A 57,671-nucleotide genomic window follows, 5' to 3' on the forward strand; every position below is an offset into this window, starting at 1 on the left:
GTCAACGATTTGTTGCTTAAAGTCATCCGTAAAATGACGGCGTATTTTTCTAGACATATTGTTTCTCCTGTTTTCTTTAGTGTAGAACACTTTATAAATTCTGTCTAGTTTAGTGTAACCTATTCAAGATAATAAGGTTGCGTTACTAGAGATTTAGAAAGTGGATTGACCAGTAACAAAGTTGTTCAAATCCTATAGCTATCAGTGAGGTTATTAATGATTATCCTTTGGAATTATTAGAAAGTTTAATTGAAACCCAAATAGACTTATGTTACAATATTAACAAAAAATTTAAGAACTATTTAGGAGATTATAATGACAAGAACCGAGTGGTTAGAATATTTTGAAGCTATCAATGGTCGAGAAGCAACAAAAGATGAGTTGGCACAAGCACTAGCAGCTGGTGAATTTGAGGATGACCAAGTCAGTCAGCCTATCACGCCTCAAGAGATTATTTATGATGTTTCTGAATCTAGTAAGGATAACCAAACACACTCCGAGGTGCGGCTTGAGCAACCTGATTCATTTAAATCAGATACTTCTGAAGCTAGTAAAACAAGCGACAAGGTTGACAAAGTTAAAGCGTATAGCGGGCACTATTTGTCATGGTTTTTAAAGGCTCTTAAACAGCCACAAGTTGATGGAGATGGTCAACGATTGGCCTTTGGTGGCATTACTCTTGTTTTATCAGCCGCTTTTCTAGCTGGCGGTCTTCTTAATTATTGTCGTCGACTATTGTTGTCTATCGCTAATATTTCGACAAGCTCTGGATCTCTCAAAACAAACTTGCCAGAAGCTTATGATCACTTTCTCAATTTTATCTCACGTGAGTTTGGCTTTGGAAAATTCTTATATTTCTTTGTGCTGATTCTGATGATATATTTAGTAGCTTACGGTTTGCCAGCTGTGCTTCATAAAGATTCTAGAAAGTGGATGGAACGTTTTGGTGTTTTACTAGGGACAACTCCTTTATTACTGGTGTTGAATGTTGTCGCTTTTCTGTCGAGCTTTTTGGTCAAAAACACGCTCATTGTGAGTGAGAAGTACGTTTCAAGTATTACTGATATCCTAACCGATTCGGATGGACAAGTAAGTAATGTCTTGTCCAGTCTCTTAACCTTGGTCAAGCAAATTCCTGCTTTGCAATCTATGGTGTCAGTAATGACCTATTTGCTTATTCTATCCATAGTAGGTCTAGTGGTTTTAATCGTTTCTATGGTTAAAGCGATAAAAGGGCAGTTATCGTTTTTAAACAATACTTACTTGTCTATTGCTGCTGTATTTCTGTTGCTAGCTGTGGTTTACGTTGTGGATAAATGGATGATGACTTCTATTATGGATTCATTTATCTCTCTCAATGACCAAGTCGCATTCTAAGAGAAAGTGAGCGCAGTGAACAATGATAAGTCAAGAACAGTGGATTACTTTGTTTGAGCAGGTGACCGGTAGAAAGCCAACCCCAAAGGAGTTTAAGGCTGGTAAAGAAAGTGGCTTTGCTACTGACATTATTTATAGCATTACTGGTTTAGATAAAAAGAGATCAGCATCATCACCTTTGGAGGTTTCTAGCTTAAAAGAAAAAAGAGAAGGCAGACATGATGACTGGCAAGAAAACCAAGTGCTTTACGATGTTTCAGACGAAGCTTTTTCTGAAGAATCAGACTTGAACGACAGTCCTAAAAAAGTCCTACAGGATCAGGAGAGTCCTAGTATCCTTTACGATGTTTCAGACGAAGCTTTTTCTCAAGAATCAGACTTGAATGACAGTTCTATAAAACCTTTGCAGGATCAGGAGAGTCCTCGCAACATCTACGAAGCTTCTGACGAGATTTATGCTGAAGAGACTTCTTTTACGTCAAACGAGTCATCACAGTTACTGATGCCAAAGCTTAGTCCTTCAAATACTGCTAACAAAACCTCGCAACATCCTACTGGAAGATCGCAAGTAGAAATGAAGTCTGCTCAGGAGCAACACATTGGTCCTGCTAAGTCTCTGAAAGAGAAGCAAGTTGAATGGATTGCTGCCTTTGAAAAATTTGTCGGACGTAAACCTAGTCCTAAAGAATTTAAAGCTGGTAAAGAGAATCATTTTGATTTGCGAATTATTCATCAGTTTTTGGGACAGACCTCTAAAAAAGCAAGGAAACCTCTTAGGGATAAGAAGCGCTACCTCTACATCGCTGGTGGTGTTTTAGCAACGGCAATTCTAGGTGTCTATCTATTTGGAAATCATTATTATTCGAGAGAATCAGTTGCTAAGCGTTACCTTGAAACGTCTGATACGATAGACCAGCAGTTAGAGTACGAAGTATGGTCAGATAGCCAAAAACCAATCAAGGAATCGGAAGTCAGCTATTTGACAAAATCGACTATCTCAAAACCTGAATTAGTTGATTTACTCTCAGGAAACACAATGGCTGAAGTAGGACGAAAATGGCTGGTATTTCCTGAATGGAAGGTGATGGTTCAGCCGGCTGATACGACTATCTCGACAAATACAAAAGGGATGACCATTTCAATCAATGACAAGCGGTGGGAAAAATCAGATTCAGATCATTTTTCAAAGACGATTCGTCTCTACCCAGGTGACTATCACTTCTCATTGACTGGTAAATTAGATGACCAAGAAGTCTCAACAAGTTCTAAGCAGACTTTGAAGAGAGATGAGCATGTTGCCCTAGATATTGCCTATCTATCCTTTACCGTCAATAGCAATTTGGCAGATGGGGACTTGTATGTCGGCTCTAAAAAAATCACCCGATTGAGTAATGGCAAAGCTGAGGTTTCTAACTTAGCAGTGACCAAAAATGCAAAACTATCGGTACAAAAAACCTTTGAAGATGCTTCAAAAGTAACCTCTAACACCTATTTAATTAAAAACATAGAAGATGGTGATAGTGTGACATTAGATGTCAAGGGGGTCCTAGATCGCGATACAGCTGATCAACTGTTAACCGCAGCTTATCGGAAATTAGGTGACTATGAGGATAATCATACGACACCAGACGGATTAACAGAGATTTTCCAAGGTGGTGCGACAAATAGCATGTATAAAGACGTTGTTAATATGATTGAGACTAATACTACTAATGCTAAGAATCGTCCAGCCGAAAGCATTAGTTTTGACGATATCGATGTGACCAATGTCAAACAAGTCAGCGCTAAAAAATATGTGGTTGATTTTACGGTTGTCAATAGTTTTTATTATGCCTATGATTCAAAATTCAAAAATTCAGGTTATTATGATGACAAAACAGCTTGGTCGGTAACGGTTGACTATGTTGGGAAGAAAGACCAATCAGATGAGAGTAATTCTTACTTCAGTGATTATCGTATTACTGGTAAAGCTAGCGATTCGAAACTGATCAACCGAAAAGATACGGTTAACTAAGATTATCAAAATGGTTAATGCACGATAAAATAGAGTTTAGGGAAGCGAGGTGAGTTTTAAATCTCAAGGCAAGATGCCCCTCGCTCCTTTATTTGACATAAGAGAAAGATATGAGCATGAAACAAGCGTTAGGAATTGATTTAGGAACGACGAATTCAGCGATGGCTATTGTAAAAAATGGTCAGCCAGAGATTATTCCAATTGGGGCCAATGACGAGACGATTTTGCGATCGGCTATTTATTTTTCAAAGATTAATGGGAAAAATCGTGTTTTCTACGGAAAAGACGCCATTAGTCGTGGAACTGAAATTGGAAAAATTGATTATTTTAAAAATGACTTTAAACGTGACATGGCACGGCAAATTGAAAATGAAGTGATTGACCATAAGCGCGTGAGTGCGGAAATATTATCCGCCTTAATTTTGCATGAATTTAAACTTCGTTCACATCAATTGGCTATTGAAATGGGATTGGATGACATCCAAGATGTTGTCATCACTGTGCCAGCTTATTTCACCTCAGAGCAGAGGGTTGCCACTAAAAGGGCAGGTCAATTGGCAGGGTTTAATGTTTTGAGAATTATCAATGAACCTACTGCCGCAGCCATTGCTTATGCTAGTGAAAAAGGCGTTAATGGCAATGTTTTAGTCTATGATTTAGGCGGTGGAACGTTTGATGTGACTCTAATGAATGTCCAGCAAGACCACTATGATATTCTAGCGACAGATGGCAATCAACGTTTGGGGGGCTTGGATTTTGATAAACGTTTAGTCAATCTTGTTAAGGACAAACTTGAAAATCAAGGTGTCAATATGACCATGTTAACCCCAAAAGAAGAAATGCAGATGCGCTATCAAGTTGAGAAAATGAAAATCACACTCTCTATCAATGATGTGGCTTTTTATGAGTTGTTCTTGGACGACAAAGCTTATGGCGTTGAAGTGTCACGAGATGAATTTGGCGCAGCTATTGCTGATTTGGTCAAAGATACCGAATTGAAAGTCATTTCAACCGTATCGGCAGCTGGCTTGTCCTTATCGGATATTGATCATGTTATTTTAGTTGGCGGATCAACGCGTCTCCCAGTTGTCAGGGAGATGATGGAAGGTTTGGTTGGCAAAAAACTTAACTATGATATCAATCCAGACACGATTGTGGCAGAGGGAGCCAGTATTATTGCACACTTGATCGTAAATGACCAAGTCACTTTTAATGAAACCCATCAGGGTGAGGAAGCCTCACCGTCGCAGATTGTCATCCGTGATGTAACGTCTCAAGGCATAGGCATGCTCTTGCGGAAAAATCCTAGAAAAACGTATCCTTTTGTTGGTGATTTCTTTAACAGTGTTGTGGTTCCTCGTAATACTCAAATACCAGCGGTTTTTACCAAGAAAATTTATGCTGTTGCTGATGGACAATCGAATTTTCAACTACGTTTGACAGAAGGAAATTATGAAAATCCGATGAATGTTAAACCGATTTTGAAAATCATCGAGTATCTAAGCCAAAATCGCCAAAAAGGGCAAGAGGTTGCTGAGATTCGTTTATCATTTGATGAAGAACAAATTATTCATGTTCATGTTGTAGATGCTTTCTCTCAGGAAATGCTTGGTTCTTATCAAATCAATGCAACGATTGATCAGATTGAAGAAGTGGCTGAAGAAGACCTATCCGAAATGCAAGCCTTGTTTGATGAGTTAGTATCATGATTGATTATTATAAAGGGATTAACGCCACCACAGGCGAAGATATTTCATATTTAGCAGAGTTGCGTGGCAAAATTCGTCAAGAAGATTCTGCCAAACATATTTATCAGGTTTTAGTAGCCTTGGGTGAAGAGCTAGACAATAGAGAAACACTTGGAGAATTTGACGCTTCAAGCCGCCAGTTATCGCAAGCTTTACCCAATATAAAACGGCATTTTTTAAGTGAGAAGTGGAAGACAACCTATGATTATCAATTGGTGCAGCACTATTTGAAGCAATCAGACAGCGATGAGGACGGAGCAGAGAGTTATCCCTTGCCTATTGAAGAAGTTGAGGTAAAACAAGAAATAGCCGCTTCAATCAATCAGGCTGCCTCGCAACAAAATACCACGGCCCCTTGGTGGCAGAAGTGGTTGTTACAAGTTGTGATTGTTCTTGTGGTTTTAGCCATGACAGTGTTTCTAGACTTAGATACCAGTTTAGCACTTATTATATTATTAGTTGTCCTCACGGTTAGTCTATTTCTATCGAATTAGGAGAAGTATGAAGCAGCATATTTTAGAATTCAAGCACATTTGCTTTAAGTATCGCTCAAATAGTGAGCTGCTATTTAATCAGCTTGATGTGACACTAAAGACGGGAGAGGTTGTAGGGATCTTAGGCGGTTCAGGAAGCGGGAAAACAACTCTGACTGAAATTTTGCTAGAGCGCCTGAAGCCAACTTGTCAAGACTTTCAAATTTACGAAGATGGACAGCTAGTGACACATCAGAAACCGCGTTGGAGTTATGTACCGCAGCAGAATTTGTTGAGAGATTACCTCAAAGTCAGTGAAATTTTCACTGTTTATGGAGATAGTTATTTAAAAGACCTGAGAAAAAGTGACCGTCAGGAGCGTATTCAATCGGTGGTTCAGGATTTGGGGTTATCAGAATTTTGGCATAAGCAAGTGAGCCAACTTAGCGGGGGTCAGAAACGACGTGTTAGTATTGGTATTGAACTGCTTAGTCCCTCTGCTTACTTTATTTTAGATGAACCTTCTAGTGGTTTGGACGCCTTGAGTGATCGTAATCTTTTGCGAACGCTTCGTATTTTGGCGAAAACGTCTAATAAGGCTATTCTAGTTGTGACTCATAATACGGAGAATTTAGCCATTTTTGACCGTTTGATTTTCCTGTCGAAAGGTCTTCCGAAATTTGTTGGTTCTTTTGAAGAGCTACTTCATGAGTTTAAGACAACTGATCCCTATACCCTCAGGAAATACTTAGACTTAAATATTGCTGATATTTATCAAGAGTTGCTAACATCCGGAAAAATTTATAGAATATAGGTAGAAAGAATGGCTGCTTTACGATTAAGCTGGTATAAATTCAAACATCACTATATGGATTTTATTAAAGTTTTATTGGGAATCCTCATTTTTGAAGGTTTGATTATCTATATCCAGAAAAAAGAATTTTTAATAACCTTTGAGAATACGAGAATGACGCTCTTTTTGCTCTTGTTTTCATCTAGTCTTTTGATATTAGTTCAAAATAGTATATACATCAGCAAAGAACGAGCTATCTTAAATCGTGATTTCTTTTCGACCTTAAATCGTTGGACTTTTGTCCTTGCGAGTCTGGTATTTCATACCTTGTTTGCTTTAGTGGAGACGCTGGTGTTTGTGAGCGGTTTTCACTACTTTAGCGACTTATTTGATAAGACCTTGGAGACAAAAGGGCAGACCCTTGGGAATTTTTCGATTGAAATTGGCGTAACTGTCTTTTTAGTCTTTCTTTGCGCTCACTTTATGGCCCTGCTCGTTTCCTCTCTTGTTGGGAGTAACGATAATACGTCAGTTGTTTTATCTGTTATTTTAGGCATTATGCAGTTCTCCTTGTCAGGAACAGTTCTGCAACTTCCAAAAGGGATTGATGGTATTACGTCTTTAATCTTTCTAAGTTATGGTCATAAAGCTATGGGAATGACCAATCAATTAGCTACGATAAAATCAGCAATGGCTAAGTTTCAAGTACCACTTCCAAAAAGCCAGTTAAACATGTTTGAGGCGAGTTCTTCGGCAATGATTAGCCATTGGACTTCTTTATTAGGACACGCTTCTATCTATGGCTTACTATTTTTACTTGTCTTAGTATATAAAAAGGAGAAATCATGACAAAAGAAGAGTGGATTACAGAATTTCAAGTATTAAATGGCCGGTTTCCAACGCAAGCCGAGATTCAAGCTGCAACGGCCAATCAGTTTCAACAAACCAAATCATCGGGATTTCAGAAGTTTGACTCAAATCTACTTCTGAAAATCGCTCTTATTATTCTGATGGCGGTTTTTGGTTATGTTGTTGGCTACTTATTTGTTTGAGGTGATATATGAAAAATAAAAAATTTATAGCGGGCTTGTTAGTGGTTTTTCTAGTTTTTCTTGTAGCTGGGAAATACACACAAAGCAAGTCTATGCTAAATTCAAACTACGCTTATGCGACTACCGTTAAGGATAAAAAGACAGGCAAAGAATATCGCTACGAGGTCGCATTGGTCGGCGATAAAAAAGCTAAGGTAACCAAGACAGATCTTGCTTCAGGCAAACAAACTGTTTTTGAAGAAGTCTATCAAGGCAAACCTAGCGATGGGATTAAGCTGGCTGCTGATGATGGTGCCTCTATTCATTTAATGCCTCCTGCTGTGCCTTGGTCAGAGCCAAAACTTGAAGTGAATAAGCCTGATTACGTCCAAACAACTAAAAAAGCGACAAAAACTTCAAGAGCTGCAGATAATCATGCGAAACCAAGTTCGTCTGCTGTTCAAGATAGTAGTGCTAAAACCTCTGAAGCAACCAATAGCACAGCTAAAAAGCCTAGTTCTGAAACTTCTACTAGTGTTAAAACTAGTCAGTCTACTTCAACGCAGACAGAAAGTTCTAAAATTGACATCGCAGCGATTGCTAAAGGTGACCTCTCATCAATGAGTGGTTCTTACCAAGGTGAGAATGGTAAGACACCATTTACTTTTAATCCAGATGGAACAGGTACGATCAATAACTCTGACGTTACCTTCATCGATTTTTCTCAGACAAATGGCGTAGCAACTTTCCGTGCTAAGGATTTACCGATAGCGTTTACCATTGTTCCAGCTGGTAAGGCAACGCCTAGTGAAGTTAATGGAAGTTCATCATCGATGTTTGCTAAATTTGACGATGACAGTAAAGATCGAGCATTTGTTTCAGGAGAAGGGATAAATCTAATTTACCTCACGACGCCATCAAAAACAGACGCTAAAAAAGCTGCTAAGACAGAAACCGACGATTCTAAAGCCGATTCGGATAAAGACAAAACTGTCGAATACAAGGTTACAAACACTAACCGCCTAACCCATGAAAGTGCAGCGAAAATCGCAAAATCTTTTGGCGATTGGTTAGAAACTAGCGCTTATGCTAAGGATAGTGTTCTGGTACAGAGTCAGTTTGATGATACGAATAGTAAGAGCACCTTAAACCCTCATTTTTGGCAACTTAATACAGAAGATGGTCCAGCAATAGCCCACCTTTATGGCGCTAAAAGTGGAGACATCGCAGCAATTGAAAAAACACTGGTAGACGGTTCTGATGCGGATGGGAAAGCTCTAGATGCTAGTCGCAGTGAGTTTGATTTGACGCTCTTAGGCAATGACCTCACCAGTTCAAAAGCAGAAGATTTTCAATCAACCGCTAGTTTTAGGATTTACACCTTGAAGCAGCCGCAAGCTCATCGCTTTGATTCCACTTCAGATGAATTAAAGAATCTGGTTGATGATGACAGCCTATCTCCATCAGAAACGAGTGCTGCAGCAGATTATGGCTATGTGCCATTCTATGAGAAAAAAGTGGATCATCAAAAACCAAGTTATCAAATTGCACTAGCTTCAAACGGTAAAGTGTATTATGTCACGGATTATCGCCTTGATGATAAATCAGTAAGAACTTTGGAGTTAGAAACCTACCAGCTAGCTCCAGCTGACATGCAACAAACTTATCAGGATTTACTAGATGAATTTGGCGAAGAAAAAGAGGAAGATGCAGCTGAGCCTTCATCTAGCAGTTCAGAAACATCAACAAGTGAGTCTTCAAGTTCTTCAACGAGTTCAGAGTCAGAAATGGAGACGACCGATGGTATTTTTCCGCCAGAACTAATCGGAACTTGGGTTAATACTGATCCTGATGGGGTTGATGCTAAGGTGACTGTCGATGAAGATGGTACCGTTACGAAATATTATGATGATGGAACTAACCAAGAAACGATGGTTTCTAAGGTCACTAAAATAGAAAAAATTAGTGATACAACCTACCGTTTTGTTGACTATGATAAGGCTGAGGCGATTACCCCAAATGGTCTGGGAGGAGCTGGATTTGAAGTCGAAATTGGATTTAGTTTTGATGGTGATGAATTCTCCTTTGCTCAATGGACACGTGCTGTAGGGGCTGATTTCAATCCAGAAAAGGATCGTTATTCAGAAATGCTAACCTTTACTAAAGAGTAGAAAAACGATGTTAACTAATAAAAAAATATTTACGGTAGTATTATTAGGAGCTTTCTTTTTAGGAATCTTTGCTGGCCGATATCGTCAAGAAACTGTTCTTAAAGACTCTCGAAAAGCTTTTCAAGTGACTGCTGAAAATAAACAAAATGGCGAAGAAGTCTTATTTCAAGTTCAACGGTTTGATCAGAAACGGTTAAAAATTCAACTCTCTACCGGTGAGGTTTTTGCAAGCCGATTGTCACATAAACGTGAAAACGGTGCTTGGATTATTGAATTGCCTAATAGAGATGGGAAATTAGCCCTCCAGTCGAGTATATTACCTTGGCGTGATGCGAGATTGGGAATATTGACTTCTGAAAAGTATCAAGAAAAGCCGGGTACTTCTAAAATGATTTCGCTTACTGAAGTAAGCCCCTTAACGAAAAATGACCTGACAGGTGCTGAACCTGTTGCGGATACGACAGTTAGAAGTCAGGTACAATTAACATCACGTCAAGTAGATCAAGTGGTGTCTGATTTTGGAGACTGGTTGGTCAACAGTTCGTATGCTAAGCATGCCGTTGTTGTCAGGGGATCATTCAACGAAGCCTTCTCAAACTCTTCTGGACCTGTTGGGATCTTGGCGTTTGAAGTAGATAATCTCAAAATTTTGGCAGGCTTATCGGGTGGTGACATGGCTGGATTTGAGAGTTTGGATAGTGACATTCAATCTTATACGACTAGCCTAGTGGACATTGATCAGTCTGGAAAGGAACTGTCTGATTTTCAATCACAGGCAACCTTTAGAGTGTATCGTACCAAAGCTCAAGATACAGGCTATTATCAATCAGCGAAAGAAGAAAGAGAAGCACTGGGGATTTCCACTTATAGTGATTTTTACCAAAATCAAGTAGATCAAGAAGCTGATAGCTTATCCATTGTTTTAGCTAATAATGGTAGAGTTTACTATGCTAAAGACTATGGTATATCTAGTCAGGTGACCTATCTTGAGGCACCTAACCAATTGCAAAGAGCCTATAATCAATTTTTAGCACAGTATCGAAAATCGTCAGTTGACTGATGACTGAAGTGGGACACATTTGGATTGTATTTGTCCAAAGTGTCTGTTATAATAAGGCTATCAGAGGTGCTTTGAAGTCCATTTGTTACAGGAAGCGGTGTTGTTGAGAAGTCCGCACAAATGTCAAAGTTGGTTGCTGAGATAAAATTTAGTTTAAAAGTGAGCAGCGGGTATCAAGCCCGAATGTGGGTGGTACCGCGGATTTTCTAACAAATTCGTCCCTGTCATTATCGACAGGGATTTTTTGTTTGCTGAAAGTTAGTGCTTTGCCTTTTAAAAAAGTTCAGGCATTGTGATAGGAGTGAGTCAGGAGGAGCCAGATGGCTAAAAAGAAAAACCGAAAGAAGGAGTTACGTCGACAACAAAAACTTAATATTAAATGGTTGTCAGAGGAAGAGGGGGATTTCTACGAAAATCTGGCGACGACTTCCCCTATTCTTATAGAACGTCGACAAATACCACATTTTGATGAATTACATGAGGCTCTGATGGCCTATGCTGCTGATAAAGGACGTGACTTAGGGGATATCAGTCGAGAAGAATTGCAAACTATTCAGCACTTATTATTGTTAAATAATTTTCCATTTAAAAAAGCAACTCAGATTTATCGTCAAGCTGTACAGACGCCAAACAATAACCAGAGAGCTAAACTGTTGAAACAAGTTCTAGAACTAGAACCGGATTACTTTTTGGCCAAATATCACCTTTTACTGGTTAATGAAACACCCTTTGATCCAGATTATTTTGAACAGGTGTTGCATTTTTATGAGGAGACCAAGCAGGGCTGGCGGTCCGCAGGCTATCTTGATTGGAACTATTTCGAAGCTCGTCCTTACCTGACGGCATTAAACTATACGGTGGCTTACTTGTATGAAGAAGGCTTTCTTGGTCTTGCTGTTGAAGTTGTGGAGTTTATTCTGTCTAAAAAACCGAAGCGTCTTGCACCAGACTTTCTTCACCTTACGTTATCACTTTATAATGAACTGGGACGTTTCGATCGGATTCAAGCCCTTTACTATCATTTTTTACCCCTACTTCCGCAAAATAAAGACAGTTTAATAGTTCATTTTATGTTGTCAAAATTACTGCAAGGCCAGATAGATGAAGCTAAGTCATTATTTGAAGAGTTGGTTGATGTTAATAAGGAGGCAGCTGATTTCTTTGCCAATGAAGATTGGTTAGATGAGTTGTTTGATGTAGAAGAGATGGAAGTGTATGAGCCTTTTTCTCGTCAATCTCTTGCTGTAACAACCTACTATTTGATGGACTTTTTTGACCGAAATTTAACAGTTATCAGCTTCTTAAGTCATTTTGCAAGGAAATGCGGTGGCACGTCAACAATAGTTGATGGGGTAGCAGATTTTTTCTCTGGTTATAACACCCCCTTGTTTGATGGTATACAATTTAATATTTATAGAATATTGTTTCATGAAAATCTAAGAACAACTGAAGATTTTCAGCAAATTACCGAAAAAGACCTGTTAGCTATTAAAGGAGTAGGACAAGCGACCCTAAGAAAACTAAAAGATAACGGAGCGGTTTTCAAGGAAAATTAACATTTGTCAGCAGATAGAACACCAAGCTAACCTCTATTCATGCATTTATCACTTCCAGAGCTATTTTATGACCTTCCTCGCGACAAGAGTTATCAGAATTAAGAAAATAAATTCTTGTGAAATAAACTAATAACGATTGGCAATGCAGGATTGAATCGTAAAACGTTTCAGACTCTAGGACAAAACTGAGAAAATCAATAGAGGAAAGATCAGATTTGTTTTTGATTAAAGGCAGTGATGACCGGTGCGGAAACTACCGTACATTCTTAGCAAAATGAAAGAGACTTTACTATGCTTGAGATGTTTAATAGTCACTGCTACGGAAGAAACGCCATTGGGCATATAGAAGCTAAGTAGCGACTATTGAGATACAGAAAAAAAAGAGCAGTGATTAAAACACTTTTTTTCTGTTCCTTCCCAAACAAGTCCGTCTGTTAGCTAAAGTTGTTGCTGTGGTAGGGGTTAGAGAAACGATGCTTACCATGCTAGTGTTAAATATACAAACAAGTTAGTATCATACATTATGAGTTGCACCAACTCAATTTTACAGAATATCAAAAAAGGAGTATTGAATGTCAAAAGAACTATCACCAAAGTACAATCCAGCAGAGGTTGAAGCTGGCCGATATCAGAAATGGCTTGACGAAGATGTCTTCAAGCCGTCAGGAGACAAGAAGGCTAAGCCTTATTCAATCGTTATTCCACCACCCAATGTTACTGGTAAGTTGCACTTGGGTCATGCTTGGGATACGACTTTACAAGATATTATTATTCGCCAAAAACGTATGCAAGGTTTTGATACGCTTTGGTTGCCTGGTATGGACCATGCAGGGATTGCAACTCAAGCCAAGGTTGAAGAACGGTTGCGTGAACAAGGTATTACACGTTACGACCTCGGTCGTGAAAAATTCCTAGACAAAGTTTGGGAGTGGAAAGACGAGTACGCTGCGACTATCAAAGACCAGTGGGGCAAGATGGGGATCTCTGTGGATTACTCACGTGAGCGCTTTACCCTTGACGAAGGCTTGTCAAAAGCCGTGCGTAAAGTCTTTGTAGACCTTTACAAAAAAGGTTGGATTTACCGTGGCGAGTTCATTATCAACTGGGATCCAGCAGCACGTACAGCCCTCTCAGATATTGAAGTTATTCACAAAGATGTTGAGGGTGCTTTCTATCACATGAATTACATGTTGGAAGATGGCTCACGCGCCCTTCAAGTTGCGACAACGCGTCCTGAAACCATGTTTGGGGACGTTGCGGTTGCAGTTAATCCAGAAGATGACCGTTACAAAGACTTGATCGGTCAAAATGTTATCTTGCCAATTGTGAATAAGCCGATTCCAATCGTTGCTGACGAACATGCGGATCCAACATTTGGAACAGGTGTTGTTAAAATCACACCGGCTCATGACCCTAATGACTTCTTAGTTGGTCAACGCCATGAGTTGCCACAAGTGAACGTTATGAATGACGATGGTAGCATGAATGAGCTTGCGGGTGAATTTGTTGGTCTGGATCGCTTTGAGGCACGTAAAGCAGTTGTTGCTAAGTTAGAAGAGATAGGCGCTCTTGTTAAGGTGGAAAAACGGGTGCATTCTGTGGGTCACTCTGAACGTTCAGGAGCTGTAGTTGAACCACGCCTGTCAACACAATGGTTTGTTAAGATGGATCAATTGGCGAAAAATGCCATTGCCAACCAAGATACAGCTGACAAAGTCGAATTTTATCCGCCACGTTTCAATGATACCTTCATGAGCTGGATGGAAAATGTCCATGATTGGGTTATTTCCCGTCAGCTATGGTGGGGACATCAAATTCCAGCTTGGTACAATGAAAACGGCGATATGTACGTTGGTGAAGAAGCACCAGAAGGTGACGGTTGGGTACAAGATGAAGATGTCCTTGACACCTGGTTCTCATCTGCCCTCTGGCCATTCTCAACCATGGGTTGGCCTGATACGGACTCCGCCGATTTCCAGCGTTATTTCCCAACATCAACCTTGGTAACGGGCTACGATATTATCTTCTTCTGGGTTTCTCGTATGATTTTCCAATCTCTCGAGTTCACAGGACGCAAGCCTTTCTCAAACGTTCTGATTCATGGTCTTATCCGCGATGAAGAAGGCCGCAAGATGTCTAAATCGCTCGGTAACGGTATCGACCCAATGGATGTCATCGAGAAATACGGTGCTGATGCCCTTCGTTGGTTCCTCTCAAACGGCTCTGCTCCAGGTCAAGACGTTCGTTTCTCTTACGAAAAAATGGATGCTTCTTGGAACTTCATTAACAAGATTTGGAACATCTCACGCTATATTCTCATGAACAATGAAGGACTTGGCTTAAACACTGCGACAGACAAGGTTGCGCAAGTGGCTAGCGGTCAAGCTGGCAATGTTACGGATCGTTGGATTCTCCATAACCTCAATGAAACCATCGCTAAAGTCACGGAAAACTTTGACAAGTTCGAGTTTGGTGTGGCGGGGCACATTCTTTATAACTTTATTTGGGAAGAGTTTGCCAACTGGTATGTTGAGTTGACCAAGGAAGTGCTATATAGTGATAATGAAGAGGAAAAAGTTATGACGCGTGCGGTTCTGCTCTACACGCTTGATAAAATCCTCCGCTTGCTTCATCCAATCATGCCATTTGTGACCGAAGAAATCTTTGCCCAGTATGCCGAAGGCTCTATTGTGACAGCTGATTATCCAGTGGTCAATGAAGCCTTTGAGAATGCTGACGCTCATAAGGGTGTTGAGAGCTTGAAAGATCTTATTCGTGCCGTTCGTAATGCGCGTGCAGAAGTGAACGTAGCGCCATCAAAACCAATCACCATCTTAGTCAAAACGAGTGATGCAGACTTAGAAGACTTCTTCAAGTCAAATATCAACTATATCAAGCGCTTCACTAATCCTGAAACCTTAGAAATCTCAGCTGACTTAACCGCACCAGAATTAGCCATGTCAGCCGTTATTACAGGTGCAGAAATCTTCTTGCCTTTGGCTGATTTGCTTAACGTCGAAGAAGAATTGGCTCGTTTAGATAAAGAACTGGCTAAATGGCAAAAAGAACTCGATATGGTCGGTAAAAAACTCGGCAACGAGCGCTTTGTTGCCAACGCCAAACCAGAAGTCGTCCAAAAAGAACGCGACAAACAAGCCGACTATCAAGCTAAATATGATGCCACACAAGAGCGAATTACAGAGATGAAAGCGTTAGTGAAGTAGTTTGTCACCATCGTCTCATTGACATCTTATACTCTTCGAAAATCTAAAGCAGCCATCGTTGACTTGATTGGGTGAACTTGACTGCTATCAGCGTCGGTGTAGCCTAGTCCACTTTTGATTTTCGTTGAGTATAAATAAGACCAAACGCCTAGCCAGAAGTTTGTTAACCAAGCAAGTAGTTACTTTGTTGTTAAGGACTAGTATGGCATGTCTGGACTTGGTCAGTTAAAAGTGATGAATAAAAAACAAAGAAGCGTTGACTTTTTTAACAAGTCAACGCTTCTTTGTTTAGTCGATATAGTGCAGTTTACCTCGAAAATCTTCGAGAGTTTTGTAGCCTTTTTCTTCCATAATGGCTTGTAATTCTTTTTGAATTCGCTCGAAAATAGGAACGTCTTCATAACCAAAAGCAGAGCCAATTTGCACCATGCTAGCACCACATAGGATATGTTCAAAGGCATCTCGTCCGGACTTAACCCCTCCGGTTCCGATAATTTGAATAGATGGTTTTAGGCGTTGGTAAAAAGCATGGACATTGGCCAAGGCAGTTGGCTTGATGTAGTCACCGCCAATACCACCAAAGCCATTTTTAGGTTTGATGACAACAGTCTCATCGTTGATAACCAAGCCATTTCCGATAGAATTCACACTGTTGATGAAGGTCAGTGGGAATTGGTTTAAAATATCAGCCATTTGGTCAAAATGAACAATATCAAAATAAGGGGGAAGTTTGACACCAAGAGGTTTTCGGTAATAGGTAAAAATGTCCTTCAAAAGTGTCTCAGTTGTTTCAAAATCATAAGCTATTTGAGGCTTGCCTGGAACATTTGGGCAAGAGAGATTAAGTTCAACAAGTCCTTGATAGTCGCTATTTTGAATCGTTTGTAGGATAACATGCGTTTCCAGTTGAGACATACCAACAACAGACAAAATGTTAGATTGCTCAGCATTTTCTTTTTGAAGTGATAAAAGATAGTCTAGGTAATAAGGGAACCCTTTATTGGGTAGCCCCATTGAATTGATTGTTCCTAGAGATGTACTTGCCATGCGTGGATGAGGATTACCAGCGCGTTCTTCTAAGGTAGCAGTCTTGGTGACGAAGGCGCCAGCTTTAGAATGACGAATGGCCTCTAACTCTTTGATAGACATGCAGCGGACACCAGCTGCGTTCATAAGGCAGTTATCAAATTGAAAATTCCCAATGTGTGTTGCTGTTGAAGTCATCATTTCCTCCTGATTTGAAAAAGGGCGAAGTGCCGTGTTTTGGACAAATTTTTTCCATTCTATCACCGAGCAATGAGATGGGCAAGCCTTTTTTGAAGAAAAACATAAAAAGTTCGGCTTTTCAAACACAAGCAAATGACAAGTCCAAGCCAACCAGTAAGTAAAACAGCTTTAAGAAACTTGGAACCCAATTTTTTAGGAGATAATTAGTGAACTTATTTTTAACAGGTACCTTCTGTTGCTGGGTCGCCTTTGGGCTTGCTTTTGGCCGCACTACTTAAGAAAAGATCAAAAAAGTCATTTTTTGAAATTAACTGAGTATAAAGAGACTAAAAAACGATCTAATACTCTTCAAAAATCAAAAGCAGACGTTGTTGACTTGATTTGATGACGTTCAGTCTTATCTGCATCGGCATCGCCTAGTCTGCTTTTGAGTTTCATTGCGTTTAAAGACAGATCGCTGTCATCGAAAATGGGATAAACAACTCTCTTAAAAATGCTTGAACGACTGATTCCTAGACAATTTGTAACAAGTGGTTAACGTCGTGTCGACATTTAGTATTTTTCAAAAACAGTAACAACAGAATAACAAAATCAAGGAAACGCTATCATGGAGAAAGTTGTGATTTTACTAGCTTTTTGACGCTTTTTTGGGTAAAATATAGGAGTAATTGGCATTAGCCAAGAATATGCGGTTAAGGTTGACCTTAGTCCGTAAAATCTAAAGGAGTTACTCTAATGGTAAAATTAGTTTTCGCTCGCCACGGTGAGTCAGAATGGAATAAAGCGAACCTTTTCACTGGTTGGGCTGACGTAGACCTTTCAGAAAAAGGAACACAACAAGCGATTGATGCTGGTAAATTGATCAAAGAAGCTGGTATCGAATTTGATCTTGCTTTCACATCAGTGTTGAAACGTGCTATCAAAACAACTAACCTAGCTCTTGAAGCAGCTGATCAACTTTGGGTACCAACTGAAAAATCATGGCGCTTGAACGAACGTCATTACGGTGGATTGACTGGTAAAAATAAAGCAGAAGCAGCAGAACAATTTGGGGATGAACAAGTTCACATCTGGCGCCGTTCATACGACGTGTTGCCTCCAGAAATGGCAAAAGATGACGAACACTCAGCTCATACTGACCGTCGTTACGCTTTGCTTGATGATGCCGTTATTCCAGATGCTGAAAACTTGAAAGTAACTCTTGAGCGTGCCCTTCCATATTGGGAAGATAAAATTGCTCCAGCTCTTAAAGAAGGTAAAAATATTTTTATTGGTGCACATGGTAACTCAATCCGTGCACTTGTAAAACACATCAAACAATTGAACGATGATGAAATCATGGATGTTGAAATCCCTAACTTCCCACCACTCGTCTTTGAATTTGATGAAAAATTAAACGTTACTGCAGAATACTACCTTGGTGGTGAATAAGTTATATCTCTAGAACAATCATAAGCCCTTAATGTAGCTCAATGGTCTATCGAGCATGAGATACTGGGATTTATCTCTGATATTGTTTTATGAGGATAAGGAAAAGGACTAGCTTTGGCTAGTTCTTTTTTTAGGAAAAATCTTTTGATTTATCACACCTACATTGTCGTTATCAGAACATTTTGTGATAAAATAAGAGGTAACTGTCAGCTATGGAGAAGAATATTGAAGCAATTATTAAACAGTCTATGGTCTAGTTATCGAACCCTTCCTTTGATCGCAAGAAGGCTTTATTTGATTTTCTTGACCGTTGTCATGCTTTTTACCATTTTGATTATTCGGTTAGCAAATATGCAACTAGTTAACGGTGATTTTTACCTTCAAAAATTAAAAGCGACGACAACCTATACTGTTTCAACATCAACAGAACGTGGGCAGATATACGATGCTAAGGGTAAACCCTTGGTTAAAAACACAGCCAAAAAAGTGTTAACTTTTACACGTAGTAACACAATGACTGCTGAAGGATTAAAAGATATTACTGAGAAACTAGCTCAGTTGGTAACGTTTACTGAGACAAGAGTTTCTGAGCGCGATAAGATTGATTATTATTTGGCTAGCAGTGCTAATTTTGACGAAGTGATTGATAAACTTCCTCATGAGCAGAAATACGATAAATTTAATAATAGCTTATCATCTACGGAAATATACGCCAATGCGGTAGCAGCAGTTCCAAAGAAGGCCATTGATTTTGATGAAGAAACCTTGAAAAAAGTAGCTATTTTTAGTCAAATGAATGGGACAGCTACTTTTGATACCAGCCGCTTGATTGTTGAGGATTTAACAGATGAACAAATCAAGCAAGTTAATGAGCATGCGTCTGAATTGCTTGGCGTGACAGTATCAGATGGTTGGGATCGTGAAGACAGTACTAGTTCTTTAGCACCACTTTTGGGCCGAATTTCCAGTGAGAAAACAGGACTTCCACAAGAAGATGCTGAAGAATACTTAAAAAAAGGTTATTCGATGAATGATCGTGTCGGAACATCTTATCTTGAAAAACAATACGAGTCAGTACTGCAAGGTAAACATCAATCGAAGACTATTACTGTTAATAAGAATGGTAAAGTTATTGATGAACAGACAACATCTGAAGGTCATAAGGGTAAGAATTTAAAATTAACGATTGACTCGGACTTTCAAGCTGGCGTTCAAGATATCCTTCGGCGTTATTACCAAGCTGAAATTGCTTCTGGCAATGCAGCTTATTCAGATGGTGTGTATGCTGTTGCTATTAACCCTAAAACAGGAGCCATTTTATCGATGGCAGGCTTATCCCATGAAAAAGGTAGTGGAAAAACAGAAGACGATGTCTTGGGAACAATCAGCGAGGTCTTCACACCTGGTTCGGTGGTTAAAGGGGCCACTTTAACCTCTGGATGGCAAAATGGAGTCCTAACTGGCAATGAAACCTTGATGGATATGCCAATTGTTTTTGCAGGTGATAGCACCAGTATCCAATCTTGGTTTACAAATGGCTCTATGCCAATCTCCGCAACGCAGGCTCTAGAATACTCATCTAACACTTACATGGTTCAACTAGCTCTTCGAATGATGGGGCAAAATTACAGCTACAATATGCCCTTGACGGAGGCAGGCTATAAGGAAACTATGGAAAAATTGCGCAAAACATTTGCAGAATACGGTATGGGGACATCAACTGGCATCGACCTTCCAAATGTATCAGAAGGATTTGTGCCAAAAAAATTCGCGGTCTCAAATACCTTAACAGAATCATTCGGTCAATTTGATAACTACAATACCCTGCAATTAGCCCAGTACGCCGCAACAGTCTCTAACAATGGTGATCGTATGTCTGCTCATTTAGTGGAAGGGGTTTATGATGATAAGGCTGATGGCAGTCTAGGTGATTTGCTCAAGTCAACAGACATCAAATCTTTAAACAAGGTCAATATCACTCCGGACCAGATGGGAATCATTCGCCAAGGATTCTATGATGTTGTTAATAGTAATAGCAGGCTTGCGACTGGATCTTACATGAGGGGAAGAAGTACAGTTATTAGTGGTAAGACAGGGACAGCTGAGACCTTTACCAAAAACACAAGGGGTCAAACCGTTAGTACGGTAAACCTTAACGTTGTAGCTTATGATCAAAACAATCAAATCGCTGTTGCCGTTATGTATCCTAACTCTTCTGATTACCTTTCAAGGGCCCATCAATACATTGCGCGTGACATCATTGATCTTTATGTCTCAAGCTTTGCTCAATAATTTTGATAAAAGGAGAACAACGTGTTATACCCAACACCAATAGCAAAATTGATCGATAGCTTTTCAAAATTACCAGGTATTGGTATCAAGACAGCGACTCGTTTAGCCTTTTATACGATTGGAATGTCGGACGAAGATGTTAATGAATTCGCTAAAAATTTATTAGCGGCAAAACGTGAATTAACCTACTGTTCTGTGTGTGGAAACTTAACAGATGACGATCCTTGTACTATTTGCACCGATGAAAGTCGTGATCGTTCAGTTCTTCTCGTTGTCGAAGAATCTAAAGATGTTTCAGCCATGGAAAAAATCCAAGAATATCATGGTCTTTATCATGTTTTACATGGTTTGATTTCTCCGATGAATGGTGTCTCTCCTGATGATATCAATCTAAAAACACTTATTACTCGACTGATGGATGGTGATATCAATGAAGTGATTATCGCCACAAATGCCACAGCAGATGGGGAAGCGACCTCTATGTATATTTCTCGTGTGTTAAAACCAGCCGGCATTAAAGTCACTCGATTGGCGCGTGGTCTAGCCGTTGGTTCAGATATTGAATACGCTGATGAAGTGACCTTGCTTCGAGCAATTGAAAATCGAACAGAACTTTAAAAACATTAAGATTCCAAAGACTATTTGGGATCTTTTTTTACAAAGAAGCCAAAAATACCTAGGCTCAACTTTGTCTTTTATTATAATTATGATATGATTAAAAGGATTGAGACGTTACTGTAATCATGAGCGTCTGTTCAATAACGTATCAGTTTTTGAACTAAACATGAATAAAAATAACAATAGAAAAGAGTTTTTATGGTAAAACAAACATTAGTATTGCTTTATGGTGGTCGTTCGGCTGAGCGTGATGTTTCGGTATTGTCTGCTCAAAGTGTGATGAGGGCTGTCAATTATGATAAATTTCAAGTCAAGACATACTTTATTTCTCATAAGGGTGAATTCATAAAAACACAAGAGTTCACTAACCAGCCTGACGAGAATGAGCGTTTGATGACTAACCAAACGATCAAATTGGAACAAAAAGTGAAACCTTCAGACATCTATGAGGATAATGCAGTTGTTTTCCCAGTACTTCATGGTCCAATGGGCGAAGATGGTTCTATACAAGGTTTTCTAGAAATTTTGGGAATGCCTTATGTTGGAACCAATGTTCATGCTTCCAGTGTTGCTATGGATAAAATCACAACAAAACAAGTGCTTGAATCGGCAGGAGTTCCACAAGTCGCCTACACGGTTTATATCGAAGGAGATGATTTAGAAAAAGCTATCGCTGAAAGCATGGCTAGTTTGACATTCCCAATCTTTGTTAAACCGGCTAATATGGGTTCCTCTGTTGGGATTTCTAAGGCTGAAGATGAAGGTGAACTTCGTGAGGCTATTGCCGAAGCTCTAAAGTTTGACAGTCGTATCTTGATTGAACAAGGCCTTATCGCACGTGAGATTGAAGTTGGTATCTTAGGTAATACAGATGTCAAAACGACTGAGCCTGGGGAAGTTGTCAAAGATGTGGCCTTTTATGACTACAAGGCGAAATATATCGATAATAAAATTACCATGGCTATTCCAGCTGCTATTCCTGTAGAAGTGATGGATCAAATGCGTGCTTATGCTGCACTGGCCTTTAAAACTCTTGGAGGTAGCGGTTTATCACGCTGTGATTTTTTCTATACAGAGTCTGGTGATATTTTCCTAAATGAACTCAATACTATGCCCGGCTTTACCCAGTGGTCAATGTACCCATTGTTATGGGAAAATATGGGGTTAGCTTACTCTGATTTGATTGAAGAATTGGTGAGTCTGGCTCAAGACATGCATCATAAACGCGAGAGTCATTTACAATAAAAATATAGTTTCCAAGGTGAAACTTCAGGTTTAAGAAACAGTTCCTTTTGAACTACTTTCTTGAGCCTTTTATTTCACCAAAACGACTAGCGGTATTAGAGATTTGAAAGAACTTCCAGTGCAGCACCAAAAAACCTTAGAAAATGAATTCTAAGGAGTTTACTTTCAACTGGAATAGTTTTCAGGATGATTTTTTTATTTGATAGCATTAGCGTTAATGGATTGCTAATTTTGGGGATTTAAGAGTTTGCGGTATTCTGGTATACGGTTCAACTGAGGGAAGACTGTCATCGTTACCAAGATACGAATAGGAATTTCAACTATTTTGATCCAACGACCTGCGACGAATTGTGCCATAATAGGAACATGGTAATAGTGTTGAATTAACCAAGGAGTCATAATGAAACTCCCTAAGATGGTGATAACAGTCATAGCCAAAGAAACATAAATCCAATCTTTCTTAGATGACCAACTGAATGACTTACCGTAAAAGAAGGCGCCGTAGAGGAATCCCATAATAGCTTCCATAATGGTCCAACCGATGAGGAACATGCCAGCTTTCTCAGAAAAGAGCGTATCGATAAGATCAAAAACACCCAAAGTTAAAAACCCTAGTAGAGGACCAGTAATACTACCGATAATGCTTTCGAGGATAAAGGTGAAACTAAGCACTAGTTGCTTTGGGATAATAGTAATGGAAAGTCGTCCAACCAAGTAACTAAGGGCTAGCAAAATTCCGATAGTTGCTAGGCGGCGAACACTTAATTTTGGAAAAGTTAATAATGTTTTCATGATCAAAAAACCTCGAAGAGATAGTAGGTTTGCTAGTAGCAATTCAGGACTCTTGTTTGAGACGATTGATGCTAAACTAACAGTGACCATAGTGAATGACTGAGCGTTTTGACTCCTTAGATTACGGATAGCTAGTCACAGAAAAGTTGAGGCCAATCCCTGCCCCTGTTAGCTGTAAGAACAGCCTTATTTATCATATCACAAGTTTTCAAAATAACAAGGTTCAGTATAGTTTATGAAAGAAGTTGGACAAGTGGTGTTTCTCCTCATTTAAAACTCTTTGAAAAATTATGATATAATGGAAACATTATTGAACAACAAGAAGGATTGTAAGATGAAATTACGATTACATGAAGTCGCCAAAGTTGTCGGCGCAAAAAATGATATTACAGAATTTGAAGATGTGGACCTGAGTCAGATTGAATTTGATTCGCGCAACATTAGCGAGGGAGATCTTTTTCTTCCTTTGAAAGGTCAGCGTGACGGTCATGACTTTATCGAGACAGCTTTTAAAAACGGCGCCTTAGCTACTTTTTCTGAAAAAGTGGTTGAAAATCATCCTTTTATATTGGTTGATGATTGTTTAACAGCGTTTCAAACGCTAGCCAGTTATTACATTGAACGTAGTCGCGTCGATGTTATTGCAGTGACAGGTTCAAATGGTAAAACAACGACTAAGGATATGATTGCTCAGCTTTTATCAACGACTTATCATACGTATAAAACACAAGGTAATTACAATAACGAAATTGGGCTACCTTATACTGTTCTCCACATGCCAGACAATACGGAAAAACTTGTTTTGGAAATGGGGCAGGATCGTTTAGGTGATATTAAGTTGTTATCGGAAATAGCTAAGCCACGTATTGGTGTGGTCACTTTAGTAGCGGAAGCTCATTTGGAGTTTTTTGGGAACAGAGACAAGATCGCAGAAGGTAAGATGCAAATCACGGATGGGATGGACAGTGATGGCATTTTAATTGCTCCAGCAGATACTATCGTCAATGCTTATTTACCTGAAAATCAACCAACCATTCGTTTTGGAGTGGATGAAGATATCTTTATCACAGAGCTTCAAGAATCAAAAGACTCTTTGACTTTTAAAACCAATTTCTTGGAAGACTCCGTTTTCTTACCAGTTACTGGAAAATACAATGCCACAAATGCTATGGTAGCAGCTTATGTAGCTAAATTGTTGATGGTTGCAGATCAAGATATCTATCAAGCTTTCCGAGACTTAGAACTCACTAAAAATCGTACAGAATGGAAAAAAGCTGCTAATGGTGCTGATATCCTATCAGATGTTTACAATGCTAATCCAACAGCGATGAAACTGATTTTAGAAACGTTCTCAAGTATCCCTAAAAATGAAGGAGGCAAAAAACTTGCGGTTCTTGCGGATATGAAAGAGCTTGGTGATGCTTCAATTGCCCTTCATGAAAGTATTATTGATAGTCTATCTCCTGAAAGTATTGATATGCTTTTCTTCTACGGGGAAGATATTAGATCTCTTTCAGACTTAGCTAGAAAAAAATTCCCTGAGAATCAAGTGTTCTTCTTCGAAAAATCTGCCAAAAAGGATGACTTTGAAAGATTATCTGAAGCAATTCTTAATAACCTAGAGAGAAATGATCAAATGTTGCTCAAAGGAAGTCATTCGATGAACTTGGCTGATATGGTAGCAATCCTAGAAAAAACTAAGTAGGTCAATATGTTTACAATCTCATCAATGATAACTGGTGCGGCGAGTCACGCGCCCAGAGTTACACCTGTTGTTTGTAGCTTTCTTGTGTCGCTAGTGATCTTTTCCTTTGGCATGACCCGGTTTTGTTATACCATGCCTGGTTATAGGACTTTTTGGAAAAACGTCCAATATCTTCAAATTGTTTCCTTGTATGCTTGGTACCTTTTAGCGCACTTCGATATCACAGAATGTCTTCCTCTTTACCACTGTCGCATGGCTACGCTAGCCATCCTGTTTTTACCCAAGGGAAGGTTTAAAACTTACTTTGCCTACCTTGGAGTAGCAGGAGCTGTCTGCGCTCTTTGCTATCCTGTTTTTGATCCCTATCCATTTCCTCATCTGACTATCTTGTCTTATGTTGTTGGGCATATGGCCTTGTTGATTAACTGTCTGACTTATTTGTATCAAAATGAAGCTAGTATTCAACTTTCTTTTAAAAACATCTTTCAAATGACATTTTTGTTGAATGTAGTTATTGGTGCGGTTGATCTAATCTTTCAAGCCAACTATGGTTTTTTACGTGAAACTCCGATTTTAGCTAGTCAGAATGGCATGTTGAACCTTTTGGTTGTTAGTCTGGTCATTTCAATCTTAATGACATTAGTTCAAAGACTGATGTCAAGAGAAATTGACCGTTTGACCGTGAGAGCCTGACTTGCTAGACTATCCTTATTTAGCTATAATAAAAGAGTTGCTAATAGTGTAGCTCTTTTTATACTGCACCTGAAGCAAGACAATCAATGAAAAACAGTCATCTAATCTCACTATTTAACCGACTAGAAAAGGATAATCATGTCAATTCAAGACGAAATCAAACGCCGTCGTACCTTCGCTATCATCTCTCACCCGGATGCTGGTAAAACGACCATTACAGAACAATTACTCTATTTTGGTGGCGAGCTCCGTGAAGCTGGTACCGTTAAAGGGAAAAAAACGGGTAACTTTGCTAAATCTGACTGGATGGATATCGAGAAACAACGTGGGATCTCGGTAACGTCATCTGTCATGCAGTTTGACTATGCTGGCAAACGTGTCAATATCTTGGACACTCCTGGTCACGAGGATTTTTCAGAGGATACTTATCGTACCCTTATGGCTGTGGATGCTGCTGTCATGGTTGTGGATTCTGCCAAAGGTATTGAGGCTCAAACTAAAAAACTTTTTGAGGTTGTTAAGCATCGTAACATCCCTGTTTTCACCTTTATCAATAAATTAGACCGTGATGGTCGTGAACCACTGGATCTCTTAGAAGAGTTAGAAGAAGTCTTGGGGATTGCGTCTTATCCGATGAACTGGCCAATCGGTATGGGTCGATCTTTTGAGGGGCTTTACGATATTCACAATCAACGCTTAGAACTTTATAAAGGTGATGAGCGTTTCGCAGACATCGCTGATGGTGATAATCTCTTTGCGAATAATCCCTTCTATGAGCAAGCAAAAGAAGATATTGAACTGTTAAGTGAAGCTGGTAATGACTTTTCTCAAGAAGCTATTCTTGAAGGTGATTTGACGCCAGTATTCTTCGGTTCAGCTCTTACCAATTTTGGGGTGCAGACTTTCCTTGATACTTTCTTGGAATTTGCGCCAGAGCCAGATGGACACAAGACAACTGAAGATAAGCTGATTGATCCTCTGGATAAGAATTTTTCTGGATTTGTTTTTAAAATCCAAGCTAATATGGATCCTCGTCACCGTGACCGTATCGCCTTTGTACGTATCGTTTCAGGCGAATTTGAACGCGGGATGAGTGTTAATCTTCCACGTACAGGGAAAGGTGCTAAGCTTTCTAATGTGACTCAATTTATGGCAGAATCACGTGAAAATGTTGAGAATGCTGTCGCTGGGGATATTATCGGTATTTACGATACAGGGACCTACCAAGTTGGAGACACACTAACGGTTGGCAAACAGAAATTTGAATTCGAACCATTACCAACCTTTACACCAGAGATTTTCATGAAAGTGGCGGCTAAAAATGTCATGAAGCAGAAATCCTTCCACAAAGGCATTGAGCAACTAGTGCAAGAAGGAGCTATCCAACTTTACAAAAATTACCAAACAGGCGAATACATGCTTGGTGCTGTTGGACAACTTCAATTTGAAGTCTTCAAACATCGCATGGAGGGGGAATATAACTCAGAAGTTGTTATGACCCCTATGGGTAAAAAGACTGTTCGTTGGATTAAACCAGAAGATCTAGATGAACGCATGAGTTCGAGCCGAAACATTTTAGCTAAAGATCGTTATGATCAGCCAGTCTTCTTATTTGAAAATGATTTTGCCCTTCGTTGGTTTGCTGACAAATACCCGGAAGTGGTGCTAGAAGAAAAAATGTAGCGCAAAACAGCAATCAATCATCGAGTTGATTTTACTATCTTCTCTCGTAAGGGGAGAGGGGTGTGTAGGGGGATTACGAGTAGCGATATTCATTTTTCATCAGTGGAAATATAGCATGAACCATTGCAATGGGAGTATTTTGACTGACTTTTATCAGCGTCTTTAAACTGCTAGCTATCTAGAAGTATCTCACACACCTGCTCTTTTTTATCATTACCAAATACCTGGCTTAGTCAGGTATTTTTGAACAGTAAAAGTCAGAAGCCTATTCTTAATTTTGGTACAATGAGGAAAACAAAGATAAAGCGAGGAAAGAAAATGGGTATATTTTCAGGTCTTTTAGGAAATGCATCACAGAAAGATAATGACAAAGTTGAAGAACAATTGAGGGACGTGCTTGTTCCAGGAGAACAAGTGTCATTAGCCTTTGCCCTGATTCGGGATTTAATTGTATTTACGGAACAGCGTCTTATTTTAGTGGACAAACAAGGAATGACCGGGAAGAAGACTTCCTATAAATCAATTCCTTACCGTTCCATTTCGCGATTTACTGTTGAAACATCTGGACATTTTGATTTGGATGCGGAGCTGAAGATTTGGATTTCATCTGCGGTTGAACCAGCAGAAATATTACAGTTTAAGAGTGATAAAAATATCGTTCAGATTCAACAAGCCTTGGCAGCAGCAGTTTTAAAATAAAGCATAAAAACAAGCCGATTCCTCTTGGTATTGACTCAGATTGAAGACAAAGTCTTTAGAGTTCCTTCTCTAAGGGCTTTTACTGTTTTTTATGTTTGAAAGTTAAAGAGTTTTCTAAATATTATGTTTCTGTTATGTTACAAAAATTACAAATATGTGTTGAAAGAGTATCTTTTGTGTGTTATACTAAACAAAATTAGATAAAATGTTCATTTAAAGCATTGTTACCTTATATAGAGATAAGGTTGAACATGTGACTGTATTACAAACAAGGAGAGAAGGCACGCATCAGAAATGATATTTTTACCAATCCTATATCTTCTCGCGGTCATTGGCTGTTTCATGCTGATGCCCCATACGACCAAGGTTTATGGATCATTAAAGAAAATGAAATTATTATTTCTATGGTCCGTGATAGGCTTAGCAATTGCTAATAGTCTTACATTTACTTATATCTGTCAGTGGTTGGGGCTCTTAGCAGGCTTTACTGGTTTAGTCGTTGTAGCCAATGTCCCATTTAATGCCTTATCGCGCTTAAAAAAGGGTTTGTTTATCTTAAATTATATTGTTCTAGTAATTATTCTTTTTAGACTATTTGTCTATGTCTGGCAACATTTGGTTTCATAGTTCAATAGTTGAAAAAAGGAATCATTAAGAGATCAAGGATTCTATGAAAACGTGTTTATAATCTTTATAAACAGAATATCTATCAATTTATCACTGATTGTGTTACACTAGATAAGTTGTCATAATTACTAGCAGATGTGTTGGCTAGAAAAGTTACAAAACTTTGATCAGCCAAATTTTTATCATTAATAAGGATTTGAACTGGCTTTTAGTGAGCCAATTATCTGCACCAGCTTAATAGAGTGGCTTCGCACCACTTTTAGAAAAGAGAAACATTTGAAATTTACAGAATTAAACCTTAGTCAAGATATCCAAGCAGCCGTTGTAACCGCTGGTTTTGAAAAAGCATCACCTATCCAAGAGTTGACGATTCCACTCGCACTGGAAGGTAAAGATGTGATTGGTCAAGCACAAACCGGTACAGGAAAGACTGCTGCTTTTGGCTTGCCAACACTTAATAAAATTTCGACTGATCGTAATGTCATTCAAGCTCTGGTCATCGCCCCAACACGTGAGTTAGCGGTTCAATCACAAGAAGAACTATTCCGTTTTGGACGTGATAAAGGCGTTAAAGTACGTTCCGTTTATGGCGGATCATCGATTGAAAAACAAATCAAAGCCCTAAAATCAGGGGCACACGTTGTTGTTGGTACTCCGGGACGTTTGCTTGATTTGATTAAACGTAAAGCTTTGAAATTGGATAATGTTGAAACATTGATCCTTGACGAAGCTGACGAAATGCTTAACATGGGCTTTTTGGAAGACATCGAAGCTATTATCAGTCGTGTTCCAGAAAATCGTCAAACGCTGCTTTTCTCAGCGACAATGCCTGACGCCATCAAGCAAATTGGTGTGAAGTTCATGAAAGAACCTGAGCATGTTAAGATTGAAGCAAAAGAATTAACCAATGTAAACGTTGATCAATACTATGTTCGTGTTAAAGAGCAAGAGAAATTTGATACCATGACTCGTCTTATGGATGTTGATCAACCAGAATTATCCATTGTCTTTGGCCGCACAAAGCGTCGTGTTGATGAATTGACACGTGGGCTGAAACTTCGCGGTTTCCGCGCGGAAGGGATTCATGGAGATTTAGATCAAAACAAACGCCTTCGTGTAATCCGTGATTTCAAAAATGATCAAATTGATATTCTTGTTGCAACAGATGTAGCAGCACGTGGTTTGGATATTTCTGGTGTCACACACGTTTATAACTATGATATTCCACAAGACCCTGAAAGCTACGTTCACCGTATCGGTCGTACGGGTCGTGCTGGGAAATCAGGTGAGTCAATCACATTTGTTTCACCAAATGAGATGGGTTACCTGTCAATGATTGAAAAATTGACTAAAAAAGCTATGAAAGGTCTAAAACCTGCAACAGCAGAAGAGGCTTTCCAAGCTAAGAAGAAGGTAGCTCTCAAGAAAATCGAACGTGATTTTGCGGATGAGTCTATCCGTGCCAACTTCGAAAAATTTAAAGGTGATGCGATCCAATTAGCACAGGAATTCACTCCTGAGGAATTGGCACTTTATGTTTTGAGTTTAACAGTTCAAGATCCAGATAGCATGCCAGATGTTGAAATTGCACGTGAAAAACCTTTACCATTCAAACCATCAGGTGGTGGTAAAGGCAAGGGCGGTCGTGGTAACCGTGATCGTAATCGTGGTGGGCGTGATAACGACCGTCGTCGTGGTGGACGCGGTGATCGCCGTCGTGATAATCGTGATGGTGGACGCCGTGATTTCAAGCGTCGTGACGATAAATTTAAAAAAGATAACCGTCGTCAAGATAATAAAAAATCACATAAAAATACCTCTAGCGAAAAGAAAACAGGTTTTGTTATTCGCAACAAAGGTGAGAGATAATTAGTAGAACAAACCAAAGTAATATCTAAAAATCATATTAAACCAGCAATCAGGGAGAGGATCGCTGGTTTTTTGTTTTTTTATGAAAGAAACAATAAGGTAGTAACCCTATAAAACCTAGTTTCACACCTTATTGTTTTTAATATATTCTAATTTTTGCTGTCGTGTTTTTTGCTTGAAATAGGCTTCAGCGCTTTGGGCCTCTTGTTTACTGATAAAGCCTTCTTGATAGAGGAGTTTTACGGGTAAACGAGCTCTCGTATATTTGGCGCCTTTACCAGCATTGTGGGTTTTTAGGCGTCGTTGCACATCTGTCGTGTAGCCAGTATAGAGAGTCTTATCAGCACACTCTAAGACGTACATAAAGGCTTTCATTTTAGTCATGCTTTTGTCCTTTTTTACCGAAATAAATCTCAAAAATCTCGTCAGTATAATTCCCGTTATCTTGGTGAACAAAGAGTGGTGGTAAAATTTTCAAACCATCAATAGAGCCATCTTTGATGGCTTCAATCAAGAGCATATTAGCCTCCTTCTCTTTTTTAGGATAGACAAACTGAACACGTTTAGGAGCTAAATTATAACGTCTCAGAGTATCAAGGATGTCCAAAAAACGGTCAGGTCGATGGACCATGGCCAAACGCCCATTGGATTTAAGAGCATGCCTTGAGACTTGGCATATTTCTTCCAAATTGGTAGTAATCTCGTGTCGTGCTAACAGGTAGTGCTCAGAGAGATTTTTCTTGGATGTTTTGGTGGATTTAAAGTAAGGTGGATTGCAGAGGATGAGGTCAACTTGAGAACGAGGGACGTACTCTAAGAGGTTTTTAAGATCATCCTGAACCATTGTTACTTGTTCTTCTAGCTGATTGAGTTGGATAGAACGGCGTGCCATGTCAGCCAGTCGTTCTTGGAGTTCAACCAGGGTAATTGGAGCCTTGGTTCGTGTGCTAGCGAAGAGGCCGACAGCACCATTTCCTGAACAAAGGTCTACAATGAGTCCTTTTGATGGTATTTTTGGAAAGCGAGATAATAGTACACTATCAATGGAGTAGCTGAAAACAGCCTTATTTTGAATGATTTTAACATCTGTTGAGAAGAGCTGATCGATACGCTCTCCCTGTTTTAATGGAAATTGAGACATGATTCTATTATAGCAAAAATAAGACTGACTGTACCCTTGTCCTTGCTTTTCTTAGTTTTGATTTTCTGATTAAAATTGTTTAAAAAAGATGTGGTAATCAGAAAAGTTAAAGGGGTATCTATCTTTGAACAATTGACTTGAAGGATACCTAAAAGATTCTAAATATAACATTATCAGATTTTTATGGCAAAATATACCTTGACAGTTAAACTAATTTCCTCTAGAATTTCCATATATTTTATCTTAAAAGGAATGTCTATGTCTTTAATCTATTTATGTCTCTGTCTAATGTTTGTTATGCGATTGCTCTTTTTACGCTTATCTATTCGAAACGAAAAAGCGATTCTAGCCAATGGAGGTCGTGAATATGGCGCGGTAGTTTCTAAGGTCATTACGATACTGCATATTGGTTTTTACCTGGCTGTCGCTATTGAAATTTCTCTTCGTCAGCCTACTTTTGATGCAACATCTTTACTAGGCTTATCATTGATGATTTTTTCACTAGCGATATTAAAAGTAGTGACAAGTTTGTTAGGGGATATTTGGACGATTAAATTGATGGTGGTTAATGATCATCAGTTTGTGGATCACTGGTTATTTAAGACGGTCAAACATCCTAATTATTATTTAAATATTATGCCAGAGTTAATTGGTATCTGCCTTTTAGGACACGCTTGGGTATCCGCAGTGATTATTATTCCCTTCTACGCTATTGCCTTGATGCTTCGTATTCGTGAGGAGAATCGTCTTTTGGCAGAAGTCATCATTCCTAATACACGCTTAAAGTAGGAGGAATAAAAAACTTAGGTCGCTGGACCTAAGTTTAGGGATTGCTATTGAGCCAATCGTGGTATTTTTCAACAAGATTGATAGCCATTTGTGTTGCTAGAGCCGCTGAAAAGCTTTCTGTGCCTTCTAAGTTATCACCAGCAACTTCCAGCTTTGTCTCATCGTAAATAGCTTTGAGACTATCTTCTGAGAGGGTTGTTTTAAAAGCTTCGAATTGATTCATTAGATCATCCTCCTTTACTGTCATCATATAGAAAAGGTTTTCAATAGTCAAGCAAGAACACCCTACTATTACCTTCCAACTCGACTATTTTATAAATGTTCATAACGTGATATAATAAAAAGACTTTGTATGGAGGAAATAACATGTTTTATGCTTATTTACGTGGTTTAGTGGTCTTTTTACTTTGGGTTTGTAATGGCAATGCTCACTACCACAATGAAGAGAAAATATTACCCGCTGATGACAATTATATCCTAGTAGCACCTCACAGAACTTTTTGGGATCCTGTTTATATGGCTTTCGCAGCACGTCCCAAAGAGTTTATCTTTATGGCTAAGAAAGAATTGTTTACCAATCGTATCTTTGGTTGGTGGATTCGTATGTGTGGTGCTTTTCCAATTGACCGTGACAATCCTGGCCAAGAAGCAATTAAGTACCCTATTCAGATGCTCAAGAAGTCTAATCGTTCGCTTGTCATGTTTCCAAGCGGAAGTCGCCATTCGCAAGACGTTAAAGGCGGTGTTGCCGTCATTGCTAAGATGGCAAAAGTTAAGATTATGCCGGCTGCCTACGCTGGTCCAATGACACCTGGAGGTCTTTTAAATGGTGAGCGAGTAGATATGAACTTTGGGAATCCTATTGACATTTCAGATATTCGCCGTATGAATGATGAGGGAATCGCTGAAGTCGCTCGTCGCATTCAAGCAGAATTTGATCGGCTTGATGCTGAAAATGACAGTTATCGTACGACAAAGATGAAGCGCAATCCCTTGACCTTGATCTATCGTATCCCACTGGGCTTTGTAGCTTTGTTTGCCGTCTTTATAACACTTATTTTTAGTTTTATAGCTAGTTTTATTTGGAATCCTGAAAAGACTGTCAAAAAACCTTAGTACCCAAAAACTTCAGATTTTCTGGAGTTTTTTTTGTTTTGCTTTCGAATAAATAAATAGGAGGAATATCATGTTTGAGGATATATTAGAAAAAATCCATACTAACAAAATTGTCGTGGGACTGGGAGGGTTGGTTATTTTACTGCTGATGACATGTCTTTTTCTCTTGGGAAATCCTTCAAAGGACACTAAGGAAGAGCTTTTACCGTCATGGTCAGGGCAGTCAGAAAACATCAGTAGCACAACGATGCCCTCGAAAGAACGCTCTCAAGCGGAAAAATCACAATCATCGGCTGTGATCACGGTTGATGTTAAGGGTGCCGTCAAAAAGCCAGGCGTTTATGACTTATCGAGTGACAGTCGTGTTAATGATGCTATTTTATTGGCAGGTGGATTAAGAGAAGATGCGGATCGAAAGTCTGTCAATTTTGCTCAGAAACTAAGTGATGAAGCCATTATTTATGTGGCGAGTCAGGGTGAAAATATCTCAGTTATCGGCTCGAGTGTCGCTCCTCAAAACTTAACAGATTCTTCTGAAGCCTCTGCCGGCAAAGTCGACCTTAATAGGGCCACGCTAGCTGATTTACAGACTATTTCTGGTATCGGTCAAAAGCGGGCTCAGGATATTATAGATTACCGTGATAGCAATGGTGGTTTTCAATCGGTTGACGACCTATCAAATGTTTCTGGTATTGGTGACAAGACACTTGAAAAATTGCGTGAGGAAGTGACGGTTGATTGAGATTAGGTTGTTAAAGCCAATGTATTTGGCTTTTTTAGTAATGTTGACCTACTTTATTATTTTTACCAAATCTTGGGTTGCTATTTTTTTAGCAGCGGTTGCTCTCATATGTCTTATCAAGCAATACCAGAAAAAGACGATTTGGCAGACCTTGCTTATGATCGCTGTATTTTCGCTTTATTTTGTTTGGATTGATCATAGGCAACATACATTAGAAGAGAGCTTGCCTAGCCAGGTTTCAGAATTACGTCTAATTCCTGATAGTCTTTCAGTAGATGGTGATTTACTTTCAGGGCGTGCCATTCAGGGACAACAAACGTATCAGTTTTATTATCAATTGCAGACTTTATCGGAAAAAAAGTATTTTCAAGCACTCAACCAAGTGGTGAGTTTAAATGTAGCCGCAAAAGTCGAGAAACCTGTTGGTCAACGCAATTTCAAAGGATTTGACTATGCCACTTACTTGAAGCGTGAGGGGATTTACGGCATTGCGCAGGTCACTGCTATTACGTCTGTTAAAGTGGAACAGCCTAAAAATCCAATAGAGTGGGTAAGAGTGTGGCGGCGCCAGCTCCTAGTTCATATCAATCACAATTTTCCTGCTCCTATGAAGCATTATATGACAGGGCTCTTATTGGGTTATTTGGACAAGTCTTTTGATGAGATGAGTGATATATACACGGACTTGGGGATCATTCATCTCTTTGCCCTTTCGGGGATGCAAGTAGGCTTTTTTATAGGTATTTTCCGAACGTTCCTTCTGCGATTAGGTGTTTTAAGGGAACATTTCACTTATTTTCTCTTGCCTTTTTCTTTTCTGTATGCTGGTTTAACCGGTTTTACTGTTTCAGTTGTGCGTAGTTTACTTCAAGCTATCCTTGGTCAGTTTGGGTTTCGTAAGTGGGACAATTTAGGACTGACGATAATGATATTCTTTATCCTTTCACCTCATTTTCTAGAGACTGTGGGTGGTGTTTTATCTTTTGCTTATGCTTTTATTTTGTCAAGACTTAACTTAGAATCACTATCAGGTCGTCGTAAAGCAGTAGTTGAGAGTTTGGTTTTATCATTTGGTATCTTGCCATTACTGATCTTTTATTTTGGGAGTTTTCAACCTTTATCCATCATCTTAACAGCATGCTTTTCAGTGATTTTTGATGTGCTTTTGTTACCTCTGTTAAGTCTGGTGTTATTAGCTAGTCCTTTGCTATCTTTGAGCTTCTGTAATCCCTTATTTCTTGTTTTAGAGTCAGTTATCAAATGGACAGCTCAGCTATCGGCAAAGCCCCTGGTTTTTGGCAGTCCCAGCTTAGTAGTTCTTATTCTAATACTTACTTTTTTGGCTGCTTTACATGACTTTTGGAAAGAAAAAAAGTTTAGATATGCCCTTTTATTAGCTAGCCTCTGTTTGTTTGCTCTGACGAAAAATCCTTTGGAAAATGAAGTCACCGTTATGGATGTTGGGCAAGGAGACTCGATTTTGATTAGGGATATGGCAGGGAAAACGCTCCTGATCGATACTGGTGGTCGAGTTGATTTTACACAGAAAGAGGAGTGGCGTAAGCGACAGATAAGGTCTAATGCTGAAAAGACTTCGATCCCTTATTTGAAAAGTCGTGGTATTTCGACGATTGACCAACTGTTAATCACTCACACTGACACAGATCATATGGGAGATCTTGGTGTTTTAGCCAAGCACTTCAAGATAAAGGAAATTTTGATTAGTCCTGGGGCTATGACCAAGTCATCTTTTGTGAAAGAGTTACAAGCATTAAAGATAAAAGTGCGCTTGATTCAGGCAGGAGATCGGCTTCCTATTATGGGGACATCTCTTCATGTTCTTTATCCTTGGTCTCAGGGGGATGGAGGCAACAATGATTCTCTTGTCTTGTACGGTAAGTTGCTTGATAAAAGATTTCTTTTTACTGGTGATTTGGAAGTTGAAGGAGAAAAAGCCTTGCTTACTAGGTATCCTAGCTTACCAGTGGATGTTTTAAAAGCAGGGCATCATGGCTCTAAAGGTTCTTCTGATCCGAAGTTTTTAAGGCATATCAATGCCACAGAGGCCTTAATATCAGCAGGTCTTAATAATCGTTATCATCATCCTAATGATGAAACTTTGGAACGATTTGATGTCGAAAAGATGACAGTCTATCGCACTGACCAAGAAGGTGCTATTCGTTATAGAGGAGTAGCCCATTGGAAAATTGAAACAGTTCGATAGGTATGTCGTAAGATGCTCTATCAAAATGGTCAGGCTCCTTGAGCTATTTTCCATTGCCTCCTTTTAAAAATAAATCAAAGCTAGAGTTGTGGTCGTGTCGGTTATCAGAGAAAAGCTTGAGCTGAAGGATAAGAGGATTGGCAATAGCAATAGAGATGTTTCCCTTACAAAGCTGAAACACAAAATCCACATGAGAGTGATTGTCATGTGGATTTTGTGTTATTCAGTTCCTTGTGCCCATTTTTTTGCCAGTCGACGCGAATAGGTCGATATGGCGAAGTTGATGATAAAGTATATGGCTGTGATGATAAGGTAAAGCGTGAACACTTGTCTTGGCTCAAAGTATTTTCCCATTAGAATTTGGCTTTTTCCAAAAAGTTCTTGCAAGGCAATAACAGAATAAAGGAGTGAGGTATCTTTTATAACAGTTACGAATTGCGAAATAATAGCTGGCAACATTTTACGAATGGCTTGTGGAAAGACAATGTAAATGAAGATTTGCCAGTGTGTCATTCCTTGCGATAAACCAGCTTCGGTTTGACCGTGATCCACACCGTTTAAACCACCCCGGATGATCTCTGCAAGAGCAGCTGATGTGAAGACAGTAAAAGCTGTAATCCCTGCTGGGGTTGACTTCATTTGGAAAACCAAGAAAATAATGAAAATCCAAAGGAGATTGGGAACGTTACGAACAAATTCAATATAGATGCTTGATATCCAGCGAAGGATTTGGTTCTTCCCGTTACGCATAACAGCTAGTACGGTGCCAATAATAGTTGAAAATACAATCGACAAAAATGAGATGTAAAGGGTCAACCAAAGTCCTTGAAGGATAAAGCTAATATTGGTTGGTGTTAAAACTGACATCGTTTATCCTCCTAGGTATATGCTTTTTTATTGTCTTCTTCTTTGCGGCGCGCCCATGTTGCCAGTGGGAAGCAGACGATGAAGTAGAGTAGTGCAGCTCCGGCAAAGGCAGGAACGTAGTTAGTGGTCTCGTAGGCCCAGGCTTTTGAGACGAACATGATATCAGCTCCTGAAATAATGGCAACTGTTGAGGTGTTTTTGATCAGGTTAACCACTTGATTAGTCATCGGAGGTAAGATGGTTCGAACAGCCTGTGGTAGGATAATGAGTTGCATCGTTTCTTTGTAGGTAAAGCCTTGAGAAAGTGCAGCCTCGGTTTGTCCTTTAGGAACAGCTTCAATCCCAGAACGGATAACTTCCGATATATAGGCACCGTGATAAATCCCAACACAGATAACGGCCGTCCAGAAAGCTGAAATCATAATAAAACCGTTAGTCATAATTGCCAAACCATAATAAACAACGACAAATTGGACCAGAAGCGGTGTGTTTTGATAGAGTTCAACATAAACACGGGCAATTGTTTTTAGGGTCTTATTTTTAGAAGATGACATAGCCCCCAAAATTAATCCTAGGATAAGGGAGAGAAGCAGGGCGCCTACTGACATGCCTAAGGTATATACGAAACCTTTGGCGAAATCACCGAAGTTGGCGAAAAAGTCACCCCAACGAGAAAGGGCGAAGGGACTTGTTACTAAATAATAGGTCATAAATAATGCTTCCTTTCTCTTAATGTTGGGCTTTAGCCGGTTTTAAATCATATTTTTGGTAGATTTCTGTCAAACTGCCATCTTTGGACCAGTCTGAAAGGAGCTTGTTGATATAGTTTGTTAGAGCTTTGTGGCTTTGTTTGCTAGCAATGCCATAACTTTGTGTATTAAATCCTTGCTCAAGAATGGCTGTTTTCTGGCTACGGTAGCCTGTTAGAATTGATTTATCAACTGAGAAGGCCTGAATACGCTTGGAGTAAAGTGAAATAGCTAGTTCGGGATAGGAACCAAGCTGAACATAGTTGAAGTGTAAATCATTGGCCTTGGCGTATTCTTCAATCAAGCCTTTTGTTGTCGATCCCTGAGCAACACCAATGGTTGCTTTGTCCATATCTTTGATAGAAGAGTAGTGGCTAGATTTGTTAACTAAAAAACCAACTTCGTCAGTATAATATGGCTCACTAAAACTGTAAGATGCTTGACGTTCAGGGGTAATGGTATAGGTTCCGATAACGATGTCAACTTGACCGTTATCGATAACAGCTTCGCGCGTTTGAGCTGTCACAGCGGTAAATTCTACTTTAACTCCAAGACTTTTAGCGATTTTACGTGCAATGTCAATTTCCATACCTTCGTAGCGGTTTGTTTCAGCACTAAAATAGCCAAAATTGGGAACGTCTTGTTTAACGCCAGCTTTGAGAACGCCAGCCTTTTTGATCCGTTTAATGACTTTAGAAGACAAGAGTTGCTCAGTTGTTTCTGCCTTAACTTTTGGCGAAAAACCAATGACAGATAAGACTAGTGCCAATGATAAGCAAGCGATAAGAAATGTTTTGATTGATTTCATCTCACATCCTCCTTGACTACGCTTTGCGTTCTTTTTTCTTAGCAGTAACTTTTTCACTGGAATGGTTAATAATTTTGCTGAGGAATTGTTGTGCACGTGCTTCTTTAGGATGATCAAAGAAGCCAAGAACGTCAGTAGTATCTTCTAAGATTTGGCCATCAGCCATGAAGATAATACGATCAGCTACTTCACGGGCAAAGCCCATTTCGTGAGTAACGACCACCATGTTCATCCCTTCGGCAGCTAGATTTTGCATAACAGCGAGAACATCTCCGATCGTTTCTGGGTCAAGAGCAGAGGTTGGTTCATCGAAAAGAAGTAGCTCAGGATTCATGGCAAGTCCGCGAGCGATAGCGATACGTTGTTTTTGACCACCAGAGAGCATACCTGGGTAGGAATCCTTACGATCCCACATGTTGACGTAAGTCAGATACTTCTCAGCAATAGCTTCAGCTTCTGAACGAGACATGCCTAAGACTTTTATAGGTGCCAAAGTCACATTTTCTAACACTGTTTTATGAGGATATAAGTTAAAGTGTTGGAAAACCATACCAACCTCTTTGCGCAGTTGAACCAAGTCCTTACTGCTAGCGTTGGCTAATTCATGACCGTTTACTTTTAAGCTACCTGTTTCAATAGATTCAAGAGCATTCATGGTACGGATAAGTGTTGATTTACCTGATCCTGAAGGACCTAAGAGAACAACGACCTGACCTTTTTCAATCTCTAAGTTAATGTTACGAAGAGCATGGTAGTCACCGTAATATTTTTCAACATTTTTATATTCGATAAGTGCCATTAGAAACTCCTTTTGTATTAAATTGTTACGTTAGAAAACATAACAAAGATAAGTTACTATAACATATTAGTTTTGAACTGTCAATTATTAACTTAAAATATTCTGAAAATTGAAATAAAATCTAGTACCTCATTTTGAAAAGGGATAACAATCGATGACATAAGGTCTTTTTATAGTCAACGTTTTCCATTTGAGGGATAATTTGATATAATCAGAAAAAAGGTAGGTATTAATATGAAAACAATTCTTGTCGTGGATGATGAGAGACCCATCTCAGATATTATAAAATTTAATCTTAGTAAGGAAGGCTATAACATTGAGACGGCTTTCGATGGTAATGAAGCTGTTCAACAATTCGAAGCTGTTAAGCCCGACTTGGTTATCCTAGACTTGATGCTTCCAGGTATCGATGGTCTCGAAGTAGCTAAAGAAATCCGTAAAACAAGTCATACGCCTATTATTATGCTATCAGCTAAGGATTCTGAATTTGATAAAGTGATTGGTTTAGAAATTGGCGCTGACGATTATGTTACAAAACCTTTTTCTAACCGTGAGTTACTGGCACGTGTTAAAGCGCAATTACGCCGTGTTGAAACCATTGAGACAGTGGCAGAAGAATCGCTTCACTCCTCACCGACAGAAATTGAAATTGGTAACCTTCAGATTTTACCAGAAGCGTTTATTGCTAAAAAGAATGGTGAAGAAGTTGAATTAACACATCGCGAGTTCGAATTGCTCTACCATTTGGCGCAACATATTGGTCAGGTGATGACGCGTGAACATTTACTGGAAACGGTTTGGGGTTATGACTATTTTGGTGATGTTCGCACAGTTGATGTAACCATTCGTCGTTTGCGTGAAAAAATCGAAACAACGCCAAGCCGACCAGAATATATCTTAACTCGCCGTGGAGTGGGTTATTTTATGAAAGCTCATGACTGATCAATTTATTTTTACATTTAGAGATTTAATTATTGCAGGACTAATGTCTATCTTAGTCCTGATTTATGTTTTTTTAATCATCAATGACTCGCTTAACAGCCGACGGGTGCAGCAATTGACCGAGCAGGTTCAGTCATTGATTTCGGGTGAGTACGTTGTTAATCAAGTGACACGTGGTTCAGCAGAAGTTAGGACTTTGGCAGAACACCTCAATGATTTATCGGAAGTGTTTCGATTGACTCATGAAAATTTAGGACAAGAAAAAAATCGACTTTCCAGTATCTTGTCTTATATGAGTGATGGTGTTTTAGCGACGGATCGCCGTGGCAATATCATTATGATCAATGACATGGCGAGACAGCAGCTAAACTTGTCAGAAGAAGAGGATATTTCCGTCAATATTATGACCTTATTGGAAGAGACTTCTTATACTTATCATGATTTGATCACGAAAACACCTGAGGTAACTCTCAATCGAGTCGATGAGTTTGGTGAGTTTACTGTTTTAAGGATTAACTTTGCTTTGATTAAGCGAGAAAGTGGTTTTATTTCAGGATTGGTTGCTGTTCTTCATGATACTACTGAGCAGGAAAAAGAAGAACGCGAACGTCGCCTCTTTGTTTCTAACGTTAGCCATGAACTACGAACGCCTCTAACATCGGTAAAATCTTACTTAGAAGCCCTTGATGAAGGTGCCCTAAAGGAACCGGTTGCCCCTGGCTTTATTCGTGTGTCTCTGGATGAAACTAACCGGATGATGCGGATGATTTCTGATTTGCTGTCCCTATCACGAATTGATAATAATAATTCGCATTTAGAGGTTGAATTGACTAACTTTACAGCCTTTATAACTTATATCCTTAATCGTTTCGATCAGATCAAACTTCAGGAAACGCAAGCTGGTAAATCCTATGACATTATTCGAAATTACCCCTTGGTGCCTGTTTGGATTGAGATTGATAATGACAAAATGACACAGGTTATTGATAATATTATTAATAATGCTATCAAGTATTCACCTGATGGTGGTGAGATCACAGTTAGCATGCGAACAACTGAAACTCAGTTAATTATTTCGATTTCTGATCAAGGTCTTGGGATTCCAAAGAAAGATTTACCACTTATTTTTGATCGATTTTATCGGGTCGATAAGGCTCGGAGTCGTGCACAAGGTGGCACTGGTCTTGGGCTTGCTATTGCCAAAGAGATTATTAAACAACATAATGGCTTTATTTGGGCCAAAAGTGACTACGGCAAGGGCTCAACCCTCACCATAGTCTTACCGTATGAAAAGAATATTTTAGAAGTAGATGAAGAATGGGAGGTAACTGAAGACCAAGGTGACTGATAAAGGATTTAAGTACAGTATTTTAGCTTCAGGGTCGACAGGTAATGCTTTTTATTTGGAGACACCAAAAAAACGTCTGTTGATTGATGCGGGCCTGACTGGTAAGAAGATTACCAGTCTTTTAGCTGAAATTGATCGACGACCTGAAGATTTAGATGCCATATTGATCACACACGAGCATTCCGACCACATCAAGGGTGTTGGCGTTTTGGCTCGTAAATACCATCTTGATGTTTATGCTAATGAAAAAACTTGGGAAGTTATAGACGCGCGTAACATGATTGGTAAGGTTGACAACAGTCAAAAGCATGTTTTTTCGCGAGAAAAAATGATGACTTTTGGAGATATTGATATCGAATCATTCGGTGTCAGTCACGATGCGGTTGACCCTCAGTTTTATCGTTTTATGAAAGATAACAAAAGTTTTGTCATGTTAACTGACACGGGTTATGTTAGCGATCGCATGGCTGGGATTGTAGCTAATGCGGATGGCTATCTCATCGAGTCTAATCACGACATTGACATCCTTAGAGCTGGTTCTTATCCATGGAAAACCAAGCAACGGATTCTTTCTGATTTTGGACATTTATCCAATGAAGCAGGAGCTCAAGCGATGATCGATACTCTTGGCAATCGTACCAAAAAGATCTATTTGGGACACTTGAGTAAGGAAAATAATATCAAAGAATTAGCTCATATGACCATGGAATCTAATCTCATGGAGGCTGACTTAGGGGTTAATCATGATTTTAAGGTATTGGATACATCGCCTGATACAGCAACACCATTAACAGATATTTAATATAGAATTTACAGTCTAGCCATAAGAGCTGGGCTATTTTTTTGGTATAATAGAAAAGATTACGAAGATAAGTGATGGTCATTTTGAAAAATGGTTTGAGTGACACTTATTTTAAAATAGAAAAAGGGAAATTTTATGGAACAATTGGAAGAGCTAAAAGCAAAATTAAAAGCAGATTTTCAAATTGAGTTCGCAGACAGTAGTCTGCTGGATACTGCTTTCACCCACACGTCCTATGCTAATGAGCATCGCCTCCTAAACATTTCACACAATGAGCGTTTGGAGTTTTTAGGAGACGCCGTTCTACAATTGATCATTTCCGATTATTTGTATCGAAAATACCCTAATAAGCCAGAAGGGGATTTGTCAAAACAACGCTCTATGATTGTCCGTGAGGAGAGTTTAGCAGGATTTTCTAAAGATTGTGGCTTTGATGCCTTTATCAAGCTGGGCAAGGGAGAAGAGAAGTCTGGAGGTCGGCATCGAGACACCATTCTTGGAGATCTTTTTGAAGCTTTTTTAGGCGCCTTGCTCCTAGATAAAGGGGTAGAGACAGTGAGATCTTTCCTTTATTTGGTGATGATTCCCAAGGTAGAAAAAGGTCAGTATGAGCAAGTTAAAGATTACAAAACAGCCCTTCAGGAAAAACTTCAAGTTGATGGTGATATCAAAATCCGTTATGAGGTTATCGGTGAAGAAGGCCCTGCTCATGCCAAGTGGTTCGAAGTTCGTGTCACTGCAAACGGTAAGGAATTGAGTAACGGTAAGGGCCGTTCTAAAAAACTAGCAGAACAGAAAGCTGCTAGAAAGGCACTCCACCAATTAGGTGAGGACTAAGATGTATTTAAAAGAAATTGAAATTCAAGGGTTTAAATCCTTTGCGGATAAGACCAATATCAGTTTTGACCAGGGAGTGACGGCTGTCGTAGGGCCAAATGGGTCAGGGAAATCAAACATTACAGAAAGTTTACGATGGGCACTGGGAGAATCCTCTGCTAAGAGTTTGCGTGGCGGTAAGATGCCTGATGTGATTTTTGCAGGAACTGAGACACGCCGTCCTCTTAATTACGCACAGGTTCGTGTTACTCTTGATAATAGCGATGGATTTATTAAAGATGCACCGGAAGAACTGTCAGTTGAACGTCACATTTACCGTAATGGAGATAGTGATTATTTGATTGAAGGCAAAAAAGTTCGCCTACGTGATATTCACGATCTTTTCATGGATACTGGCTTGGGTCGTGATTCTTTCTCGATTATCTCCCAAGGTCGTGTTGAGGCAATTTTTAATAGCAAGGCTGAAGACCGTCGTGCTATTTTTGAAGAAGCAGCTGGGGTTTTAAAATACAAAACACGCAAAAAAGAAACTGAAACCAAATTAGCGCAAACCCAGGACAATTTAGATCGCTTGGAAGATATTATCTATGAATTGGAACAGCAGATTCGTCCTTTGGAAAAACAAGCGCAGACTGCTAGACAGTTTCTAGCTCTAGATGGTGAGAGAAAAGCATTGCACTTACAGATTCTTGTTCATGACATTTGCTCAGGCAAGGAAGAGTTGCAAACCTTAGCTGATCGATTAGATGTGGCTAGAAGCAAGCTTGAAGCTTACCATCAAGAACGTCAAAAAATGGAAGCGACCAATCAAAGTCTCAAGACCAAACGTCATCAACTCTCCCAAGATTCCCAGCGGCATCAGGATGACTTGGTTGCTTTGACGCGTTTGATGGCAGACTTGGAGAAGCAAATCCAAGTGAACCAGCTACAACAGTCACAATCACAGGAAAAAGAAAGCGATTTGAAAACTCGTCTTGGTGAGCAAGAAACACTGATTAGCCACCTAGAAGCATCAATCAAAGAGCTTGAAAAAAAACGGGATGCGGTTATTAGTGACAGCCAGGAGAAAGCTAAGGCTATTGAGCAGCAAGAAGCTGAGTTGAAGGATTTTGCCCAATCGCCTGATCAGATTATCGAAAGTTTGCGTGAGCAGTTTGTCGATCTCATGGGTCAAGAAGCTGATTTTTCCAACCAATTAACTGCTTTGGAAAATCAACTGTTACAGGAGAAGCAACAGTCCGAACAAAACCAAGCTGACTTACGAGACTTGGAAGAGCGTCGTTTAGCAATGACTGAGAGAGCTCAAAAAACTCTAGCTAACTTTGAAACAGCCAAGGAAGCTGTAAAAGCTTTATTGAACGATTATCAGAATCAATTTCAGGCTGTAAAAAAGTATGAAGAAGGTTATCGAAACCATCAACAGGCTCTTTTTGATAAGTATGATCGTTTAAAAGGAAAGACAGTTCGACGTAACAGTCTAGAAGATATTCAAAAAAACCATAGTCAGTTTTTTGCTGGGGTCAAAGCTGTCTTGCAAAATAGTGAGCGTCTTGGTGGTATTGTTGGTGCTGTCAGTGAGCATTTGAGTTTCAAGCCAGAGCACCAAACAGCGATAGAAATTGTTTTGGGGGGATCGGCTCAAAATATCATCGTTGAAGATGAAAGAACGGCTAAAAAGGCCATTCAGTTTTTGAAAGAAGGACGCCATGGCCGTGCGACCTTCCTTCCATTGACAACCATTAAAGAGCGTTTTTTAAAGCCTGTCTTTGGGGATAAGTTACGGCACCAAGCTGGCTTTCTTGGTCTGGCCAAAGAGCTGGTAAGCTATGACAGTCGTTTGAACAATATTATGGGAAATCTTTTAGGTATGACGGCCGTTTTTGATACCATTGATCATGCTAACAAGGCTGCGCGTGAGTTTCAGTATCAAGTGCGTATTGTTACTCTTGATGGTACTGAATTGCGTCCCGGTGGATCATTTGCCGGTGGGGCTAATCGTCAGAAGAACACTACTTTTGTCAAGCCAGAATTGGATCAATTAGAGACTGACATTGCTCAGCTGTCTTCTGAAATTAAGGCCGATGAAGAAGAATTGGCTAGCTTAAAAGCTGTTTTAGATCAAGCTAATCAACAATTAGCAGAATTGAAGCAAGATGGCGAGGAAGCTAGGCTTTCCGAACAAAAAGCAGACTTTGCTTATCAACAAGCTGCTAGCCAGGTTGCTGATCTCAATAAACTCTATCAGGCCAAGCTGGCTAATCAGCAAGAATTGACAGCATCAGGGGATCATCAGTTTAAGGAAGAGTTAGAGGCTAAGTTAGGAGCGATTCGGACTCATAAAGAGCAACTTAATCAAGATATTGAAGCTATTAAGACCGATAAGGATAGCATTGAAGCGAAGCGTCAAGAACTGCAGAATTCCTTATCTGAGTTGAAATTATCAGAGCGTGAACTTCAAGGGGAAAGACAGTACCTTTCTCGTGATGTCAACAAGCAAAAAGAAGAGTTACAACAAGCCAAAGATTTGGCTGAAAATCTAGCTTACAGTCTGTCTCACCATAATGATGCCCTCGAGGTAGATAAAATCCCAGAGTGGCAGAATCAACTAGAAGAAGCCAAGCAGCGTAAGACCATGTTGGAGCAAGAGCAGATTCGTCTGCGTTTTGAACTGGAAGATTTGGAAGCGCAAGGCGAAGATATCGCAGAACGCTTGCAGACATTAAGCCAGCAAAATGAAACGTCTATTCGCGATCAGGCTGAGCTTGAGACACAAGAAAAGCAAGTGAAACAAAGCTTAAAAGCACTGGCGCAAGATTTGGTCGATTCCTATCAACTCTCTTTCTCAGAAGCACAAGAGCAGGTTGCGTCACTTGAAGATATTAATCAGGCTAGATTAACTCTCAAGGATTTGCAAAAAGCCATCAAAGCTTTGGGTCCTGTCAATCTGGATGCTATCGAACAATACGATGATGTTGGGCAACGGTTGACTTTCTTGTCTAGTCAGAAAGCTGACTTGGATAAGGCTAGGGACATGCTTTTAGAGACAATTGCTGAGATGAATGGAGAAGTAACCAGTCGCTTTAAAAGGACCTTTGAGGCTATTCGAACATCTTTTAAAGAAACCTTTACCCAGATGTTTGGTGGCGGTTCAGCTGATTTGCTATTGACGGATGGGGACTTGCTCTCTGCAGGAGTTGACATATCGGTTCAACCACCTGGTAAGAAAATTCAATCACTCAATCTCATGTCAGGGGGTGAAAAAGCCTTGTCGGCTCTGGCTTTACTCTTTGCTATTATTCGTGTGAAAACTATCCCATTTGTTATTCTGGATGAGGTCGAGGCCGCATTAGATGAAGCTAATGTTAAGCGTTTTGGCGATTACCTCAATCGTTTTGACAAATCTAGTCAATTTATTGTAGTTACTCATCGCAAAGGAACAATGGCAGCTGCTGATAGTATTTATGGAGTGACTATGCAGGAATCAGGTGTATCACAAGTTCTGTCAGTGAAGCTGAAAGAAGCAGAGCAAATACAAGGTGTGGATTGAACCATTTCTCTTGCTAAATGATAAGGGTTAGCCGTAGCTAGCTCTTCGATAAGAGATGTAGTAAAATAGGTCATGGGATTAGTTCTTTTTTTCTATTTACACAAACTAGTTTACAGTAGCAATTTTTTGCTATGCTCTAATAAAGAAAAAATTGATTTAGGAGGGTGCTATGTATATACAGCAAATTAGAAATGCAACAATTAAGATTAAGTTTGCTGGTACTATCTTTTTAATTGATCCATGGTTTCAGGATAAAGGAACTGGATTTTCTGCAAAAGCTATCCGTCAGGAGATGATGAATGTTAAATGCCCGATGAATGAACTGCCGGAATCAGCAGAAAATACTTTAAAGGATGTGGATTACTGTCTTGTATCACATCTACATTTTGATCACTTTAGTTCAGATTATCTTCCCAAAGATGTGGAGATTATTGCTCAGAACAAGAAGGATGCAAGTGCAATTATATCTATGGGGTTTAATAATACAAAATGGTTTGATGCTGGGTCTATTGTAATTGGGAATGTGACTATTCATAAAATAAAAGCGATACATGGTGAGAATACTACAATTGTTCAAAAAATGGGTGAAGCCTGTGGCTATGTATTTGAAGCACCTGGAGAGAAGACACTATATCTTGCTGGAGATACGGTCTATTGTCAAAATACAAAAGAAGCAATCACTCAATACCAGCCAGATGTTATTATTTTGAACTGTTGTGGAGCTACCACACCTATTGGTAGGTTGCTTATGGATTTATCTGATGTTGAAAAGGTTTGTAATGATGCTCCTAATGCAATAGTGATTGCCTCGCATCTTGATAGTGTTAATCATGCTTTGATTACCAGTGATGATGTAAGAAAGTTTAAAGAGGTAAAACATCTCTCGCAACTCTTCGTTCCAAATAATGGAGAGACAATCAAATTATAAATTTTTATTATTCTCCTAAATTTTATTCAAGAAAAACTGATTTTATAATATTTGACATAGAACTTTATTAGAAAAGTAGAGCATTGAGGGGCATCATAATTTAACTTGACATGATACATTCTGTGAGTGGTGAACTTGCCAAATTCGTTTTCAAAAGTGATGTTAGAGTCTTTAATGTCGAGCGATTCTTTGATATAATCTAGCTGTTCCGTATGAGTCTTTTTAATGATTGTTTTAAGTGCTTTTCATTATAACTCATATGGGCTTTTTGTATGCCATCAAAAAGCCCTATAATCTCCAGGGTAGGTTTACCCACTACAGAAATTATGGAGCCTCAAAAATTAGGATAGGTGCAATTTTTTATGCGTTTGTCGTAGCTCTTTTTCTTCTAATATTTCCTTGTAAGCGGATTTTTTGGTACAATGGTAGAGATTATAAAGCTAGTTAAAATGGTTATACCCATCCAAAATCAAAAAATAACACGATGTATCGAATAGCAAAATAAGTTTCCGCAGTTTAGAGCGAACGAAGTGAGCTTGAAAGGATATTTTCGCCGTAGTGGTATTATTAGTGACAGAGTTGCTGTCACTAATAACGGAATTTTTGAGACTTAGGCTTAAAAATTAGGAATGAAACTCTGAAGGAGATTGCTCCCATCCGCGCTACCTAAGAAAAGATCAAAAAAGTTATTTTTGAAATTAACTAAGTATTAGATAGGTATTGAGTAGTTGGAGGAATGACGTGTTTAAAAAAATAGTAGCGTCCGATATGGATGGGACTTTTTTAAGGCCAGATGGTTCTTATGATAAGGAAAGATTTGCTGTCCTTTTGGATAAACTGACTAAAGCAGGTTATCTTTTTGTAGCCGCTAGCGGTAGGTCTCTTTTGACTTTGAAACAATTGTTTCATGAATTTGAGGATAAAATGGCCTTTATCGCTGAAAATGGTTGTATTGTTGAATGCGCGGGGCAGGTCATTTTTGAAGCTGAGATGCCACCTGAGGATTACCAGCTTATTTTAGCTGAATTGCGAGCTGATGCTGATTGTCAAGGTTACCTGCTATCTGGTGAGAAGGCAGCTTATGCGCCTTTAGATGCTTCAGATGACTATATTCAAAGAGCAAATTACTTTTATGCCAATGTTCAGCGTGCCGATCTTGATAATATCTCTGATAAGATTTTAAAAGTAACCGCTCGATTTGATTCGGACAAAATTCATGATTTTTCGCAACAGTTAAATGGTCAATTAGCTAATTTCCAAGCTGTTGTCACTGGCTTTGATGGGATGGATATTATTCCCAAAGCCTATGACAAATCAACGGGTTTGGCAGTTCTTTGTGGTAAACTAGGCTTATCAGCAGCCGATGTCTTCGCTTTTGGGGATAATTACAATGATCTGGAAATGTTAGGGTTTGCACAGACAGCTATCGTACCTGAAAATGCCGTAGAAGCTGCTAAAGAATTAGCCGAAGAGGTTATTGGAGATAATGCTACAGATGCTGTTTTAAGTTATTTGGAAGGTTTGGTTTGAGATGACAGAGATAAAATTGATTGCTTTAGACTTGGATAATACTCTTTTTGATGATGAGAAAAGGGTGTCAAAAGCTAACAAAGAAGCTATCAAGAAAGCTACTCAAATAGGTGTCAAAGTTGTGATTACAACGGGTCGCCCTCTGAAAGCTATCGGCGATCTACTAGAGGAATTAGATCTTAATCATCCTATGGATTACAGTGTAACTTTTAATGGAGGTCTCATCCAGCGAAATGACGGTCATATTTTGGCGCAGCAAGCTTTGTCGCGGAATGAGGTAGTTACGATTTATCGGCAATTATCTACGATGGGCTTGCCTGTCGATATCTTGAGTGAGGAGACAGTCTACAGCCTGTCTGAGCCAGGTCGCCCATCGCGCTATTCAGAAGCCAATCCTTTACTGACCTTTAAAAAATTGGATCGATTGGCTGATTTGCCAGAAGACATCATCTATAATAAGGTAGTTGTTGTGACGGATAAGGATTTTCTGGATGATAAAATCAAGGAAATGCCGGCTATGATTTTTAATGATTTTGAAGCTTTCAAATCGCGAGAAATCATTTTTGAAATCATGCCTAAAGGTGTTCACAAAGCATCTGGTTTAGCCGAATTATGTAGTCTATTAGGCATTAACCGAGAAAATGTCATGACCGTCGGCGACGAAGAAAATGATTTGACTATGATTGACTGGGCTGGCTTGGGCGTTGCCATGAACAATGCTGCCCCCATTGTGAAAGAAACAGCCAAAGCCATCACCGAAAATGACAATAATCATTCAGGAGTGGCAGAGGCCATTGAAAAATACGTATTGAGTGGAGAAAAAGATGGGATTATTTGATCGTTTATTTGGAAAAAAAGAGAAAAAAGAAGAGCAAGAGCTCAATCAAGAAGTATTTGAGAAAGAGGAAAATGAGAATATAGAGTCTCAGCAACCGGAAGAAGAGGCTGTTTCAGAAGACCTTGCGGTGGATGTGTCATCCGATCAAGATAACCTGATGATTGTGTCAGAAAAAGATGCTCAAATCAGCCAATCATCTGAAGCTGATTTTGTGGCGCAAGTTGATTCGGCACTTGACGAGGTTCCTAAGGACAGTGAAGACAGTTCTGAAAAACTTGAAGAGGCGCCTACTTTAGAAGATTCAGAGTCAGTTAGCTGGAAAGATGAGTTTTCTTTTGAAGATGCAAGCGAAACTGATTCTGATGGTGATGTTAAGGCTGACATGGTTATTCCAAAACACCAAGAGGATCCATCAGTTGACTGGAAAGATGAGATAGATGTTGATCTTGATCAAAAACAAACTAGTGACATGGACAAGCAGGATTCGGCAGAGCCATCTCATCAAAGCTTGAAGAGTGACTCATCCCTTGACCACGATAAAATACAATCCGAAGTTTCTACTAGTGAAGTAGGCAGTGTATCGGTTAATGACGTAACCTCACAATCAAATAATCCTCGTTTCGAATCCATTATGGCAGATTACTATGCGAAAAAGGCTGCCGTTGCTGAGGCTGCTGAGCGTGGTGAGACCTTGAGTTTTGATGCCATGCCAACACGCCAAATCGAGGAACTCTCTAAAGAGAATGCTCCTTCAAGCACTCCAGAAATCGAAGAAACGACTGAAGAAAAATATAATCGTAGTTTGAAGAAAACGCGGACAGGCTTTGCTGCGCGTCTCAATGAGTTCTTTGCGAATTTCCGTAAAGTTGATGAGGAATTCTTTGAAGAACTAGAAGAAATGCTCATTATGTCTGATGTCGGAGTCACTGTTGCCACACAGTTAACAGAAGCTTTGCGTCAAGAAGCCCGCATCGAGAATGCTAAAAAACCGGACGATTTACGCCAGGTAGTGATTGAGAAGCTGGTTGACATTTATGATAAAGATGGCATTTATAATGAAAAAATTAATTTCCAAGATGATTTGACAGTCATGCTTTTTGTCGGAGTTAATGGTGTCGGAAAAACGACGACTATTGGGAAACTGGCTTACCAATACAAAAAGCAAGGTAAAAAAGTCATGCTAGTTGCCGCTGACACCTTCCGTGCAGGGGCAGTTGCGCAGCTGGTTGAGTGGGGACGCCGCGTTGATGTACCAGTTGTGACAGGCCCAGAGAAAGTAGACCCAGCTTCAGTTGTTTTTGATGGGATGGAACGTGCCCTATCTGAAGATGTTGATGTGCTTATGATTGATACGGCAGGACGCTTGCAAAATAAAGATAATCTCATGAAAGAACTTGAGAAAATCGGTCGTATTATCAAGCGTGTCGTCCCAGAAGCGCCACACGAAACGCTGTTAGCTTTGGACGCATCTACTGGTCAAAATGCTCTTAGTCAAGCGAAGGAATTTTCGAAAATCACGCCTCTAACAGGACTGGTCTTGACTAAAATTGATGGCACGGCAAAAGGTGGTGTTGTTCTGGCTATCCGCCAAGAGTTGGATACTCCCGTTAAGCTGATTGGTTTTGGTGAAAAAATTGATGATATCGGATCATTCGATTCCGAGAATTTCATGCAAAGTTTATTAGAAGGCTTGATTTAGTTTTTGAGAACAAGCATTTCATTTTAGAGATTCCATACCATCGATATTTATTAATACTCAATGCAAATCAAGCACAGACCAGGCGACACCCATGCAGATAGAACTCAAGTTAATCAAGTTAGGTTAGCAATGTCTGATTTTAATTTTTGAAGAATATCACCTGATCAGACTATAAAAAACGAACAATATAGTTTTTCTGTTAAACAGAAGTCTATATTGTTCTTTTTTTTATGTTTTGTGTCAGACTTTGGTCGCAGGTGATTTGTTTCTGTCTTTATTAGTCTTTTGTTTATAAAGATAAATAGGGATTCCCAAGGCTGTTAGAAGAATGCCCATTAAGGCAAGTGGAAATTGGTTCTTCAAAGTTAGGACGAGAATAAAGATACCACCGATAATGGCGATTATTGGAATAAGGGGATAGAATGGGACCTTGTATGGACGATAAAGGTCAGGTTCTTTTTGAAGCAATCGGATAACAGCGAAAAAACAAGTGTATAGAAAATCCAAATGACAAATATTAGCATATCAGACAGCATGTTAAAGCCCCCAAACAAATCATGACAATAGCAATAGTGATTTGTAGCCAGCCAGCCATATAGGGCACCTTATGTTTGTTTAATTTAGTCAATTGGTTTGAGAAAGGCAACATGTTGTCAATAGCAAGTATGTCAGGTAGGCGCATACCCGTCATGACGTAGCCATTAATGGTACCATAAACTGAAATCAGGATACCAATGGTAATGAGTTTACCTCCGATTGATCCGAAGTAATATTGGGCAACCTGCATGGCTGCAGCATCATTACCAGCTAATTGATGGTTAAGGAAGGCAAAGTTGATCAGCCCATAAATCATCATGATTCCTAGCATCCCCCAACCAATAGCCTTTGGCAAATCACGAGCTGGATTTTTAAGTTCACCAGCGATATTGCCGACATGAATCCAACCATCATAGGCAAACATCGTCGACAGAAGACCATTTCCGAGAGCAGTAACAATCCCTCCAGAATGAGTGTTGGTTTCTATTGGAAAAAGGTTGACAGTGACATTGGTATCAGCAAGCCAACCGAAGACGATAATCGCTCCAATGGGAACAAGCTTGGCTATTAGGGTTACTGATTGCAAAGCACCGCTAGTCTTAGCTCCTAGAAAGTTGATTAAAGTCAAAGATCGAGAAGTAAGGGTAGCGATTGGAATCGTCAGACTAGGCGGCAAGTCAAAAAGGCTTTTAAGTTGGGTAGCAAAAATGATGGCTAAGGCCGCTACATTGGCTGGAAAATAGATAAGGACTTGTGCCCAACCAAGAAGAAAGGCAGAGAACTTACCATAAGCCCGCTCGATATAAGGAATCATTCCGCCTGTTTCAGGGATTGCAGCAGCCAGTTCAGCACCTGTTAAACCAGCACAAAGTGAACTGATACCAGCAAGTCCCCAAACCAAAAGATGTAAGCTAGCTGAACCAGTAGTACTAGAAACACTAGCTGCTTTGAAGAAGACACCTGCGCCAATAACAGTTCCCATGACGGTTGACAAAGCTGGAAAAAAGGTCATGGTTCTTTCTAAGCCATCTTGGTGGTGGCTAGACTTGGCTTAGGTGTGATTAATTGCTAACATGGAAAAATCCTCTAAGAATCAGTCATTTACGAACAGCTTACTCGAGAAGTCAGACTAAAAAGCCTCAGGGATGAACGCATTGCTATTGTCAGTAAGAGCTGTCCTTTTACAGACTTTCTAAATAAGGCAACACTCTAGCATAACCCATAAGCGGGCAGATACAAAGTGAAAGTTTTTGACAGATTTTTCCAATAATTGAAAGACAAACCTAGAACGGATTTGATGTGATAAAATAATACTAAAAATGATCACCAAGGGAGGTAGCAGATGTCACTATTAGATTATGGTAGATTAGGTATGGGAACATGGAATCTGGGAGACAACCCCGAATCGCGTCAGGAGGAACTTTCTGCTCTAAGATACGGTTTAGACAAGGGCTTAAAAATCATCGACACAGCTGAAATGTACGGTAATGGACGCTCAGAAAATCTTGTCGGAGAAGCTATTTGGCCCTACAACCGCGAAGATCTCTATTTAATATCTAAGGTTTTGCCTAGTCATGCTAATAAAACTGATTTGGAAACTAGTTTGGATAATTCCTTAAGAGAACTGAAAACGGACTATTTAGATCTTTATCTTTATCACTGGAGAGGCGGAACGCCTTTAGAAGAGACGGTTGACGAACTAGAACGTATGGTAGACAAGGGAAAAATTAAAGCCTGGGGTGTTTCAAACTTTGATGTGGAAGACATGGAGGATTTAATGGCTACCAAGTTTGGAAAACATTGTCAAGCTAATGAGGTCCTTTATCATCTTGGCTCACGTGGCATCGAAGTTAACTTGAAACCTTACCAAGATGAGCTAAGGATTCCGACAATTGCTTATTGTCCACTTGCTCAAGCGGGGGATTTAAAAAGGCAATTATTCAGTCATAAGGCTGTCCAACAAGTGTCTGAAGACTTGGGCATAACTGTTTATCAAGTCCTTCTTTGTTTTACGCTTGCTCAGTCAAACATGGTTTCCATCCCGCGAACTGGTCAAGTCAAACATATGATGGAACTCGTCGACTGTCTGTCGATTTCCTTAGATAAAGACCATTTAGGCTTACTTAATCAAGCCTTTCCTGCTCCAAAGAAACGCGTACCTTTAGACGTTCAATAAAAAGAGGAGCCGATACTGGATCGGACTCCTTTATTAAACATTAAAAGATGCGATAAACATATGGATTGTCTGGTTGGGAAACTTCTTGGCTCTCTTCAATATGAAGGACGGGGAGGTTTTCTTTGAGTTGGTTATTGTATTCGGTTGAAATGGTACCGGAGACCTTGACCCAAGTATTGTTATCAAAGCTCTCAGTGTTACCGGTTGTTGATAGGCCGTAGACACCGGAATCAGCGATACAATGAATAATGCCAAAGCGAAATAGATATTGATAGCCCTGGTGGCCAGGTTCGTTATAGACAAAGCCAACGAAAGAAATTTGTTTACCAGCAAAAACATCAGGATAGAGATAAATCAACTCCATAATCTCCATATAGTTTTTACTCGTAATCTCAATAGTATCAAGGTTTTGATAGGCCTTTAATTCGCGCTTCATTTCCTTTTGATAGGCATTTTTGGTGAAATAAAGGCTAGTGTCAGGTTTTAGGTATTGTACCGTAGTACCATCATCAGATTCCCCTTTGCCGACAGATCCAACTGCTGTTGGAAAGGTATACCCTTTAGCTGAAACAGTTGTAGAATCAAGAGTTACAGTAGGAACTAGTAAACCAACTAAAACTGGAAATACTAGAATCATAGGACTGGTCAACTTTGCGAGTTTTCCAGACAAATGAGAATGGAGTTTGAGATTCTTCATCCAGATGATGAGTTGAACCACGGCTAAGACAAAAGACAAAATCATGGCAATGAAAGCCAGATAAGAATAGTGAATGTTGATATACTGGTCCAATTTACCCGACAAGTAAAGGTACATGCTGAGCTCAAAATAGCCAGCTAAGATTAAAAATCGAATCATGTAAAAACTCCTAAGGCGAGACAATAAAGGGACACGATAACAGCAGAAACCGCGATAAACTGAAGGATAAAGCCTTTTTTAAAGCTAGTCCACATCATCATTAGGTTTTTGATGTCAATGATGGGACCGATGAGCAGAAAAGCCATGACAGGTGCCGGTCCAAAGCTAGAGAGGAGGCTGGCACCGATAAAGGCATCCGCTTCACTACAAAGCGAGAGGACAAAGGCTAAAACCATCATGACCAAGATTGCTGTCAAAGAACTTCCAGCCAAAGATGTTAAAATGCGCGTTGGTAGGTAAATTTGCATGGCAGAGGCAATCAAAGTCCCAAATACCAAGTAACGACCGGTATCAAAGAATTCATCGATGGCATGAGACAGGGAGTAAAAGATTTTTTTCAGATGGCTATGCCCACTGTAATCATGAAAATGCAGGGCTTCTTTTGAAGGCATCCGAATATTTTCATCTGTCAGGTAGGCTAAGAGTATTCCCAGCGCAACTGCCACCAGAATAGCACCTGTTAAACGCCAGATGACAAACTGCCAAGAATTTCCAAAAGCAGAATAAGTTGCCAGAATAACAATGGGATTAATCACCGGAGCCGTCGCTAAAAAGGGAACGGCTGTATAACTGGGGACTTTTTTCTCCATGAGACGATTAACAATGGGGACAATACCACACTCACAAGAGGGGAAAATAATTCCAATGAAAGTACCGAACAAAATACGCAAAAAGCGATTTTTGGGAAGGTGTTTGGTCACTTTATCTGGGGTGACGTAAACTTCGATAAAGCCTGTTAAAATAGCCCCTAAAAGAACAAAAGGCAGTGCCTCAATGATAATGGACATGAAAATAGCCATCCATTGTAGAACACTGTCAGGTAATTGATTAAAAACTGACATGAGTAACCTCACTTCATCCAAGATTTAAGATAATGGAAAAGGATTCCTAAACAAAAGGCTGATGCCATTATGATCAGAACATTGACAGAAAATGACCATGGTAAGATATCTGTTAAAAATGCACTAAATCCACAAAGTATTATATTAAACAGAAGGTCAATTTTAGGATAATTAGTTGTTGTTTTCTTTTGGCTCATCGTCTTTTTTTCCTTTTTTAGGATCTGAATCCATATTGTCAGGCAGTTTAGCAAAGCTTGCAAACAGACTTTCTAGCTTTTCGTCTTTTTTATATGAAATAGCCATAAGGCACCTCCGATTTTCTAGTATTGCTATTATACTATCATTTTTTTTGATTAGCTTAAAGCAATTATATTTTGAGATGGGCTGTAGATGAAGCAGCTGATTGTCTAAAAAGAAAAGAACCGTTGGAATACGGTTCTTTAGTCAGTCTGATTTTTTAGGCTCTTGTTTAAGAGGAATTACCAGTGAGTACTGGCTGCTCTTAGCTTTTGGGGGATCAACGTTGATAAAAGTATCGAGTTGCTGCGCTAATTCTTGAGCGATATACAGTCCTAAACTGGCATATTTCGAGAGTCTTTCACACGGTAAAGATAGTTGAAAAGCTTATCCCTATCAAAAACCTTCGAATTTAACTTATCGAAAAACGTTTTGGCTTCTTTTTTATTTTGCAGTTGCTAGTTGTTCAGACTGGAAGGATTGTGTTGAGCTGACTTGAGCTTTTTTAGCATCTTTTTTGGCACAAAGGTTAGCATAGACGGTTCCCCATAGGGTGTGGACAATGGTACCAGCAGCACCAGCGAGAGCAGCCAACGGTGAAAAGTGTGCCACGCCCAGACTAGCAGCAAGTGAGGTATTTTGCAGTCCAACTTCAATAGCCATAGTGCGTTGACTAGCAAGGTCATAGTTAAAGAGTTTGGCTAGTCCCATTCCAGCAAAATAACCTGATAAGCTGTGGAGGAAAACAACCAAGAAGATGATCCAACCCGTTGATAAGAGATTATCACGATTAACAGCAACTGTTCCAACCAGCACCATTAAGACTGCTAAGGATGAAAATGTAGGCATTGCCACACTGACTTTTTGGGTGTATTTCCCAAAGAAGGCATTGAGGATCATACCACCGACAACAGGGAGTAAGACGACTT

Annotated in this window: 47 protein-coding genes and 1 pseudogene (1 of these 48 running past the window's edge); 34 read left to right on the forward strand and 14 right to left on the reverse strand. The window is 39.5% G+C overall.

Translation table 11 applies throughout. The annotated features are described in order from the left end of the window. The first annotated feature begins 315 nt into the window (after positions 1 to 315). The 11 genes from ABP870_RS06725 (at position 316) to ABP870_RS06775 (ending at position 15,447) form a co-directional block, all read left to right on the forward strand. Complete coding sequence (locus tag ABP870_RS06725) at positions 316 to 1,377, forward strand: hypothetical protein (RefSeq protein WP_350014682.1); 1,062 nt, start codon at positions 316 to 318, stop codon at positions 1,375 to 1,377. Positions 1,378 to 1,399: 22 nt separating this feature from the next. Beyond that, the gene (locus ABP870_RS06730; protein WP_350014683.1) at positions 1,400 to 3,391 is read left to right on the forward strand and encodes a zinc ribbon domain-containing protein; all 1,992 of its coding nucleotides are present in this window, start codon (positions 1,400 to 1,402) and stop codon (positions 3,389 to 3,391) included. A gap of 116 nt (positions 3,392 to 3,507) precedes the next feature. After that, positions 3,508 to 5,100, forward strand: a complete 1,593-nt coding sequence (locus ABP870_RS06735; RefSeq protein ID WP_350014684.1) for an Hsp70 family protein — start codon at positions 3,508 to 3,510, stop codon at positions 5,098 to 5,100. Continuing rightward, on the forward strand, positions 5,097 to 5,633 hold the full coding sequence (locus ABP870_RS06740) for a hypothetical protein (RefSeq protein WP_350014685.1): 537 nt from the start codon (positions 5,097 to 5,099) through the stop codon (positions 5,631 to 5,633). Before ABP870_RS06735 ends, ABP870_RS06740 begins: the two co-directional genes overlap by 4 nt. A 7-nt stretch (positions 5,634 to 5,640) precedes the next feature. Further along, the gene (locus ABP870_RS06745; protein ID WP_350014686.1) at positions 5,641 to 6,426 is read left to right on the forward strand and encodes an ABC transporter ATP-binding protein; all 786 of its coding nucleotides are present in this window, start codon (positions 5,641 to 5,643) and stop codon (positions 6,424 to 6,426) included. A gap of 9 nt (positions 6,427 to 6,435) precedes the next feature. Next, positions 6,436 to 7,254, forward strand: a complete 819-nt coding sequence (locus ABP870_RS06750) for an ABC transporter permease (protein WP_350014687.1) — start codon at positions 6,436 to 6,438, stop codon at positions 7,252 to 7,254. Continuing rightward, on the forward strand, positions 7,251 to 7,457 hold the full coding sequence (locus ABP870_RS06755; RefSeq protein WP_350014688.1) for a hypothetical protein: 207 nt from the start codon (positions 7,251 to 7,253) through the stop codon (positions 7,455 to 7,457). Before ABP870_RS06750 ends, ABP870_RS06755 begins: the two co-directional genes overlap by 4 nt. Before the next feature lie 8 nt (positions 7,458 to 7,465). After that, a complete protein-coding gene (locus ABP870_RS06760; protein ID WP_350014689.1) occupies positions 7,466 to 9,607 on the forward strand; it encodes a DUF6287 domain-containing protein in 2,142 nt (713 codons plus the stop codon). Positions 9,608 to 9,614: 7 nt separating this feature from the next. Next, the gene (locus ABP870_RS06765) at positions 9,615 to 10,667 is read left to right on the forward strand and encodes a hypothetical protein (protein WP_350014690.1); all 1,053 of its coding nucleotides are present in this window, start codon (positions 9,615 to 9,617) and stop codon (positions 10,665 to 10,667) included. A gap of 320 nt (positions 10,668 to 10,987) precedes the next feature. Beyond that, a complete protein-coding gene (locus ABP870_RS06770) occupies positions 10,988 to 12,223 on the forward strand; it encodes a hypothetical protein (RefSeq protein ID WP_350014691.1) in 1,236 nt (411 codons plus the stop codon). A gap of 572 nt (positions 12,224 to 12,795) precedes the next feature. Then, the gene (locus ABP870_RS06775) at positions 12,796 to 15,447 is read left to right on the forward strand and encodes a valine--tRNA ligase (protein ID WP_350014692.1); all 2,652 of its coding nucleotides are present in this window, start codon (positions 12,796 to 12,798) and stop codon (positions 15,445 to 15,447) included. Between the two features lie 288 nt (positions 15,448 to 15,735). On the opposite strand, the gene ABP870_RS06780 is transcribed toward ABP870_RS06775, so the two are convergent. After that, positions 15,736 to 16,671: a dihydroorotate oxidase gene (locus ABP870_RS06780; RefSeq protein ID WP_350014693.1), complete on the reverse strand. Its 936-nt coding sequence runs from the start codon at positions 16,669 to 16,671 to the stop codon at positions 15,736 to 15,738. 738 nt (positions 16,672 to 17,409) lie between these two features. Between ABP870_RS06780 and ABP870_RS06785 the strand changes: the two genes are divergently transcribed. From ABP870_RS06785 to ABP870_RS06800, 4 genes are all read left to right on the forward strand, one after another. Then, complete coding sequence (locus tag ABP870_RS06785) at positions 17,410 to 18,105, forward strand: phosphoglycerate mutase (RefSeq protein WP_350014694.1); 696 nt, start codon at positions 17,410 to 17,412, stop codon at positions 18,103 to 18,105. 222 nt (positions 18,106 to 18,327) lie between these two features. Next, positions 18,328 to 20,397, forward strand: a complete 2,070-nt coding sequence (gene pbp2b / locus ABP870_RS06790; RefSeq protein ID WP_405054646.1) for a penicillin-binding protein PBP2B — start codon at positions 18,328 to 18,330, stop codon at positions 20,395 to 20,397. A gap of 21 nt (positions 20,398 to 20,418) precedes the next feature. Further along, a complete protein-coding gene (recR, locus tag ABP870_RS06795; RefSeq protein WP_350014696.1) occupies positions 20,419 to 21,015 on the forward strand; it encodes a recombination mediator RecR in 597 nt (198 codons plus the stop codon). Positions 21,016 to 21,213: 198 nt separating this feature from the next. Beyond that, positions 21,214 to 22,260, forward strand: a complete 1,047-nt coding sequence (locus ABP870_RS06800) for a D-alanine--D-alanine ligase (RefSeq protein WP_350014697.1) — start codon at positions 21,214 to 21,216, stop codon at positions 22,258 to 22,260. 225 nt (positions 22,261 to 22,485) lie between these two features. On the opposite strand, the gene ABP870_RS06805 is transcribed toward ABP870_RS06800, so the two are convergent. Then, positions 22,486 to 23,052, reverse strand: coding sequence for a folate family ECF transporter S component (locus tag ABP870_RS06805; RefSeq protein ID WP_350014698.1), 567 nt, complete (start codon positions 23,050 to 23,052; stop codon positions 22,486 to 22,488). 334 nt (positions 23,053 to 23,386) lie between these two features. Between ABP870_RS06805 and ABP870_RS06810 the strand changes: the two genes are divergently transcribed. The 5 genes from ABP870_RS06810 to ABP870_RS06830 all read left to right on the forward strand — a co-directional run bounded on the left by ABP870_RS06810 (position 23,387) and on the right by ABP870_RS06830 (position 30,328). Further along, complete coding sequence (locus ABP870_RS06810; RefSeq protein WP_350014699.1) at positions 23,387 to 24,757, forward strand: UDP-N-acetylmuramoyl-tripeptide--D-alanyl-D-alanine ligase; 1,371 nt, start codon at positions 23,387 to 23,389, stop codon at positions 24,755 to 24,757. Positions 24,758 to 24,763: 6 nt separating this feature from the next. Continuing rightward, a complete protein-coding gene (locus ABP870_RS06815; protein ID WP_350014700.1) occupies positions 24,764 to 25,450 on the forward strand; it encodes a YwaF family protein in 687 nt (228 codons plus the stop codon). Between the two features lie 138 nt (positions 25,451 to 25,588). Beyond that, positions 25,589 to 27,133: a peptide chain release factor 3 gene (locus ABP870_RS06820; RefSeq protein WP_350014701.1), complete on the forward strand. Its 1,545-nt coding sequence runs from the start codon at positions 25,589 to 25,591 to the stop codon at positions 27,131 to 27,133. Between the two features lie 318 nt (positions 27,134 to 27,451). Further along, on the forward strand, positions 27,452 to 27,832 hold the full coding sequence (locus ABP870_RS06825) for a PH domain-containing protein (RefSeq protein WP_350014702.1): 381 nt from the start codon (positions 27,452 to 27,454) through the stop codon (positions 27,830 to 27,832). Between the two features lie 903 nt (positions 27,833 to 28,735). Next, positions 28,736 to 30,328 carry a DEAD/DEAH box helicase gene (locus ABP870_RS06830; protein ID WP_350014703.1) on the forward strand — a complete coding sequence of 531 codons (1,593 nt, stop codon included), beginning with the start codon at positions 28,736 to 28,738 and terminating at the stop codon, positions 30,326 to 30,328. Positions 30,329 to 30,451: 123 nt separating this feature from the next. Here ABP870_RS06830 and ABP870_RS06835 read toward each other — a convergent pair whose 3' ends face one another. Further along, complete coding sequence (locus tag ABP870_RS06835) at positions 30,452 to 30,712, reverse strand: GIY-YIG nuclease family protein (protein ID WP_350014704.1); 261 nt, start codon at positions 30,710 to 30,712, stop codon at positions 30,452 to 30,454. After that, entirely contained in the window at positions 30,705 to 31,469 is a 765-nt protein-coding gene (locus ABP870_RS06840; protein ID WP_350014705.1) for a tRNA1(Val) (adenine(37)-N6)-methyltransferase, read from the reverse strand. Before ABP870_RS06840 ends, ABP870_RS06835 begins: the two co-directional genes overlap by 8 nt. Positions 31,470 to 31,727: 258 nt before the next feature. Between ABP870_RS06840 and ABP870_RS06845 the strand changes: the two genes are divergently transcribed. Continuing rightward, entirely contained in the window at positions 31,728 to 32,258 is a 531-nt protein-coding gene (locus tag ABP870_RS06845; protein ID WP_350014706.1) for an isoprenylcysteine carboxyl methyltransferase family protein, read from the forward strand. 34 nt (positions 32,259 to 32,292) lie between these two features. On the opposite strand, the gene ABP870_RS06850 is transcribed toward ABP870_RS06845, so the two are convergent. After that, positions 32,293 to 32,481 carry a hypothetical protein gene (locus ABP870_RS06850; RefSeq protein WP_350014707.1) on the reverse strand — a complete coding sequence of 63 codons (189 nt, stop codon included), beginning with the start codon at positions 32,479 to 32,481 and terminating at the stop codon, positions 32,293 to 32,295. 143 nt (positions 32,482 to 32,624) lie between these two features. Here ABP870_RS06850 and ABP870_RS06855 point away from each other — a divergent pair, with 143 nt between their 5' ends. From ABP870_RS06855 to ABP870_RS06865, 3 genes are all read left to right on the forward strand, one after another. Then, on the forward strand, positions 32,625 to 33,374 hold the full coding sequence (locus ABP870_RS06855; RefSeq protein ID WP_350014708.1) for a lysophospholipid acyltransferase family protein: 750 nt from the start codon (positions 32,625 to 32,627) through the stop codon (positions 33,372 to 33,374). A gap of 70 nt (positions 33,375 to 33,444) precedes the next feature. Beyond that, positions 33,445 to 34,116 (forward strand): helix-hairpin-helix domain-containing protein, encoded by a 672-nt coding sequence (locus tag ABP870_RS06860; protein WP_350014709.1) that lies wholly within the window; start codon positions 33,445 to 33,447, stop codon positions 34,114 to 34,116. Beyond that, complete coding sequence (locus ABP870_RS06865; RefSeq protein ID WP_350014710.1) at positions 34,109 to 36,340, forward strand: DNA internalization-related competence protein ComEC/Rec2; 2,232 nt, start codon at positions 34,109 to 34,111, stop codon at positions 36,338 to 36,340. The genes ABP870_RS06860 and ABP870_RS06865 overlap by 8 nt, the downstream gene beginning before the upstream one ends. Before the next feature lie 219 nt (positions 36,341 to 36,559). On the opposite strand, the gene ABP870_RS06870 is transcribed toward ABP870_RS06865, so the two are convergent. From ABP870_RS06870 to ABP870_RS06885, 4 genes are read right to left on the reverse strand one after another with little or no spacing between them, the layout of a single operon-like run. Continuing rightward, positions 36,560 to 37,207, reverse strand: coding sequence for an amino acid ABC transporter permease (locus tag ABP870_RS06870; RefSeq protein WP_350014711.1), 648 nt, complete (start codon positions 37,205 to 37,207; stop codon positions 36,560 to 36,562). Positions 37,208 to 37,218: 11 nt separating this feature from the next. After that, positions 37,219 to 37,917 carry an amino acid ABC transporter permease gene (locus tag ABP870_RS06875; RefSeq protein ID WP_350014712.1) on the reverse strand — a complete coding sequence of 233 codons (699 nt, stop codon included), beginning with the start codon at positions 37,915 to 37,917 and terminating at the stop codon, positions 37,219 to 37,221. Positions 37,918 to 37,936: 19 nt separating this feature from the next. Further along, positions 37,937 to 38,764 (reverse strand): transporter substrate-binding domain-containing protein, encoded by an 828-nt coding sequence (locus ABP870_RS06880; RefSeq protein ID WP_350014713.1) that lies wholly within the window; start codon positions 38,762 to 38,764, stop codon positions 37,937 to 37,939. A gap of 16 nt (positions 38,765 to 38,780) precedes the next feature. Beyond that, complete coding sequence (locus ABP870_RS06885) at positions 38,781 to 39,563, reverse strand: amino acid ABC transporter ATP-binding protein (RefSeq protein WP_350014714.1); 783 nt, start codon at positions 39,561 to 39,563, stop codon at positions 38,781 to 38,783. A 234-nt stretch (positions 39,564 to 39,797) separates the two neighbouring features. Between ABP870_RS06885 and yycF the strand changes: the two genes are divergently transcribed. The 9 genes from yycF to ftsY all read left to right on the forward strand — a co-directional run bounded on the left by yycF (position 39,798) and on the right by ftsY (position 52,034). Beyond that, entirely contained in the window at positions 39,798 to 40,505 is a 708-nt protein-coding gene (yycF, locus tag ABP870_RS06890) for a response regulator YycF (protein WP_350014715.1), read from the forward strand. Beyond that, positions 40,498 to 41,853: a cell wall metabolism sensor histidine kinase VicK gene (gene vicK / locus ABP870_RS06895; protein WP_350014716.1), complete on the forward strand. Its 1,356-nt coding sequence runs from the start codon at positions 40,498 to 40,500 to the stop codon at positions 41,851 to 41,853. The genes yycF and vicK overlap by 8 nt, the downstream gene beginning before the upstream one ends. Then, the gene (locus ABP870_RS06900; protein WP_350014717.1) at positions 41,846 to 42,655 is read left to right on the forward strand and encodes an MBL fold metallo-hydrolase; all 810 of its coding nucleotides are present in this window, start codon (positions 41,846 to 41,848) and stop codon (positions 42,653 to 42,655) included. The genes vicK and ABP870_RS06900 overlap by 8 nt, the downstream gene beginning before the upstream one ends. A gap of 135 nt (positions 42,656 to 42,790) precedes the next feature. Continuing rightward, entirely contained in the window at positions 42,791 to 43,492 is a 702-nt protein-coding gene (rnc, locus tag ABP870_RS06905) for a ribonuclease III (protein ID WP_350014718.1), read from the forward strand. A 1-nt stretch (position 43,493) separates the two neighbouring features. Continuing rightward, positions 43,494 to 47,039 carry a chromosome segregation protein SMC gene (gene smc / locus ABP870_RS06910; protein ID WP_350014719.1) on the forward strand — a complete coding sequence of 1,182 codons (3,546 nt, stop codon included), beginning with the start codon at positions 43,494 to 43,496 and terminating at the stop codon, positions 47,037 to 47,039. A gap of 169 nt (positions 47,040 to 47,208) precedes the next feature. After that, complete coding sequence (locus ABP870_RS06915) at positions 47,209 to 47,967, forward strand: MBL fold metallo-hydrolase (RefSeq protein ID WP_350014720.1); 759 nt, start codon at positions 47,209 to 47,211, stop codon at positions 47,965 to 47,967. A gap of 741 nt (positions 47,968 to 48,708) precedes the next feature. Continuing rightward, positions 48,709 to 49,497: an HAD family hydrolase gene (locus ABP870_RS06920; RefSeq protein ID WP_350014721.1), complete on the forward strand. Its 789-nt coding sequence runs from the start codon at positions 48,709 to 48,711 to the stop codon at positions 49,495 to 49,497. Position 49,498: 1 nt separating this feature from the next. After that, entirely contained in the window at positions 49,499 to 50,335 is an 837-nt protein-coding gene (locus ABP870_RS06925) for a Cof-type HAD-IIB family hydrolase (protein ID WP_350014722.1), read from the forward strand. Continuing rightward, the gene (gene ftsY, locus ABP870_RS06930; protein ID WP_350014723.1) at positions 50,322 to 52,034 is read left to right on the forward strand and encodes a signal recognition particle-docking protein FtsY; all 1,713 of its coding nucleotides are present in this window, start codon (positions 50,322 to 50,324) and stop codon (positions 52,032 to 52,034) included. The genes ABP870_RS06925 and ftsY overlap by 14 nt, the downstream gene beginning before the upstream one ends. A gap of 240 nt (positions 52,035 to 52,274) precedes the next feature. Here the strand turns inward: ftsY and ABP870_RS06935 are convergent. Then, positions 52,275 to 53,583: pseudogene (locus ABP870_RS06935) on the reverse strand (APC family permease). A 330-nt stretch (positions 53,584 to 53,913) separates the two neighbouring features. Between ABP870_RS06935 and ABP870_RS06940 the strand changes: the two are divergent. Next, positions 53,914 to 54,747, forward strand: coding sequence for an aldo/keto reductase (locus ABP870_RS06940; RefSeq protein ID WP_350014724.1), 834 nt, complete (start codon positions 53,914 to 53,916; stop codon positions 54,745 to 54,747). 40 nt (positions 54,748 to 54,787) lie between these two features. Here ABP870_RS06940 and ABP870_RS06945 read toward each other — a convergent pair whose 3' ends face one another. The 4 genes from ABP870_RS06945 to ABP870_RS06960 all read right to left on the reverse strand — a co-directional run. Beyond that, complete coding sequence (locus ABP870_RS06945) at positions 54,788 to 55,603, reverse strand: TIGR03943 family putative permease subunit (RefSeq protein WP_350014725.1); 816 nt, start codon at positions 55,601 to 55,603, stop codon at positions 54,788 to 54,790. Next, on the reverse strand, positions 55,600 to 56,505 hold the full coding sequence (locus tag ABP870_RS06950; protein WP_350014726.1) for a permease: 906 nt from the start codon (positions 56,503 to 56,505) through the stop codon (positions 55,600 to 55,602). The genes ABP870_RS06945 and ABP870_RS06950 overlap by 4 nt, the downstream gene beginning before the upstream one ends. Positions 56,506 to 56,676: 171 nt before the next feature. Further along, positions 56,677 to 56,808, reverse strand: a complete 132-nt coding sequence (locus ABP870_RS06955) for an SPJ_0845 family protein (protein ID WP_350014727.1) — start codon at positions 56,806 to 56,808, stop codon at positions 56,677 to 56,679. A 378-nt stretch (positions 56,809 to 57,186) separates the two neighbouring features. Continuing rightward, positions 57,187 to 57,671, reverse strand: partial view of a bile acid:sodium symporter family protein gene (locus ABP870_RS06960; RefSeq protein WP_350014728.1) — the 3' end only. Its footprint extends 502 nt past the window's final position; the window shows 485 of its 987 coding nt (coding positions 503–987); its start codon lies beyond the right edge, outside the window; its stop codon occupies positions 57,187 to 57,189.

Source organism: Streptococcus jiangjianxini (assembly GCF_040225085.1).
Lineage (GTDB): Bacteria > Bacillota > Bacilli > Lactobacillales > Streptococcaceae > Streptococcus > Streptococcus jiangjianxini.

What these genes read in the sequence shown, in the direction of transcription:
- ABP870_RS06725 (WP_350014682.1), top strand. Translation starts at nt 316, where the DNA reads ATGACAAGAACCGAGTGGTTAGAATATTTTGAAGCTATCAATGGTCGA.
- ABP870_RS06730 (WP_350014683.1), top strand. Translation starts at nt 1,400, where the DNA reads ATGATAAGTCAAGAACAGTGGATTACTTTGTTTGAGCAGGTGACCGGT.
- ABP870_RS06735 (WP_350014684.1), top strand. Translation starts at nt 3,508, where the DNA reads ATGAAACAAGCGTTAGGAATTGATTTAGGAACGACGAATTCAGCGATG.
- ABP870_RS06740 (WP_350014685.1), top strand. Translation starts at nt 5,097, where the DNA reads ATGATTGATTATTATAAAGGGATTAACGCCACCACAGGCGAAGATATT.
- ABP870_RS06745 (WP_350014686.1), top strand. Translation starts at nt 5,641, where the DNA reads ATGAAGCAGCATATTTTAGAATTCAAGCACATTTGCTTTAAGTATCGC.
- ABP870_RS06750 (WP_350014687.1), top strand. Translation starts at nt 6,436, where the DNA reads ATGGCTGCTTTACGATTAAGCTGGTATAAATTCAAACATCACTATATG.
- ABP870_RS06755 (WP_350014688.1), top strand. Translation starts at nt 7,251, where the DNA reads ATGACAAAAGAAGAGTGGATTACAGAATTTCAAGTATTAAATGGCCGG.
- ABP870_RS06760 (WP_350014689.1), top strand. Translation starts at nt 7,466, where the DNA reads ATGAAAAATAAAAAATTTATAGCGGGCTTGTTAGTGGTTTTTCTAGTT.
- ABP870_RS06765 (WP_350014690.1), top strand. Translation starts at nt 9,615, where the DNA reads ATGTTAACTAATAAAAAAATATTTACGGTAGTATTATTAGGAGCTTTC.
- ABP870_RS06770 (WP_350014691.1), top strand. Translation starts at nt 10,988, where the DNA reads ATGGCTAAAAAGAAAAACCGAAAGAAGGAGTTACGTCGACAACAAAAA.
- ABP870_RS06775 (WP_350014692.1), top strand. Translation starts at nt 12,796, where the DNA reads ATGTCAAAAGAACTATCACCAAAGTACAATCCAGCAGAGGTTGAAGCT.
- ABP870_RS06780 (WP_350014693.1), bottom strand. Translation starts at nt 16,671, where the DNA reads ATGACTTCAACAGCAACACACATTGGGAATTTTCAATTTGATAACTGC.
- ABP870_RS06785 (WP_350014694.1), top strand. Translation starts at nt 17,410, where the DNA reads ATGGTAAAATTAGTTTTCGCTCGCCACGGTGAGTCAGAATGGAATAAA.
- ABP870_RS06800 (WP_350014697.1), top strand. Translation starts at nt 21,214, where the DNA reads ATGGTAAAACAAACATTAGTATTGCTTTATGGTGGTCGTTCGGCTGAG.
- ABP870_RS06805 (WP_350014698.1), bottom strand. Translation starts at nt 23,052, where the DNA reads ATGAAAACATTATTAACTTTTCCAAAATTAAGTGTTCGCCGCCTAGCA.
- ABP870_RS06810 (WP_350014699.1), top strand. Translation starts at nt 23,387, where the DNA reads ATGAAATTACGATTACATGAAGTCGCCAAAGTTGTCGGCGCAAAAAAT.
- ABP870_RS06815 (WP_350014700.1), top strand. Translation starts at nt 24,764, where the DNA reads ATGTTTACAATCTCATCAATGATAACTGGTGCGGCGAGTCACGCGCCC.
- ABP870_RS06820 (WP_350014701.1), top strand. Translation starts at nt 25,589, where the DNA reads ATGTCAATTCAAGACGAAATCAAACGCCGTCGTACCTTCGCTATCATC.
- ABP870_RS06825 (WP_350014702.1), top strand. Translation starts at nt 27,452, where the DNA reads ATGGGTATATTTTCAGGTCTTTTAGGAAATGCATCACAGAAAGATAAT.
- ABP870_RS06835 (WP_350014704.1), bottom strand. Translation starts at nt 30,712, where the DNA reads ATGACTAAAATGAAAGCCTTTATGTACGTCTTAGAGTGTGCTGATAAG.
- ABP870_RS06840 (WP_350014705.1), bottom strand. Translation starts at nt 31,469, where the DNA reads ATGTCTCAATTTCCATTAAAACAGGGAGAGCGTATCGATCAGCTCTTC.
- ABP870_RS06845 (WP_350014706.1), top strand. Translation starts at nt 31,728, where the DNA reads ATGTCTTTAATCTATTTATGTCTCTGTCTAATGTTTGTTATGCGATTG.
- ABP870_RS06850 (WP_350014707.1), bottom strand. Translation starts at nt 32,481, where the DNA reads ATGAATCAATTCGAAGCTTTTAAAACAACCCTCTCAGAAGATAGTCTC.
- ABP870_RS06855 (WP_350014708.1), top strand. Translation starts at nt 32,625, where the DNA reads ATGTTTTATGCTTATTTACGTGGTTTAGTGGTCTTTTTACTTTGGGTT.
- ABP870_RS06860 (WP_350014709.1), top strand. Translation starts at nt 33,445, where the DNA reads ATGTTTGAGGATATATTAGAAAAAATCCATACTAACAAAATTGTCGTG.
- ABP870_RS06870 (WP_350014711.1), bottom strand. Translation starts at nt 37,207, where the DNA reads ATGTCAGTTTTAACACCAACCAATATTAGCTTTATCCTTCAAGGACTT.
- ABP870_RS06875 (WP_350014712.1), bottom strand. Translation starts at nt 37,917, where the DNA reads ATGACCTATTATTTAGTAACAAGTCCCTTCGCCCTTTCTCGTTGGGGT.
- ABP870_RS06880 (WP_350014713.1), bottom strand. Translation starts at nt 38,764, where the DNA reads ATGAAATCAATCAAAACATTTCTTATCGCTTGCTTATCATTGGCACTA.
- ABP870_RS06885 (WP_350014714.1), bottom strand. Translation starts at nt 39,563, where the DNA reads ATGGCACTTATCGAATATAAAAATGTTGAAAAATATTACGGTGACTAC.
- yycF (WP_350014715.1), top strand. Translation starts at nt 39,798, where the DNA reads ATGAAAACAATTCTTGTCGTGGATGATGAGAGACCCATCTCAGATATT.
- vicK (WP_350014716.1), top strand. Translation starts at nt 40,498, where the DNA reads ATGACTGATCAATTTATTTTTACATTTAGAGATTTAATTATTGCAGGA.
- rnc (WP_350014718.1), top strand. Translation starts at nt 42,791, where the DNA reads ATGGAACAATTGGAAGAGCTAAAAGCAAAATTAAAAGCAGATTTTCAA.
- smc (WP_350014719.1), top strand. Translation starts at nt 43,494, where the DNA reads ATGTATTTAAAAGAAATTGAAATTCAAGGGTTTAAATCCTTTGCGGAT.
- ABP870_RS06915 (WP_350014720.1), top strand. Translation starts at nt 47,209, where the DNA reads ATGTATATACAGCAAATTAGAAATGCAACAATTAAGATTAAGTTTGCT.
- ABP870_RS06925 (WP_350014722.1), top strand. Translation starts at nt 49,499, where the DNA reads ATGACAGAGATAAAATTGATTGCTTTAGACTTGGATAATACTCTTTTT.
- ftsY (WP_350014723.1), top strand. Translation starts at nt 50,322, where the DNA reads ATGGGATTATTTGATCGTTTATTTGGAAAAAAAGAGAAAAAAGAAGAG.
- ABP870_RS06940 (WP_350014724.1), top strand. Translation starts at nt 53,914, where the DNA reads ATGTCACTATTAGATTATGGTAGATTAGGTATGGGAACATGGAATCTG.
- ABP870_RS06945 (WP_350014725.1), bottom strand. Translation starts at nt 55,603, where the DNA reads ATGATTCGATTTTTAATCTTAGCTGGCTATTTTGAGCTCAGCATGTAC.
- ABP870_RS06950 (WP_350014726.1), bottom strand. Translation starts at nt 56,505, where the DNA reads ATGTCAGTTTTTAATCAATTACCTGACAGTGTTCTACAATGGATGGCT.
- ABP870_RS06955 (WP_350014727.1), bottom strand. Translation starts at nt 56,808, where the DNA reads ATGGCTATTTCATATAAAAAAGACGAAAAGCTAGAAAGTCTGTTTGCA.